Genomic DNA, 55,102 nt, shown 5'->3' with positions numbered 1-55,102 from the left:
GGATACGGCAGGCTCAGCGCCGCGATCGGCAGCTCGGTGACGTCCCGCCGCAGGCTCGAATTCGCGGTGACAGCGAGCGACCCGCCGGTCTTTCCGTGATAGCCGCCGAGGAAACCCAGGATCTGCCGCCGTCCGGTGGCCGCGCGAGCCACCTTCAGCGCGCCTTCGACCGCCTCCGAACCGGTTGTGCAGTACAACAGCACCGGATCCGGCCAGGGCAGCAACTCGGCGAGCCGACCGCTCAGCTCGGCGCGAGCCGGACAGCCCAGCTGCCAGCCACCGTGGGCGAACCGGTGCAGCTGCTCGGACATCGCCGTCAGCAGCCCGGGATCGCCATGGCCGAGCGCATGGACCCCCGACCCCGCGGTGAGGTCGAGATACCGCCGGCCGTCCCGATCCCAGAAATGGGGGCCGTCCGCATGAGACACGATCAGGCCGATGTCGTTTTCGATGGTCGCCGACATCGACGGCGACTCGAACCGGGTCAGCTCCCGCATCGCCGTGCCGGCGTCCTCGGCCGTCATCGGGCGCACAGCCATCCTCGCTCCTTCACCAGCAGTTCCAGCCGATCCACCAACGCCTCCGCGATCGCCGCCCCTTTGTCCGCGCTCGCCGGCCGCGGGTCGCCGATCACGCCCGAGGGCACCGCCGCCCGATCGAATCGGACCGGCCGGTGCGCACGCTTCGCCACGTGCAGATCGTCCCGGGTCAGGCCGTTCTCCGGCTCGACCCCGGGCGCGACCAGTTCAGTCCGCACCCGGTCCGGGTACCAGTGCAGGAAAACCGACGTCAGGCCCTCGCCCGCGTGCGCCTCGCTGGTCGAAGCGGACCTCTCGCGGATCACGTCGCTGACCAGTTCGGCCCACTCCACCACGACGACGTCCGTGCCCTGGCATTCGACCAGCCGCCGTGCCGCGATCATGAGCGACTCGTGGTTTTCGTCGTGCCCGTTGAGCAGCACGACCCGGTTCCGGTACGGCACGATCCCCGCGGTCAGTTCCACGACGGTCGAGGTGAAAGTCTCCGGCGTCAGGCGAGTACTGCCCGGCCAGTCCTGGAAAGCGTGCAGCACGCCTGCCCGCACCGTGCCCAGCACCAGCGCGCCGTGCCGGTCGGCCACCAGTTCGGCGGCTCGCTCCACGACCAGGGTGTCCGCGCCCAGCGGGAGGTGCGGACCGTGCTGCTCGACGCTGCCGGTGACGACCAGCCAGTACGGCACTCCGGGTGCCCGGTTCTCGAACTCGGTCCAGGTCAGGTCTTCGACCCTGGTCATGCCAGCCGCCCTCCGTCGAGCACCATGGTGTGGCCGGTGAGGTAGGTGTTGCCCGCCGAGACCAGGAACCGGATCGCCGCGCCGATTTCCGCCGGTTCCGCCAGCCTGCCGAGCGGGATTTCTCCGGTGTATCCGGCCACTGCCGCCGGGTCGTCGACCCAGCCCGGACTGCGGAACTTGCCCGGTGCGATGGCGGACACCAGCACCCCCCGGTCGCCGTACTCGGCCGCGAACGACCGGGTCAGCGCGTCGATTCCGGCTTTGGCCGCCGCGTAGGCGGGACTGGCCGTGGTCCGGCCAGTCAGCCCGGAAGTACTGCTGACATTGACCACCCGCCCGCCACCGGCCGCCGCCATCGCGGGCACGACCGCCTTCATCGCGAGATAGCAGCCGAGCAGGTTGACCCGCAGTACCGCCAGAAAGTCCGCGGCGGGCATCGCGGCGCCGGCCGCGGCCCGCCCGCCGGGTCCCTTCGGAGACCAACCGTGACAGGTGACCAGCACCGCGGGTGCGCCGTGCCGGGCCATGCCCCTGTCCACGGCCGACCGCACACCGTCCTCGTCGGTCAGGTCGACCACCGCACTCGTCAGATTCTCCGCCGGCCGGTGCCCGGCCCGGTCGAGCACCAGCACATGGTGGCCGTCGGAGACGAGGCCGCGGCTCACCTCGCTGCCGAGGCACCCGGCACCTCCGGTGACAATCGCCAGCGTCACAGCACCTCCACCGGAACATAGGTGGCCAGATCCTCGACCAGAGCCGGATACGACGTCGCGGCCGCGTCCACGCCGTCGAGTACCAGCTCTCCGCCGGCGAGCACTGCCAGCACGCAGCCGGCGAACACCAGCCGATGGTCCCTTGGCAACGAAAGCTCCGCCGGCGGCTTCGGCTCCGACGGAGCGGCGATCAGTCCTTCGGAGGTGGCGGACGCTTCGATGCCGAACTGCGTCAACAGCTCCACCGTGGCGGTGATCCGGTCGATGTCCTTGTCGCGCAGCTCGGCGGCGTCCTCGATGACCAGCGGCCGGTCTGCCCGGCAGCACAGCGCGGCCAGGAGCGGCAACTCGTCGATACCGGCCTGGATGAGTTCCTTGCCGCCGACCGTGCCGCCCGCAAGACGCAGCGGGCCGCGCACCTCGATCGTGCCGACCGGCTCCGGCGACCCGGCGCCCGCACCCTCCTGCCACGTGATGTCCGCACCGAGCGACCGCAGAGCGCGGAAGAAGCCGAGCCGGGTCGGATTCAGGCAGACGTCGTCGAGCAGCAAAGACGACGACGCTCGCGGCGAGGCCAAGTGCAGTGCGGCCAGCACAGCCGCCGCGGACGGATCACCAGGCACGGTCAGCTCGAAGGCGCGCGGAGTTCCGGGAGTCAGGATCACCTGGTTCCGCGCGGCCCGCACGTCCACGCCCGTCCAGCGCAGCATCCGCTCCGTGTGATCGCGGGCCGCCGTCCGTCGCCGGATGACCACCTCGCCGTCCGCCGCGAGCCCAGCGAACAACATCGCGGATACCGGCTGGGCCGAGTCGATCTCGACGTCGACGGTGCCGCCCCGCAGCTGCCTGCCTGCCACGCGCACCGGCAACCGCTCCTTCGGCCCGAAGCAGGTCAGGTCGGCACCCACCTGTCTCAGCGGTTCTATCAGCCAGTCCATCGGCCGGTCGCGCAGCAGGTCGTTGCCGTCGACAACGCAGTCTGCCCGGCTGCCGGCCAAGACCGCGATGAGCAGTCTCGCCGTAGTCGCGCTGTTGCCGGCGTCCACTGTCTCGCCACGGAAATCGAACCCGCCAGGGCCCACGCCGTCGATGGTCACGCTCGTTCCTTCGACGTGGACAGGGACGCCGAGCTGCTCAAGCGCTCGCAGGTTCGATGCGGTGTCCCGGCAGTCAGCGAGGTTCCGGAGGTGCGACTGCCCGTCCGCGATCGCGGCGAGCAGGGTCGCGCGCTGGCTCATCGCCTTGTCCGCGTGGGGTTTCGCGCGGACCGGCCCGTTGCCGGGATGCGGCCGGCCCAGCCGGATCCGGGCCGGCACCGCCCGATGCTCAGTCGCCACGGGCGCCTGCCGGGCTCATCCGCTCGATCACGTCCTCGTCGCTCAGCGGCTGGACGGTTTCCTCGCCCGGCATCGCCGGATGCGGCACCCGCTCCGGATACTTGCGCTGATATCCCAGGTACCGGTGGCGTTTGCGTTGCAGCCCCAGGCTTTCGCCGGGTTCGAAGGTGCTGTCGGCGACCTCGAGCTCGTCGCGCTCGACCGCCCGCGCCACGAGCTCGTCACCGGTACCGGTCCTGGTCATCACCAACGAGGTCTTCGGGACCTCGGTGTCGTTCCGGCTGGTGCGGAAGATGTTCGGGTCTCCGTCGGCCACGGAGATGTCGGCCAGCCCGCTCCACCAGTCCGGACAGGCGAGACAACGGAACGTCTTGAACTTCTTGAACGTCGTCACCAGCTCGTGGAACGGCAGGCTGTGCTCGGTGCCGGAGCCGTCGCGAGCGGTGAAGTTGCCCGGGTACCGGCCGGACCGGTACTTCAGGTCGGTGACCTCGGCCAGCGGCAGCCGAAGCCGATCCTCGATGAGGTGTTCGGTCCCGGCCAGCCGGGTGTTGGACGAGCAGGCGATCTCGATGGTCAGGGCCACCTTGGACAGCATCGGCGGTGGCTCCGGCAGGTTCGCCATCTTGTTGAGCGCCTGGATCTGGCAGGCCAGGCCCACCACAGCGATCCGCTGGTACGCCGTATCCCGCAACAACTGCAGGGTGGGCGCGATCGAGTAACTCGCCTGTGCCGACGCGGTCACCGCGGCCTCGGTATCCACCAGGTGCGCCGCCGGGATCCACGGGCGGTCCTCGTCCCTGCCGACGACCAGGGCGGCATCGATCATCCCGGTTCGCAGCGCGGTGATGAGCAGCGTGGTCACGGCGCCGCCCGCCGATGCGGCGCCCAGTACCTCCGAGTTGAGAGCACGGGCTTGGCAGGTCCGGCGGCTGACCCCGACCCAGCGCTCGTGCTCGGCCCGGGTCCGGCCGAACAGCCGCAGTTCCGAATCGGCCGTGCCGGTGTCCTTACCGGGGCAGACGTCCACGCAGAGCGTGCAGCTGCCACAGGAGACGTCGCCGGCGGCGACCTCGGGGCGCAGTGCCGCGACCGGGCGGTCGACGGAGATCCGCAGCAAATCCTGAGGGCACACCGCGGCACAGGCACCACATGAGGTACAGAGATCCTGTTCGAGAACCTGTGCCGCCAGTTCGGCGTAGCTCATAGCCCCGCCGCCCGAACCATGGTGAACGACTTCACCAGCTGGTCGAGATGCGACAGGTCGTGCCCGGCGAGCACCGCCGCGAGCACCCGGACGGTCTCCGCACCGCGGTAGGACAGCACACCCTTGCGGTCGAAGTCCTCATCGCTGAGGCCCCGCAGCACCCGGACGGTGTTCGCACGCTGGACAGCGAACCGGTGCAGTGCCTCAGGCACGCTTTCCACGTCGAAGAATCTGGTCCAGGGATCCGAATCGTACCCGTAGATCTCCGGCGTCTCCTCGGTCAGAATGGCCCGCAGCCGCACCGCGTTCACCGCCTCGTTGTCCGCGAGGTGGTGAACGATCTGCCGCGGGCTCCACTCGCCCGGCTCCGGCTGGTGATCGGTGCGGGTCGGGGCGTACTCGGCCAGCAGCGCTTCGACCCGGCGCGGCCCTTCGGCCAGTGCGGTGAGCACTTCTTCGCCACTGGTCAGCACTCGGTAGGAATACAGTTGCCCCGGCGTCCCGCGCTCCTCGCGGGCGGCCTCGTCGGCCCAGGCCCGCGCCTTTTCGTCCGCGGGATCCCGGACAAGCGTGTCCAGCACTTCGGCCCAGCCGAGTTCGATCTGCATGGCTATGTTCTCCCCTCGATTCGGTCCGGAATCCCCACCGGACTCGTGAGCAGCCGGGTCCGGCGTACCGACCACCCGACCGCGAAGGCCACCGTGAAACCGGCAAGCACCGTCGCGAACACCACGGACGCGACACCGACTCCGCGCTCGGCCAGCAGCCGGCCGAACACCGGCAGCGCGACGAGCGCGAACAGCGAAACCGCGGCCTCCTGGGAAATCGCCAGCCTGCCGACCAGCCGCGCCGCGGTGCGGTACTGCAACAACGAGTCGAGCGCGGTCGCCGACAGCACCGATCCGCAGCCCAAACCCAGGAAAGCCACCACCCCGGCCGGCACGGACTGGTTCAGCCCCAGCAGCAGCAGTCCGGCCGCCATCAGTGGCGGCGCGGCCCAGATCAGCGACGGCAGCCGCTCGACGGCGAACTTCCGCGTGATCATCACCGCCACGAACGAACCGGCCGCGGCACTGCCGTCGAGGGCGATGATGCCCAGCGCGCCGCCACCGAGTTCCGCGTTCACCGGAGCGACCAGCACCGCGGCCAGCGCCACGGCCAGCGGCCCGGCGCAGCCGAGCAGCAGGTGGACGGCCACCGCCGGGGTGCGGCGAAAGGCCGCGCCCAGCTCTCGCCACCGGCCGAACATCCGGTCGGCCGTGTCCGGCGGCTCCTTGGCCGGAAGGTGCCGAAGCCCGGCGAGGATCGCGGTGCCCGCCAGCAGGCACGCCGCGACGCCCAGCAGCATCACCGGCTGCGGAGCGACGGCGTTGAGCAGGGACACCCACAACAGCCCGGTGACCTGAGCGACCTGCAGCAGACCGAATCGAAGGCCGTTCACCCTGGCCAGCTCAACCGGCTCGCACACCCGGACCACCAGCGCGAAACTGGCGGCCCGGTACAGCGGCCGGATGATCGCCGACACCAGGAACACGCTGGTCAGTACGGTGGTGCCGGCCGTCGCGAGCAGCAGCGCGCCGCACCCGAGAACTGCACAGCCGCGCACCACGTTGGCGATGATCGCCACCTTCAGCGCGTCCCGGCGGTCGAGCACGCTCACGCCGATCACCTGCCCGATCAACCCGAGACCGAACTCCATTCCGACGAGTATCCCGAACATTTCCGCCGAACCGGTTCTCGCGAACAGAATCAGCCCGACCGCGAGCGTGAATCCGCCCACGCCGACATTGGTGACAAAATAGCCGAACAGGTATCTGCGGATCGCGGATGAAGGAGGCACACCCGTGCCACCAGCCCGAATGGATGTCATTTCGGACGCTCTCCTGCCGTTTTACGCTGCGGGGCGAGCCCTGACCGTGATGGCCGCGAATGCCTTGTCGAGCAACTGAAGCGCCGCTGCCGTATCCGCTGCCTGCACCCGCACATGCCCCAGCCGGGAATACGAGCTCTCCAGCCCGTTCAGCAGAGCGCCGGCCTCCGCCGACTGCGCGTGTGCGCGCACCCCGGGCAACGCCGCGACGCCGTCCCAGCCGTCGATGCCCTCCAGAACACCCTCCGCGGGCGGCACGAGATAGCGGATCGCCGCGGCTCCGGTGTACTGCGGCCGATCCCGCCTCGCGATCAGCTCCGGCAGCGCACCGATATCCTCGCCGGCGACCTGCCGGAGGAAAAAGTCAGCCATGTCCAGCCCGGTCGCATCGGCGATCAGCTGCGGAATCTCGTCGCCCGCCTGCCTCAGGTGAGTTTCCAGAAACACCGGACCGTCCGGGCCGAAGATCAGCTCACTGTGCGTGATGCCATGCTCGATGCCCAGCGCCGTCAGGCACTCGCGAACGTGCTCGACCAGGGCCGTCTCGGTCTCCGCGGCGATCCGCGCCGGGACAACATGGCCGTATTCCACTTTGGACACAGAGTCCTTGAACTCTTCGTTCACGGCGAACACGTAGTGGTGGCCGCGGTGGGAGAGGCACTCCACGCTGTATTCCGGCCCCTCCACGAATCGCTCGCCGATCGGCGAGGACGGTTCGACCCTGGGCGCGTGCTCGGTGGCTGCCCGGTGATACGCCGCATCGAGTTGCGCGGGCTCGGTCACGACCGTCACCCCCGCGCTGGCCCGGCCGCGGCTGGGCTTGACGATCAACGGCGGGCCGGCTTCGGCGAAGAAGTCTCGCGCCTCGGCCGCCGACGGCAGGTCCCGGTACGGCAGCCGGTCCACGCCCCGCTCCCGCAGCCGCCGACGCATTTCGACCTTGTTGTGCACTCGTTCCACGACCTCGGGCGAGTAGAACTCGACACCCAGGTCCGCCGCGATCGCCGCGGCCTTGTCCTGGTCGAGGTCGGCCATCGCGACGATCCGATCGATCGGGAACTCCGCGTTGATGTGCCGTCCGGCGGCAATCCAGCGCTCCACCGGCGAGTCGTCGCTGAGCACCACCACCGCCTGGTTCTCGCCGAGCTTCTGCACCCAGCCGAGCGCGGCGGCCCGGCAGAGCGCGACCGTGCGCAACTCGGGAAACATCGCCCGCAGCCGCGGCTGCAGATCTGATCCGCCACCCACGGCCAGCACCTGCGAAATGGGCCGGGGAACGATCTCCCCAGGCTCTCCTTCCAGCACTATCCCCACCCCTCGTTGGTGATTATTCACAGATGAGAAATACGCTTATTCACGCATTTTTTCTCATTTTTCAACCACTACTACCGACCGTAGCGAGACGGTTCACAGCCGACAATAGTCCGATCGAATGAGATCAGCATCACAGTGCCACTCTCCTCGGCACCTGACTCAGGTCCGGATTTTCCGCGGCAGATCAATCCAATACCGATGCGAGGTTTGTCAGATAGTTGTAGCTATACGAAGAAATCCACGGCCCACGAAACAAATGGAATCGACGCACTTTTCGCCCGGCAACCCACGGGCAGCCGAGCCGCCACGGCAGGTCGGACGAGCACCGCCCGGACGGCCTCGAACACGGCGCCGTCCGCGCACCGACTCCCCTGACGGTGTCGGCAAAGTCGGTGTGAGGGCCCCGCACAGCCCGCGGAGGTCTGTGAAGGGGCCCTTCACGGACTCTGAGTCCGTGAAGGGCCCCTTCACAGCCTTACTGCTGCCGAGTCGCGAAGATCTCCGCGACGGCTTCCTTGAAACCGTACTCGCCGAAATGCCGCGCGCCCGGATCCGGGCGCGCGGCGAGGTCACCGGAGTCGGTGCCTATACACATGAGCAGCAGACTCTGGCGATGCATAGTCGGCACTGTACGGACGCCCAGCGCAAAAGGCGTCCGTACAGTGGTCCGCCGGCCCGGCAGCCGCGGGGGACGGAGCCGGGCAGACGGGGTCAGATGGCGGCCCGGCCGCCGTCCGCCGGGAGGACTGCGCCGGTCATGAATCCGGCCCGGTCGCCGGCCGCGAAGGCGACCACTTCGGCGACCTCGGACGGGTCGGCCGCCCGCGCCATCGGCACGGTGCCGCCGTAGCCGCCGACGTCCGGGCCCAGCGCGGCGACCGCCTTCGACGTGCGCATCGGTCCGGGTGACACCGCGTTGACGCGGACGTTCGCCGGGCCGAATTCCGCCGCCCACGCCCGGGTCAGGGATTCCAGCGCGGCTTTGGTCGCCCCGTAGACGCCCATCTCGGGCATGCCGATTCCGGCGGCCGTCGAGGAGATGTTGACGACGCTGCCGCCGCCGCGCTCGGCCATCGCCGGTGCCAGGACGGTGGTGAGCACGAACGGCGCACGCACGTTGACGGCGAATGCGTGCTCGTAGTCGTCGAGGTCCTGTGAGGCGCCGAGCAGGATTGCCGCGTTGTTGACGAGGATGTCTACCGGACCGGCGTCGGCGGCGAGCTTGCGCACATTCTCCTTGTCGTGCAAATCGGCTGGCAGGAAACGGGCGTTGCCACCGAGATCGTCGAGGACCGGCGCTGCGCGCTCCGGATCCCGGCCGGTGATCGTGACCTCGGCACCACCCTCGGCGAAGATTTTCGCGATGGCGTGCCCGAGGCCGCCGAATGCTCCCGAACCGGTAACCAGAGCCTTTTTATTCTTGAATTCCATAGGCTGTCTTTCGTTGGTCTTCCCGAAGGGTCACGCCGCCGCGGCGGCGTTCCTGATCCAGCTGCGGAATTCGATGGCCAAATGCTCGCAGTGACCCTCGATCAGGGAGTCCGGAGAGGTGGCCGGATAAATGACGCGGACCACGACGGCCGCGCCGGTTTCGGTGTCCCGCGCCTGGTGCACGCAGTACGCGAAGGCGGTGCCGTCGTCGAGAGTCAGCTCGGCCTGCGCGAGCGTCTGCGGGTAGGCCGGATCGAGGTATTCCGCGATGACCGGGGGAAGTTCCGGCACCATCGCCACCTTGAACCGGGTGAGGTGCCCGCCGATCGTCTCCACCATGCCACCCGGGTACGTGGGCGGCTCGACGTAGTGCTCGGGGTGCGCGTTCACGAGAAGGGCTTTGTCCCCGAATTCTCCGGTGCCCGCTTGCCCGCGGAACCAGTTGGTGAGCTGAGTACCCGTGAGCCCGCGCACCGCGAATTCGGTCCGTGATTCCCGCCACGCACCGCCGGCCGCCTCCACGAGCTCCTTGTGAAAACGGTCACCCGCGTCGATCTGCTCCTTGAGCAGATCCATCATGACCTGACCTCCGGCCACATTCTTCAGGTTCTTCAGTGCCCGGCGAGCAGCCTTCAATTCCCACTGGTCCACCGCGGACTCGTCGAAATCCTGTCCTTTCGTGTGCACGGTGACGGTGACCGAAGTGGACGGCTGAACATCAGCGGTGGTGCTCATGACGATTCTCCTGTTCAACATACTTGACAGCTCACGCCGGTACGGTCGAAACGGCCGGTGGAGCAGAAAGAAGGGTCGAGTGCCCTCATCTCCTAGTGTAAGATGCAGTCATGGATCTTGCAAGCGAGCCACCCGTTCGTGGCCGGCGCAGGCACGGCGCGGAACTCGAGGGTGCGTTGCTGGACGCAGCGTGGGACGAACTGATGGAACGCGGGTATTCCGGCCTGACCTTCGAGTCGGTCGCCGGGCGAGCGGGCACGAGCCGTCCGGTCGTCAACCGCCGCTGGGCGACCAAAGGTGCGCTGGTTCAGGACGCGATCCTCCGCGCGAGTGACCGTGGAGTCCTGACCGACCCGGCCACCGGGTCACTGCGGGACGACACCATCGACCTTATGGAACAGCTCAACGTGTGGTTCGCGGGCTTCGCGGCGATCATGACCGCGCAGCTGGCCGCATATTTCGACGAACTCGGCACCAGTCCCGCCGACCTGCGCGAGATGCTGACCGGGTCCCGGCAGTCGGTGATCGAAACCGTGCTGCAGCGCGCGATCGACCGAGGCGAGATCGACGGCGCGAAGCTGACCCCGCGGATCGCCGGCCTGCCCTACGACCTGCTCCGGCACGAGGCGATCATGCATCTGCGGCCGATGTCGTCCGAGTCGATCCGGGAAGTCGTCGACACGATCTTCATGCCACTGGTCCGCTGAGGAAGTGTCCACTGTGGATGGCTGATTGCCGTTGTCCGGGAGGAGCCGGGTTACCGCGCGGCTCGGGACGGAACCTGCGAATCGGCAGCCCCTACTGTGCGGTCCACCCCCCGTCGACGACCAGACTGTGGCCGGTCACGTAGGCGGCTGCGTCGGAGACCAGGTACAGCACGGCCGACGAAACGTCTCCCACCCCCGCGATCCGGCCGAGCGGAGTGCGGTCCGTCAGGAACTTCTCCCCCGCCGGATCGGCCAGTGGCCCGGCTTCGCTCAGCGGAGTGCGGACGGTGCCCGGGGCGACGGCGTTCACGCGGACTCCGTGCGGCGCTTCCTCGACCGCGAGGCAGCGGGTCAAGTTCTCCACTGCGCCCTTGACCGTGCCGTAGGCCGTGCTTTGGGGACAGGCGACGATGCCCGCGACCGAACTGAGGAACACGACGCTGCCGCCGCCGCGCACATGCGGAAGTGCCGCCTGCGTCAGCACATACGGCGCGCGCAGGTTGACCGACCACATCCGGTCGAGCGCGTCGAGGCTCCGCTCGAACGGCGCGGCTTCGCCGAGCCCCGCGGCGTGGACGAGGATGTCCACGGTACCGAAAGCCGCCACGCATTCGTCGACGATCCGCTCCGGTGCACCCGCCTCCCGCAGGTCCGCGGTAAGACCGACCGCCGCGGCGCCGATCTCGCCGGTTACCTTGCCGAGCCGGTCCTGGTCACGGCCCACTGCGGCGACTCTCGCCCCGGACGCGGCGAGCTGCCGGGCGATGGCCGCGCCGAGTCCGGAGCTTGCCCCGGTCACCAACGCGACCCGTCCGTCAAGGCGCAGTTCCATGGTTTTTCCTCCCCTGTCCGTCATTCGCTTCGCGAGGCGCGCAGTGCCGACGGCACCGCACCTCGCCACCAGTCGGGTTCGGCGGTGCCTTCGGTCACCTCGCCGTCGCAGCGCACGTAATAGCGCTCATCACGGCCGGGCTCGGCGAGCTCACCGGCCAGCACGCGTTCGAGCCAGTCGGCGCCGAACCGCATCATTTCCGCGGCCACGCCGCCGAGGGGATGGAACTCGTTCTCATACACCCGGATCTCCTTCGGCGCGGTGATCCGCTCGTAGGAGGCGATGATCTCCTCGAGACTGCTGAGCTCGTCGAACTCACCGATCCCGATCAGCACCGGGCACACGATGTCCCGGACCAGATCGCCCAGCGGCAACCGAGGCGCCAGCTCCCGGTCGAACGCCTCCTCGTCGGTGTAGCCGGACATCTGCAGGTAGTTGCGCTTGAAGCTGGGCTGGGCCCGCTCGAAGATCGTGGTGAACTCGCCGGTGACGCCTTCGAAGCTGGCGAGGGCGGCCAGCCGGCGGTCGGCCGCGGCGAGCCGGTGTCCCCAGTAGCCGCCCATGCTGACCCCGAACATGCCGATCCGGTCCGCGGCCACCTCCGGAAGGCCGGTCAGGTAGTCGATCCAGTGCGCCAGTGCCCGTTCGGAGTTGGTCACCCCGACCGTAACGCCGCTCTCGCGTGTCTCCCCTTGGCCCGGCCCGTCGATCGACAACGCCACCATCCCGCGCGAGGTGTAATACCGTTCGGCCGGGGACAGGAAGTGCTCTTTGACCATGTCCATGCCCGGCCCGAGGATCACCGCCGGGGCCGCGCGGACGTCCCCCGCCGGCAGATGCAGCAACCCGTAGAGATGACCGCCCTCGAAGTCCAGCACTACCCGCCGGACCCGTCCGCCACGGAGGTCCCCGATGTGGTCCACGCAGCGGTTGAGGTGCTCGCGGAACACGGCCCTGCGGGCATCCCCGACTGGGAGGGCGCCCAGCGCACCGCACCACAGCGTCGCGGACCGCTGAGCGAAATCGGCCGCCGTCGCCAGGAAACCCGTCCGGCGGTAATGGGCGGCGCGCGTTTCGACCTGCTCGGCGACACCAGCCCACGCCTTCGGCATCATGGCACCGGCCTTGACCTGGCTGAACACCCGCTCGAAGTCGGAGTGGTCGACCCCGATCATTTCGAGGCTGCCCCGCGCCTGCGGGTGCAGCGCGTCGAACCCGCCCTGGGCGATCGCCGCATCGAGAGCCCAGCTCTGCCCGATGGCTCGAGAAGTCATCTTCCCTCCAAGTATATAAGACCTTAATTACTAAGTCCTTCTTAGTTAAGCCCTATGCTAAGGTCCCGTCAAGCGGAGGGAGAGTGCATGCCGGACAGCACCGAAGCCGAGACCCGGGACCGCCTCGCACGGGCGGCTTACACACTCAGCGCGGCCGACGCACGGCTGCGCGGCCGGGTGAGCCGGGATCAGGGCGCGCTGTCCTTCCCGCACGCCCGCGCCCTGCGCGCGCTCGCCGAGGAAGGCCCGCTCTCGATCAGCCGGCTCGCCGGGCATACCGAAACCACTGGTGCAGCCGTGACCCAACTGGTGAACGGCCTGGTCAAATCGGGAGACGTCACCCGCGAGCGCGTCGAGGACGACCGCCGGACAGTGCTCGTCCGGATCACCGCATCCGGCCTGCGCAGACACGAGGAACGCGAACGGAAACTGGCGGCTGCCTTCGACGAGACACTGGAGCACTTCCGGCCCGCCCAGCTCACCGCGGCGATCGAAGTCATGGCCGCGATCACCGCCTTCTACGACAAGCTGTGACCTGCCGAGGTACGGAAGGACTTCCGACGCGCCGAAGCGAGGGCTTCCGGCCCGCGGCGTCGAACATGGCAACCCCGGGTCGACGCAGATGTCGATCATCCACGGAGCTGCTTTGCGGTCGATTTCGCCCATGGCCCCGTGCATCGGGCCAGTACGCCGAACATGCCGGCGCCGAAGCCCAGTGCTGGTGCGCGATCCGGACGCGCCAAGTCGGCGGTACTCCATGGGTACTCCTCGCCGTGGCCTCGCGATCCGGAGGGACACGGAGCCGGCGATTTCCGGCCGCGGTGGTCGTTTCCGCAGACATCGACGCCGCGAGCGCCTCTCCCCGCCCAGTCGTCATGCTTCGGCAGGATCACGCACACCACACCGCCCGGTGTCCACGCGTTCCGCGCTCGGGCCACATCGCTCTCGTGTCCGGCCGGGCATGAGCGTTCGCGTCAAGTCCGATGTGGACAGTGGCGGTCGGGTTCTCGGTGACGAGAAGCGAACCGGGGGCTTACGACCGGCGCGCACCGGGCCACGTCGGCTCCGCACGGGCGCCACAGCCGAGGTCGTGCACCGATGAAGGACGACCGGCCGTTTCGCACGTACTCCGCGGACTCGAGTGGGCCGAAAGTCACCACTTGCGCCGTCACCATCCCCGAGTCCGCCGGGGACCTACGGCCCTACCCACGCATCATGCGCTGCCGCACGATCGGAAGCCGAGGAAAGGGCACCTCATGAACTCCCCCGGTCGCTTCATCATCGTCGGTGTCGACGGTTCGCCACACGGCGATGCGGCGCTGCGGTGGGCCCTCGGCGTCGCCGCGCAGCCCGGGGACCGGGTGCACGCCGTCGTGGTCCGGCCCGCCGAGGGGTTGCTGCGGGGGACATCGTTCGCGCTCCACGGCCCGGGTGCGGCGCCCATGCCACACAACCACATCTCGAGCATCCGGCAGGAATACCCGGACGCGCCGGAAGTCACCGTCACCACACCACGAGGAGACCCGGCCACCGAACTGGTCACCGAATCCACCGAGGCAGATCTCCTCGTGGTCGGCGCACACGGCACCGGCCCGGCGCGGGAACCGTTACTGGGCAGCGTTTCGCGGGAGTGCGTACGGTACTCACGCTGTCCGGTGGTGGTCATCACGCCGGAAGCGGCACGGCATCCGCGGCCACCCGGTGAGTCTCGTCGAACTGCGCGGGCATGCCGCCGGTGATGGTGGCTGCTCCGCATCACCACCGGCGGATCACTGCAGAGGCGCCGACCAGTCCAGCTGAACACCCTTGCCGGGCCGCGATTCGAGGGTGAAATCACCGCCGGCCGCTTCGGCTCGTTCGCGCAGATTTCCCAGCCCGCTGGGGGAAACCTCGCCCGGTAACCCGGAACCGTCGTCCGAGACCGAAATCCGCACCACGCCGTCGCGTACGGATACCGAGACCGTCACCGTTGCCGCGCCGGCGTGCCGTACCGCATTGCTGACCGCTTCGCGCACGACCGCTTCCACATGCTCGGCCAGCTGCGCGGGCACCGCGTCGAGCGTGCCCGACATGCTCACCGTCGGGTGCAGTGGCGCGTCGTCGGTGAGCTCCGCGATGGCATCGTGCAGCCGGTGCCGCAGCCGGGTTCCCCCGGCCGCCCCGCCGTGCAGGTCGAAGATCGCCGTGCGGATCTCGTGCACGATCTCGTGCATCTGGTCGATGCTGTCCTGCAACCGCCGTTGCAGTTCCGGCGATTTCGCCCGGCGCTGGGTGCTCTGCATCGCCAGGCCGACCGCGAAAAGCCGCTGGATGACGTGATCGTGCAGGTCACGGGCGATCCGGTCGCGGTCGGACAGCACGTCCCGTTCCCTGGCCGCCTGCTGCTGCGCCGCCAGCTGAAGGGCCAGCGCGGCTTGGTCGGCGAACGACGCCAGCACCGGCAGCTGGGTCGTCTCGAACGGCGCAGCGCCCAGCTCCCGTACCGCGATCAGGACGCCGGAGGTGTAGTCGCCGGCGCGCAAGGGAACCACCAGCGCGGGGCCGTACCGGTGATCCGCGGCGAGTACGAGCTCGGCCAAGCGGCGCGGAGTGCGGTCCCGGTAGACCGAGCCCACGACCGTCCAGGCGACCCCGATCCGCGTCCTGGCAAGGTCCTCCGCCCCGGCTCCCGCGCACACCGCCACGGTCAGCTCCTCGGCATCACCTTCCCACTCCTCTCCGGTGTCGAGGCGGCCCGATCCGGGCAAGGCGAGCATCGTGACGTCCGAGCCGGTCAGTTCCAGCGCCCGCCCGGCGATCAGCTCCAGCGCGTCCACCGGGTCCGTCCCGCCCAGCAGCTCCGTGGTCACCTCACTCGTCGCGCCGAGCCAGCGCTGCCGCAACCGGGCCTGCTCGTACAGGTGCGCGTTCTCGATCGCGATCCCGGCGGCGGCGGCCAGTGCCTGCACGATGACCTCGTCGTCGTCGGTGAAGGCCTCGCCGTCCTTCTTCTCGGTGAGATAGAGGTTGCCGAACACCTCGTCGCGGACCCGTACCGGCACACCGAGGAACGAGTGCATCGGCGGGTGGTTCGGGGGAAAACCGGCCGACGCCGGATGAGCCGAAAGCTCCTCCAGCCGCAGAGGCTTCGCATCATCGATCACCAGCCCGAGCAGTCCGTGTCCCTCGGGCAGGTGCCCGATCCGGGCACGCGTCGCGGCATCGATCCCCCGGTACACGAACTGCGCCAGCGCCCCGTCGTCCCCCAGCACGCCCAGCGCGCCGTAACGAGCCTCGCCGAGCTCCACGGCGGCCCGCACGATCCGATGGAGCGTGGTGTCCAGTTCGAGGCCGGACGCGACCGCGAGCACCGCGTCGAGCAGACCGTCCATCTTGTCGCGGGTGCCGATCAGGATCTCGGCCCGCTCCTGCAGATCACGCAGGGTCTCCCGCAGGCGCAGCTGCGACAGAGTGCCGGACAACCTGCGGCCGGGCTCGCCACCTTCCGACATCACGCCGCCCTTCCGGTGCTCGATGCCGTTCCGGACAAATGACCTTCGCCTCTGTGCACCCCTTTCCGGGAGGTACACCCTGGCGGAACGGCTACGCACGACATCCAGTGTGCCGCCTCTCGCGGCCAGAGGAGAACGATGACTCTCCACGCGGCTCCGACCGGCCAGCTCAGCGCCGACCAAGTCGTCTCCGTGCTGCGCTCGGCCACTCTGGCGCCCTCCACGCACAACACGCAGCCCTGGCTGTTCAGCAGCGGCCCGAGCGGCATCGAACTCTACGCCGACGCCGGCCGGACGCTGCCGATCGCCGATCCCGACCGGCGCGAGCTGCTGCTGTCGTGCGGTGCCGCGCTGTTCAATCTGCGGACCGCGATCCACGCGATCGGGGTACATCCGGCCACCACGCTCTTCCCCCGCCGCGACGACTCCGACCTGCTCGCTGCCGTCTGCCCCCGCGCCAGCACCGTCATCGACCGCCGGCTCGCCGTCCTCGCCAAGGCCATCCCCCGCCGGCACACCAACCGCACCCCGTTCACCGCGAAGCCGGTTCCACCCGAAATCGTCGGACGGCTGCGGCACGCCGTCGAAGTGGAGCACGCCTGGCTGCCCCAGCTCGACCGGCACCAGCTCGCCGGCCTCCGGGAGCTGGTGTCCGAAAGCCACCGCATTCAGGTGAACGACCCGGCGTTCACCGCCGAGTGGCAGCGCTGGACCGGACGCGCCCGCGACAGCCGGGACGGCGTGCCGCTCGGTGCCGGAGGTACCACGGCCGCCGACGACACCTGGGTGCTGCGCGATTTCGGCAGCAGCAGCCGCGCTCCGGCCACCCCGCCTCTGGTGGTGGTGATCGGCACCTTCGACGATCTGCCGGTCGACCGGCTACGCGCCGGCCAAGCCATGCAACGAGCGCTCCTGACCGCGACCGCCGACGGAATCGACGCGTCGTTCATCTCCCAGCCGGTCGAGGTTCCCGCGACGCGCTTCCGGCTGAGGGAATTGCTCGGAGAGGCCCTGTGGCCCCAGATCATCCTGCGTCTCGGCTATGGCACGCCAGTCTCCTGGACGCCCCGCCGGAGTGTGCAGGACGTCCTGCTCGGACCGCCGATGCTCAGCGCCTGAACCCGGCGGCTATCGCTGCCGGCCACGCAGCTCCGTGACGAGCACCGCCGCCTGGGTGCGCCGTTCCATGCCGAGCTTGGTCAGCAACCGGGAAACGTAGTTCTTCACGGTCTTCTCCGCCAGGAACATCCGCTCGGAGATCTGGCGGTTGGTGAGGCCCTCCCCGATCAGCTCCAGCAGCGTGCGCTCCTGATCGGACAGCTGAGCAAGCGGCCCGCGCTTCTTTTCCGCGCTGTCGCGCAGCTTCGCCATCAGCGCGGCCGCGGCGTGCGCGTCCAGCAGCGACTTCCCGGCCCCGACGTCCAGCACCGCCGAAACCAGGTCGAGTCCCTTGATGTCCTTGATGACATAGCCGCTGGCCCCCGCCAGGACGGCGTCGAGCATCGCCTGTTCGTCGGTATAGGACGTGAGCATCAGGCACTTCACGCCAGGCAGCCGGGAACGCAGCTCACGAGCCAGCTCGATGCCGTTGCCGTCGGGCAGCCGCACATCGAGCACGGCCACGTCCGGCCGCAGGGCCGGGATCCGGGCCAGCGCCTGCGACACGGTGCCCGCCTGGCCCACCACCGTGAGCTCGTCCGCCTCTTCCAGCAGGTCGGCGACCCCGCGCCGGACCACCTCGTGATCGTCGACCAGGAAAACCCGCACCATCGGCCCGTCTCCCGCCTCGGCAGCCACACTCCGCCGGGCAGCCAGGAAACGAGCGTACGTCCGGATGGCCCGGCTCGGCCAGGGTCCCGGCAAAGTTGGTCGAGGACCCGTGATCAGCAGAGAGAGCCGTGGCTGCCCGACCGGTTTCGGGTCCGTGAAGGTGCCCCTGACGGACTCAGAGTCCGTGAAGGGGCCCTTCACAGCCCTTCACAGCCCTCCGCAGCTGCGCAGGGCCCTCCACACCGACTTTGCCGACACCCTGGCCCGGCTCGGCCATGACCGAAGTCCTCAGCCCGGTGGAGAAGATCCCCGTTCCACCGGAACAGCCCAGCGCAGCTCGCCATCCCCGGCGACCGCACCTCCGGCAATCCTGAACGTGCCTCCCCGGCGCTTGGCCTGCTCCGCGAGCACGGCCAGCTCGCCGGCCGCGGTACCGGCGACGTCACCGGTACCCTCGTATCGGACGACCGCGGTCACCAGCTCCCCCGACGCCCGGACCTCCACCGCCACCTCCTCCGCCGCGGCATGGAGGGCGACCAGGCGCAGGGCCTCCGTAAGGAACGGGATCACCGCCTCGCACGGGATCGTTTCGAATTTTCCGGTCAGCTCCGAGGACACCGCGAACCCGAGCCGTGCTGCCGCCTCGGACAGCACCCGCAGCACCTGGTCGCGCACCGGTTCCGGGGCCGCCGATGCGGCGTCGTCCAGCTGGAACACCGTGTCCTGCACGTGGCCGATGATGTCGTCCAGATCGGCGATCGTGCCCTTCAGCCGGGCGGCCACCGCCGGGGACCGCACGAGCCCGGCAGTGGTCTGCAGGGACAGGCCGATCGCATACAGGCGCCGCAGGATCTCGTAGTGCAGCTCCGCCGCGATCCGGTCGCGTTCGTCGTGCAGTGCCTCGGCTTCCCGTTCGGCCCGGGCGGCCGCCAGTTCCATGGCCACCGAGGCCTGGTCGGCGAACCAGACCGCGATCTCCAGATCGCCACCCGTGAACGCCGGGCGGCCGCCCAGCCGCGCGACCGTCAGCACCCGGGTCACCTGCCCGCCACCGGTGAACGGCACCAGCAACACCGCGTCGACGTTCAGCTCGACGGCGGAGGGCACGGCCAGCCGGGATCGCTCGTCCGGCAAGGAACCCATCCTTGGCTCGCCGCTCGCGAGCACGATGCCCGCCACGGTGGAGTCCGCCGGCACGACGATCCCCCGGAGCTGATCCGCACCGGCCCCGATCGCCCGCTCGACGCGCACCGTTCCCGGGTCCGGCCCCGGGCAGACCACGCTGACCAGGTCCGCCGCCGCCAAATCCCGCACGTACTCCACGACCCGGGCCCATGGGTCCCCGGCATCCGGCGACAACAACTCGCGAGTGACCACCGCGGACGCGCGCAGCCACTCCTGTTGGTTCCGAGCTGTCTCGCACAGCCGGGCGTTCTCGATCGCGCTCCCCGCCGCGGCCGCCAGCGCCAGCGCCAACTGCTCGTCTTCCTCGGTGAAGGGCCCACGATCCCCGCAAGCGAAGTACAAGTTGCCGAAGACCGCGCCCCGCGCACGGACCGGCACCCCCAGGAAACCGGTCATCGGCGGGTGCCCCTCGGGGAACCCGGCCGAACGGGGATCGTCCTGCAACCGGGTCAGCCGGATCGGCCGCGGGTCCTCGATCACCGCGCCGAGCAGTCCTTTTCCCTCCGGGAGCCGGCCGATCCGCGCCACCGTCTCCTCGTCCATCCCGGTGTGCACGAACTCCGTCAGCCGCCCGTCCGGCCCGACCACGCCCAGTGCCGCGTACTGCGCTCCCACCAGTTCCCGACCGGCCTCCACGATGCGCCTGAGCAACACCGGCACCGCGAGACCACCGGTGACCGCCTGCGTCGCGCGCAACAGCCCCCGGAGCCTGCCCTGGGTCCCGATCACCTCTTGCGCGCGTTCGACCAGCTGTCCCAGCAGTTGGTCGAGTTCCAGCCCCGGCCGGCCGGGGAAGCTCAGCCCGGCCGGCTCCGATACGCTCCGCTGGCTCAACCCGGCTCCCGCCTGTCGGCTCGGTGTCCCAGCCACGTAGCACCGCGAACACACCAGTTTCGCCATCCGGGAGCGAGGCCGTCAAGCGGCCGTCAACGGACCTGTGGCCGGGCCGGTTCGGGGTCGCCGAGCGTCGCCGCTACCGCTCCGGCCGCACCACCAGCACCGGGCACCAGGCATGCTGGATCAACGCCTGGCTGGTCGAGCCGAGCAGCATTCCGGTGAACCCGCCCCGGCCACGGCTCCCCACGACCACCAGGCGAGCCCGGGCGGACTCGTCGAGCAGGATGTGCCGCGGCCGGTCCCGGACCAGTTTGCGCTCCACCGGCACATCGGGGTATTTCTCCTGCCATCCCGCCAGCCGTTCGGCCAGCAGCCGCTCCTCGTCCGGCTGAAGAACCTCCCATTGCGGCAGCAGACGCGCCATCCCCTCGGTCGAGTCGTAGGTGACATCGGCCCAGGCATGCACCGCGACCAGCGGGGCCCGCCGGAAGCTCGCCTCCTCGAACGCCGCGGCGATCGCCGCCTCGCTGTTCGGGCTGCCGTCCACCCCAACCACGACCGGCCCTTCCTGCGGCACCGCACCGTCGCCGTGACGACCGCGGACCACCGTCACCGGGCAGTACGCGTGGCTCGCGACCGTCGCGGTGGTGCCGCCGACCAGCATCCCGGCGAACCCGCCGAGGCCGGTTCGGCCGAGGACCGCCATCCGGGTCCCGCGAGAGCGATCTATCAGCGCGGCCGCGGCCGGATCGTGGCACACCTCGGTCCGGACCCGCACCGCGGGATCGACTTCGAGGGCCAGACCGCGGGCCTCCGCCACGATCCGGTCGCCCTCCCGCTGGATGTTCCTGAAGAGCGCCTCGCTCCCGGCAAGCCCGCCACCGTAGTAGAGCGACGCGACCCGCAGGCAGTGCAGGAGTTCCAGCTCCAACCCCCGCCCGGCGGCGAGCCCGGCGGCCCAGCGGACCGCTTCGGCCGATCCGTCCGAGCCGTCGATCCCGGCGAGCACGGTACGGCCGCGACCGGTCATCGTCCTACCTCCTCTTCCGCGGACACGACGTCCGCTCCGACCACGCCGGGCACCGCCAGCGCGAGCAAAGTGGCGACGTGGCGATCGGATTCGTCGTCATAGCGGTCCACGATGCGCACGATCCCGTCGCGCACCTCGACCTGCCAGCGCCCGTGGCCGCCATAGATCTCCAGCCGGTGCCGCACGTCCGCCGCGATCGCGTCGTCCGCCCGGGCCAGCACCCGGACGACATCGCCCCGGGTGACGATCCCGACCACCCGGGCACCATCGACGATCGGCATCGCCCGGATCCGTCCATCCACCAGGGCCTGGCAGAGATCGGCCACGTCGGTGCCGGACGACATCCCGGTCGCCGGCGTGGTCATCACCGCACCCACCAGCGTGTCGACCGCACCGGGGCGGGCGGGATGCCGGTATGCCGAGCGTGCGTCCGCCGGGACGCCCCGGCGGATCAGATCCGCCTCGGTCACGATCCCGATCAACCGGTCGTCCTCGTCGACCACCGGCAGCGCGGTGAACCCGTGCCCGGACAGGATTTCGGCCGCCTGCTTGACCGGCGTCCACGGATACACCGTCATCACCGGAGACGACATCAGCTCGCGTGCGCGCATCAGGTCCGTCCTTTCATTGTGCTGTCCCGAAAGCAGGCAGCGAACCAGGTACGCACGCTGCCGGGAGCAGGCCGTCGGCACGGGTCACCGAGCCACCACCCGCTGCACATACCGGCTCAGCAGAACCAGCAACCCCACCAGCGCGAGCGTCACCCACTGCGCCGGCTCACGAAAGCCGAGCACCGAGAGCTGGATCGCGAGCCAGCCCGCGATCACCACGCTCGCGGCATACGCGAACCCGGGCGCCTGCCGGTCAACCCGCCAAGCCACCCCGGCGGCCCAGCCGAGAGTGCCACCAACCACGACGATGAGCGCCACACCGGGCAGCACCCAGGTGGACAACCCGAACGGGGCGAGGACGGCGGTCGGCAACCGGAAACCGGGCACGCCCGCGATCAGGCAGACCCCGCCGACCAGCGCGCCCGCCGCAACCACGGTTTCGTAGGACGCGAGCACCCGCAGCGCGACCCGGCCCCGCATCGTCGTCATGGCCGGTTCCCCGGCCGCACGACCGCCACCGGGCAGGCCGAATGCACCAGCAGGGCCTGGCTGGTGGAACCCAGCAGCATCCCGTCGAACCCGCCCCGCCCCCGGCTGCCGACCACGACCAGCTGCGCGTCCTCGCCGAACTTCAGCAGCGTCCGCACCGGCCGTCCCGGGCCGGCCCGCACGTCGATCCGCAGCTGCGGGAACTTCTCCCGCCACGGCGCGAGCTGGTCCTCGACCCGCCGGCATTCGGCCGCGGCGACCTCGCCGGGCACCCGGTTCGCGCCCCGCGCCGAACCGTCCGCGTGCCACTGCTCGTTCCAGGTGTGCACGGCCAGCAGGACTTCGTGCCGGGAGACCGCTTCGGCACAGGCGAAGCCGAGCGCGTCATCGCTGTCGGCCGAGCCGTCCAGCCCGGCCACCACCGGACCGGCCGCCGGGGGCGGATCGTCCGGCATCCGGCCCCGCACCACCACGACCGGGCACCGCGCGTGGGCGACCAGCCCGACCGCGGTCGAGCCGACCAGCAGACCGGTGAACCCGCCGAGGCCCCGGGAACCCAGCACGGCCAGTTCGGCGCCGCGGCTCTCCCGCCGCAGGACCGCGACCGGGCTTCCCTCGGCGACGAGCCGCTCGGTCGGCAACGACGGCCATCGCTGCAGCACAGCGGCTTCGGCCTCGGCGAGCCACGCGCGGGCCTGATGCCGGAACCCGGAACGCACCCCCCGTACCCCCGGACCGGTGATGCCCGGCGACGGGACCACGTACACCTGCACGAGCCGCAGCACCAAGCTCCGCCGGGCCGCCTGCTCGGCGGCCCAGACCACGGCGTGGCGCGCCGACGCCGAACCGTCCACGCCCGCCAGCACGACGCCCCGGTCACCTTCGGACACGATGAGTCCCTCCCCCGGCCCGCCGCTGCGCGCGCTGCCGCTCGGACCGCTCGCGATCGTGCTCGTCCTGCGCCGAAATCTCGGCTTCGGTCAGCACGATCGCGTCCGGTCCGGGGAAGATCGTCGAAACATGATCATCGGCCTGCCAGCGCACCGTGAACGGCGGACCGCCGTCCGGGGAACCGACCTCGACGATGCGGCCCCGCTGCTCCGGGAGGTCCACCCGGACGCCCTTCACCACCAGCCAATCTCCGGGCTGTGCCTGCATTTCTCCTCCTCGATCCCCAGTGCTCGAACTGTCATTGCGGGCAAAGCTCCACCGCCACCACGCCTGCCACAATCCGCCCCAGCGCGGCTACGAGCCGCCGCTCGGCCTCGTCCGCGAACACACCGCGGATCGTGACGATCCCGCCGGTCACCGACACCTCCCAAAGAGCGCGATGCCCTGCGTAGTCACGCAGCAGTCCCCGCAGCTGAGCCGCGATCGTGTCGTCCTGGCGGACCAGCGGCCGCAGCAGATCGCGGCGGCTCACGATCCCGGCGAGGCCGCCTTCGTCGATCACCGGGATGCTGCGCAGCCGGCCCACGAGCATCCGTGCGGCGATGTCGCTGACATCGGCATCGAGGTCCACGGTGTCGACCGGTTTCGTCATGACCTCGTGCACCCGCAGGTCCGGCCCGACCGGCTCCCCGGTCAGCACCCCGGCCAGCGCGTCCGCTTCGGTGAAGATGCCGACGACCTGGTTCTCGTCGTCGACCACCGGCAGCGCCGCCACACCGTGCTCGGTCAGCAGCGCGATCGCCTCGCGGACCGGGGTTCCCGGTCCGGCCCGGACCACCGGCCGGGTCATGATGTCCCGTGCTCGCACGGTCTTCTCCCACACTCTTCAGGGGCCTGGCGGCTCAGTGGACGACGGCTACCGGGCACGCCGCGTCCGCGAACAGCCGGTTTCCGGTGGACCCGGACAAGCCACCCGTGACCGGCCCCGGCTGCCGATGACAATCAGGAGCGGCGCTTTTCCACGGTCTCTCACCGGGACCGGCTCCGGTGAGAGACCGAAGTCCCTTCTCGCGAGGACGGAAGTGCCGCCCGCAGGCCGTGAAGGTGGCCTTCACAGCCTCAGAGTCCAGGGTGTCGGCAAAGTCGGTGTGAGGGGACCTGCGCAGACTGCGGAGGTCCGTGAAGGTCTGTGAAGGGGCCCTTCACAGACTCAGAGTCCGTGAAGGGACCCTTCACGGCACCAGGTCCGGGTCGTCACAACAGGGGGCCGGGGTAGTAGGTGTCTGCGGTCTCGTCCTCGGGCAGTGGCTCGCGTTCCTCGGCGGAACGGGCAGGGACGATCACGACCGGGCAACGGGACTGCCGCAGGCAGTACGCGGAGACCGAGCCGACGAGCATCCGCAGGACCCGGCTGTGCCCGTGACTGCCCAGCACCAGCATCGCCGCGCCGGCCGAGGCGCGGACCAGCGCCGGGCCGGGCGCCCCCTCGATCGTCCCGGTCCGCAGCGGCACCGGTTCCCCCTCGGCACGCACGGTCGCCGCCATGGTGTCCAGTTCGCGCTGAAAGCGGGCAGCGATCTCGGCGGGCGGGCGGCCGGCCGCCGGCTCGAGGTCACGGAGCGGGCCGAACGTCCACGCCCGCAAAGTCACCACGGTCCGGCCACTGGCTCTGGCCTCCGCCAGCCCCCAGCGCAACGCCGCGGCACTGGCCGCGGATCCGTCGACGCCCACGACGATCTCGTCCTGGCCGGCTGTGGTCATGGTCTTCTCCTCCGTCCGCCTCGCCCGCCGACGCTAAGCCGGTGCCGGCCACCGGGACTGTGGGCAGACGTCCGCGACGCCGGAGTCTTTGGTCCCGCGGCCCAGGACGCTGCGGCTCTCGCCTAACGCGGCACATCCCTCACGATGACAAATCCGTCACTCGAAACGGTGCCCGTTTCGGCACCGGGGTGACCCGGTGTAGCCCAGCGCCGAAGAATCCCTTCCCTGGCCCGGTATCCGGGGCCACCACCAGGACGGCTAGGTTGGCAGCCTGCACATTGTCGCCTAAAATAGGTATTCCGCATCGAATCGGTTATTTCGATTCGGCGAGTGAATGCGAACGCTGTCAGCGCTCCGGCCCCCGTGTTCAGACCTGTGCACCGCGAAACGGTCGAATACCCCGGAGATGTGATGCCGCGACCAGATTTCCCGGCGGAGGCCCGCCGCGGCCGCCGATGCGAACACTGCGGGCGGCACATCACGCCCGGACGGATTCAGGTCGCCCTGGTCCCGGATCCGTCCGCCGTCGATTTCACGGAGTACGCGATGCACGGCCGGCGTCTGGTCTACGCCTGCTGCGACGAGCATCTCACCGCGGTCGTCGAACGAGCCCACGTCGGCTGGAGCGAGGCGCAGTGGTGGTTCGAGCTGCTCAGCCAGGCCAGCCTGCATCCTTCGTTGCAGGACGCGACGGTGGAGCGGATCGCACGCGAAGCACGGCTGGCCCCGGAGCAGCTCCACGCGGCAATGACGTGGAACTCGCGCTGCACGCCATCGCACGCCCGGCTCCCCGGCGGGCAGCTTCTCCCGGCGATCCCCGATCCTCGGAAACCCCTTGGCCCGGAGCCGCCCGGTACGTCGCAGTGAAGCTCGGACACAAAGCAGCACCGCTGATCGCCCCGGACCCCGGATGCCGAACGTTCCTCGGCCCGCCAACGCTTTTCCGGCCGTACAGCAGGTCCGTCAGTCAGTACCGGCCGGATCCGGGGACCTTCGGCCCTTTTCGGCATGCTGGTCCGCGCGGAGCCTGAAGGCGACCGGCCGAGCTCGGTCGGGGGGCCCGGCGGTCACCAGCCGTCCGGCCGCGGCACGGCGAAAGGGCGAAAGGGCGAAAGGGCAGGGTCCCGGCAAAGTTGGCCGAGGACCCGTGATCAGCAGAGTGCTGTGGCTGCCGCGTCATCATCGACGGCGCCTGCCCTCTCGATCGATCACGCCCGGCAGCAGGCGAAGCGGAGGTGTTCGAGATGCGCGACCACCTCGTGGTGTGCGCCGGACCTGTCTCGGGTCTGTGAAGGGGCCCTTCACAGACTCAGAGTCCGTGATGGGCCCCTTCACGGACCTCCGCAGTCTGCGCAGGGCCCCTCACACCGACTTTGCCGACACCCTGGTGCCGAAGGGCACTGACGCCTCCCGGCGGGCCGGCCGGGCTTCGATACGGCCGCCGCGGCGCGGTATACAGAGATGAGAATCGATGACAGTCCAGATCGTGCACATCGACGAGGAAACCCGCCTGCTGAACGGAATCAGCGCTTACGTGGCGGAGGTGAGTTCCGCGGCCGGCGTCGGTCCGGAATCCTGCACACTCGACCTCGATCGGCCGATGTCGGCCTATATCGCGCTCGACGGGCAGCTCGCCGCCTATCCCGGACGCGATACCGCTCTGGTGTGGGATGAACGCCATGGCTGGTCGTTCACCGTCGAAACCCACTCCGGCGAGGATCTGCTCGTGGTCGCCTATCTGGGCGGGGAGCGGGTTCCGCCGCCCGGCGCGGTCCGGGAATTCCTCCGGAGTGTCCGTGCCCGGACCCGGCGCGGCGAACCGCCCACGCCGCCGACCTTCGGATAACGCTCGGTCAGTCCGTATGCAGCACCGCGGCTCCGGTGACCCGGCCCGCGGCGAGATCGGTCAGCGCCTGCACGGCCTCGGAAAGGGCGTAGGCCGTCGTGCTGACGTGCAACCGGTGCCGGTCGGCGAACCGGAAGAACTTCCGCGCGTCCGCCCGGGTGTTGGCCGTGACGCTGCGCACCTGCCGTTCCTGGAACAGATGCCGCCGATAGTCCAGCACCGGGATGCCGGTCAGGTGGATCCCGGCGACCGCCAGCGTGCCCCCGCGATCGAGCGCGGACAGCGCGATCGGCACGAGTTCCCCGGCCGGTGCGAACAGGATGGCCGAGTCCAGCGGCTCCGGCGGGACGTCACCGGCGGACGCGGCGCCGAGTTCCAGCGCGAGCTTCCGGGCCGCTGCGCTGCGGGTGAGGACATGCACCGTGACACCCCGGGCCAGTGCGACCTGGGCCGCCAGATGCGCGCTCCCGCCGAACCCGTAAATGCCGAGGCGACCGCCTTCAGGGACTTCGGCACGGTTCAGCGCCCGGTAACCGATCACACCCGCGCAGAGCAACGGCGCCAATTCCTCGTCGGAGTAGCCTGCCGGCAGGCGATGGGCGAACGCGGCCGGGACCACTGCGTACTCGGCATATCCGCCGTCGGCGTCCCAGCCGGTGTACCGGGATTCCAGACACAGATTCTCCTTGCCGGTACGGCAGAACCGGCACACTCCGCACGTGGCGCGCAGCCAGGCGATGCCGACCCGGTCCCCGGGCGAGAAGCCGCCCAGCCCGTGCGTCACCACCTCGCCGACGACCTCGTGTCCCGGAATCACGCCCGGTGCGTGCACCGGCAGATCTCCTTCCGCGACATGCAGGTCAGTGCGGCATACTCCGCACACGCGCACGCGCACCAGAAGTTCCCCGGGGCCGGGCACCGGCACCGGCAGCCGCTCCCGGACCAGCGGCCGCCCGCCGATCGGCCCCGGCTCGCGCACACGCCAGCCCCACATCCGCTCCGTCATCGCCGCCCCTCTCCCCCACGTGCCCGCCGTCGTCCACGATGACCTCGCGGCGGCTCCGCGCGCGACGTCCGCAGGTCCCTCTGCCCGGGGACGTTCGGCTCTTCCGCCGGGACGAGACGGGCCGCAGAGTGGTTCGATGAGCACACCTGCCCGCAGCGCGGCGCGCCGGACGGTGACAGCCGGGATCCTCGTGCTGCTCGTGGCCGCGGCGGCCAGCCGCGCCGCACCGGCCGGGGCCTCCGCGCCGCCTGGATTCTGGTCCGGCATCTGGCACGGTCTTCTCCGCCCGATCACGTTCCTTGCGTCGCTCTTCGGCGGCAGCAGCACCCACGACAGCGGGCACTGGTACGACTTCGGCTTCGTGCTCGGCATAGTCGTGGCCGCGAGCGCCTTCCCCCGGCCGGGCTACTTCCACACTGGCCGACACCGGAAATCCCGGTAGCCCACCCGACCTCGGATCCATTGTGGACACCCGCCGGAGGACCCCGCACAGCGGCCCGGGTCAAGGGGGCCGGCGCCGCAACGTCGCCGCCCCGATGAGCAGCGCCAGGCCCGCGCAGCCGGCCACGATCAGCATGTTCCGCACGAGCGTGCCGTCCACCTCGGCGAAGTGCGTGACGTGCGTCAGCGCGTCCACCGCGTAGGACAGCGGCAGCACGTCCGACACCGCGTTCAGCAACCAGCTCATCGAATCGCGCGGGACGAACAGCCCGCACAGCAGGATTTGCGGCAGCACCACGACCGGCATGAACTGCACAGCCTGGAATTCCGTCCGGGCGAAGGCGCTCACCAGCAGCCCGAGGGCGGTGCCGAGCAGCGCATCGAGGACGGTGATCAGCAACAGCGCCCACAGCGGCCCGGCCACGCTCAGCCCCAGCCACAGCACGGACACCCCGGTCGCCACCACGACCTGGACCACCGCGACCGCACCGAACGCGAGCGCGTAACCACCGAGCAGGTCCAGCTTGCCCAGCGGCAGCGCCATCAGCCGTTCGAGCGTGCCGCCGGTCCGCTCGCGCAACGTGCTGACCGAGGTGAGCAGGAACATGATCGTGAACGGGAAGACGCCGAGCAGCGCGGGCGCGACAACGCTGAACCGCACGGCCGAATCGAGCACGTACCGCAGCAACACCATCAACGCGGTCGGGACGACCAGCAACAACGCGACGGTACGGGGATCGTGCCGCAACTGGGTCAGGATGCGCCGCGCGGTCGCCGCGGTCATCGCCGGATGGTTCACGCGCGGACCTCCTTCCGCCGGATCAACCGCAGGAAAGCCTGTTCGAGATCGGTGGTCCCGGTCCGTCCCCGGAGTTCGGCTGGAGTACCGGTCGCCAGCAACTCGCCCTCGCGCAGCAGCAGCAAGCGTTCACAGCGTGCTGCCTCGTCCATGACGTGGCTGGAGATCAGTAACGTCGTCCCGGCTTCCGCCCGGGCCCGGAACAACGTCCAGAGCTGTTCCCGCAACTCCGGATCACACCCGACGGTCGGCTCGTCCAGCACGAGCAGCTCCGGCTCCCCCAAGAGCGCGACCGCGAGGTTCGCGCGGGCCCGCTGGCCCCCGGACAGCTTCGCGACCACAGTGTGCGCAGCGGATTCGAGCCCGACTTCTTCCAGCGCCCGGCGCACCGACGCGCCACCGGCGCCCAGCACCGTGGCGAAGTACCGCAACGCCTCGGTCACCGTCAAATCGGCGTACACCGCAGGTTCTTGCGTCGCGTAGCCGATCCGGTGCCGCAATTCCGGATGTCCGGCCGGACGGCCCAGGACGGTGACCGCCCCGCTCGCGACGATCTGGACGCCCACGATCGACCGCAGGAGCGTGCTCTTGCCCCCGCCGTTCGGTCCCAGCAGCCCGGTGACCGTGCCCGGGGCGACCGCGAAACCGACTCCTCGCAAGACTTCCCGGCGGCCTCGCACGACGTGCAGGCCCTCCACCGAGATCGCCACGGGCCCGGCCGGCCTCACGGGTGTGTCCGCTTCGACTGCTCGGCGAACCACTCCCGCTGCCACCACCGGTACCGATAGCGATTCATGGTGAGGACCGCCAGGTTGCATACCAGCGCCAGCGCCCCGCACACCCCCAGCCACACGCCCAGCGCGGCCCCGAAGGAATCGGCCAGGACGGTCGTCTTGGACAGCGGCGGCGCGACGACCGCGCCGGATCGATCCACCCAGATCGAGATCGTGTCGCCGCGGTGCGTCCCAGAGCGGGCCGCGACGGGCCCCACTCTCGACGATCCGTCAGGTGCCCACCAGGTGGCATCCGTGGGCGCCGTGCGCGCGACGACCCCGCCACTGTGGTCCGATGAGAACGGAGGTCCGTCGGCGAGCAGAGTCGCGGTCGCCGGGTGTCGCGCGGCCTGCTGCGCCACGAAGATCCGCTGCTGACCGGCGTAGACCACGGAACCGGCGGTCACCGCGAACGGAACCGCGGCCAGCGCAAGGACCACGGCGCAGGAGATCAGCGCGGCCTGGATCCGGTCCGAGGTCCGGGCAACCGAGCGACGTCCGGGTACCAGCAGACGCCACCACCTCATGAGACGGCTCGCCGACGAACTCATGTCTCGCGCCTTCCGTCTGGGGCTGCGCTTTCCGGATCGGCTTGCGCCGCCGGGCAATCAGCGCGCCGGTTCCCGGATGTCAGTCACCTCCGCCACCGGGCGGCGCCGGGTCGTCCGCACCGAGTAGGCGTATCCGAGACGCAGCAAGGTATGCACGTGGCCCAGTCCCCCGAACAGCTCCAGGAGCAGGCCGCGCGTGGCAGCCGTCTCGAACGGCTGCGAGACGAATGACGTGGCCAGCCCGTCCGCGGTCGCGGCGAGCAGGACCCGCTGGAGCGCGAGTCCCGCGCGGACGTCGGCGGCCGTTCCCCGATCGTCGGTCAGCACCGCGGCCAGCAAAGGGTCTTGCTCGAACGGACGCGGCGGCACGGCCGGATTCTCGTGAGAGGACCGCAGGGACACGACGGGTGGGGCCTTCGCCGCCGGCCCGAACGCCGCGGTCGGCACGCCGTCCGGGCTGTCCGACGGACGCCCGGTCCAGTACGCCGCTTCCGCGCGGAATTCCGGGTCTGTCCGCTGCTCATGCTCGGCCTGCCGGATCAGGGCGGTCACCCGGGGATAGCGCCCTGTCCCGTCCAGGAATTCGAGACGGCCGCGTTCGGTCCAGGCGGCGGCGACGAGATGCGACCGCACCGCGTCCGACACCCGGCGGTCCGAGAACGGACGGCGGTTCGTGTGCCGGTGGAAGACCGCCTCGGCCAGCCGCCGCTCCGCCGCTGACGCCGGTCCGCCCCTTTCGAGGTCCACCACCGCCAGCAGGTCGTGTTCCGCGGCCACCGGCCGGATCCTCAGGTGGGCACGGAATCCCTCCGCCTGCAACGTAAGCAGCAGGTTGCACACCGCCGCACCACAGGACAGCCGGGCCTCCCGGCCCGCCGCGTCGGCGATCGCGAGCACCCGGCCGCGGTCCAGCCAGGTCTCGATCCGCGATCCGGTGACCACGAACCGCCACGGCTGGGTGTTCTGCGGGGAAGGGGCACGGACCGCGGCCGCGAGCGCCCGTTCGACGGCCGGGGCGAGGGAAGCGTTCATGGTGGTCTCCGGTCGGTCGGGCGGATGCCACCCAGCTTCGGCCGTTCGTGGCGCGTGCCCTACCGGCACCGGTCACGACCTCGAAGGACCAAGTGCTCTCACTCCCCGGCAGGTGGGATGACGTTCCTGGGACGCCGACAACAATGTGCGTCTCAGCAATCCCGGTCCCGGAGCGCCTCGCGAAGTTCGGCTAGGGCACGATGCTGGATGGCACGGACGTCGGCGGCCGGGATGGCGAGCATTTCCGCGGTCTCGCCGACGCTGAGTCCGACGACGATGCGCAATGCCAGGATCTCCCGCTGTAGCGGCGCGAGGCGGCTCAGGGCCGCCGGCTGCCCGGTACCCGTTCCGAACCGGTCACCGGCAACGATCCGGCAGGCGTCGGCCACCTTGTCGGCGGCGATCTCGTGCACGAGGTGGAGGAACGAGCCGCCACGGTCCCGGTGGCCGGGCAGTGCCCTGAGCACGGCCGCGCAGACATTCTGGGCGACGTCGTCGGCGGACAGATACGCAAGGTCGCGCCCTCCCAGCAACGCCCGGCAGTAGCGGGCCACGACGAGACGCAGGACGTGCACCAGCCGGGCGACGGCCGCCTGATCGTCCTGCCCCGCCGCGCGGACGAGCCGATCGAGGTCGTCCCCGGTGAACCTGCCGTTGGTCGACCGCGCCCGTCCGGCTGTGGCGGAGGAACCGTCGCGGCCGAACATCCCGGCGGCGGTCACTGCTCTGCGTCCAGGATCGGCGTACCACCGATCAGCCTGGCGCAACACTCCCTCTGCCTCATCGCCCACCGTCCCGTTCCTCGGCCCGATGTCTCTGCCCACGTGAGCGTCTCCCTCCCGCGCGAGCCCCGCGGAGAGCCGGGCTGCCTTGGCGCGAGGACCAAAGTCCCTTGACCTGCACCGTGTATTCAGGGCGATCACGGGAAACAGCGCGGGCGTGACCGAGCGCTACCCCCGCGAGTGTCGAGAGCGCCGTCGCGCACTCACGAGATCGGCGTGGTGATGCTGCGTGATCTCCTCGATGAACACCCGGCTCGCATACGTGTCTGGCACAATCCGGACGTACGCCGACGCACCGGACCAGGGAGATGCGATGTCCGCCCAGCTAGATGAGCTGATCGCGCAGTTCGAGAATTTCCAGGCCAAGGTGCGGCAGGCCGAGGCCGGCTTCTCCGGCGTCGGCGACATGCAGGAGCGGATCGCGCAGGTCGAGAACGCCGTGACCTCACCGGACGGCGCGGTCACGGTGGTCGCGGGCGCCGGTGGGACGGTGACCGACATCCGGCTCGCCGCCGGTGCCACGCGCCTCGGCTCGGCGCAGTTGTCCACGTTGATCATGAGCACCTTGCGCCAGGCGGTCGCCGGAGCCGTCCAGCAGCAGGCCGGAATCGTGGACGACGCCTTCGGTGACGCGTTCGGCGTCAACACCTCCGAGCAGGTCCGGCAGGCTCAGGCGGAGGCTTGGGGAACCGAGGCGGAGGAACCCGCGTCGGAGCAACCGGCACCGCAGCAGACCGCGCAGCGGGCAACGCCGCGGCGCCGTCCCGGACCGCGGGACGACGACGACTATTTCGAGGACAACTCCATCCTCCGCCGCGACTGATCCGACCGAGGGGCCTTCTCGATGGGAAACATCCAGACCAATGTCGACGCGATCTCCGGGTACGTCCGGCAACTCCCGTACTACGAGCAAGAAGGGGCCAAATTCGGCGGCAAGATCGACGCCGCCGACGTGACCGACCAGGCGTGGGGCGTCGTCGGGATCTTCGCCAAGCAGGGCTACACCGACCGCCTCCAGGAACTGCGCTCGCTGCTGGGCGAGATGCAGGACGGCGTGGACGGTTTCATCACCAAGCTGAACAAGGCCGCCGAGCTGTACCGGGGAGCCGAGGACGCCGGGAAGGTCACATTCGGCCGGTACGAGGCGGAAATCGACGGGGCGGGGAGGCCGGGCGAATGACGGAGGAAAAGAAGAGCATCGCCGACACGCTGAATGTCGCGCCGTACGACGAGAGCACGGGTGCGAACCTCGATCGCGCGGCGGGGTACGTGCCGGTGGCCGGGACGGTCTACAAGGCCGGCAAGTCGATCGCCGGCCACGCCCAGCAGGCAGCCCAGGCGGACAACCCCGGCGAGCTGGCTTCGGCGGGCGCCGCGCTGGTCGGCGACGGGGCGAAGTTCGTCGGCGCGGCCGCCGGCGACATGATCACCTTCGCGATGGACCCGATCGGCTGGCTGGTCAGCCATGGGCTGAACATGCTGCTCGAACTGGTCCAGCCGCTCCAGGACGCGTTGCACCAGGTCACCGGGGACGGTCCGGCGATCGGGCACGCGTCGGAGAACTTCGCCACGATCGCGCAGGGCTTCGTCGCCCTCGCCGACGATTTCGAGCGGACCGGCGACACGGCGCTGGCCGAGTGGGTGGACGACGCCGGCAACGCGGCGAAGGAAGCGCTGGGCGACTTCTCCTCGGGCATGCGCGGTGTCGGCTCGGCCGCCGGTTCGGTCGCCGAGGTCCTGCAGATGTGGTCGATGGTCATGGTGGTCATCGAAGAGGTGATCAAGGCGATCATCACCGAGCTGGTCTCCTAGCTGATCACCCTCTGGCTGCCCGCGCTCGCCGCGTCGGTGATCAGCTTCGGCGGCTCGGTCGCCGCCGCGATGACCGCCTCCATCGCCAAGGCCGCCAGCGTGCTCGCGAAGGTCACCCGGTACCTCGGCAAGTTCGGCAAGCTGCTGGACACGTTCATGCAGTTCCTGGTCAAGTTCTCGGGCAAGATCGAGGTGTTCACCAGAAAACTGCGCGTCGGGGTGATGCCGGGCGAGACCAAGTTCGGGATCGGCGCGGCCGCGCAGGGCTTCCAGCCGAGCAACCGGGTGCTCACCACGGGGTTCGGCACTTCGGTCGGCGCCCAGCCGTTCGTCGCCGGAGCGGGCGTCAAAGCCGGCATCGCGGCCGGGAGGTCCGCTTACACCGAAGGCAAAGACGCCGTCACGCCCGAAGGAGACGAACCGTGGTTCGACAAGAGCAAGATCGGCGGGGACAAGAGCCCGGAGGAGACCCGCAGGAACCTCGACATCTAGCCGCCACGCCGGAGGAGTTCGCCCAGTCGGCTCCCGCCGAGGCAAGACGACAGGCAATGGGGAAGATTCTCGAGCATCAGGACCGCCTCGACCGCAAGACCGAGCAGCTCAGGGTCCGTCCCGGGTTCCGGGAGCGGGTCGAGGAGTTCATGCGAGACCAGTGGCGCGAGCCGGTCGTCGCGCTGCGGCTCAGCGACGACAAGCTGTACTTCGACGTGCCCGGCAGGCGCCGGGACGGCACGGCCGCCGGACAGCGGGTCGTCCGGCGGTTCTTCTGGAACATTCTGCGTGGCGTCGGCAGGGCGGCCGTTGTCGTCTTCGCCCTGATGAACAGCGACGGCAGCACCGGCGGCACCAAGGGCGAGCGGAAGGCCGACGTGCAGGGCCCCGCGAACGCGATGGCGCTCGACCTGGTCGACCGGCTGCGAAAGCTGGACGGGCCGTGGCTGGTGTTCTCGCCGTCGTGCGTCGCCGTCGTGGACACCGGATCGACGATCATCGACCCGGCCGACGCGCCCCCGCCGCGGATCGTCTGGCAGGCACGCACACCGGAGCCTCCGGAGATCAAGTTCCGCGCGCGCACCCTGACCTGGCCGGACGGCTCGCGCTTCACTTTCCCGCTGTACAGCCGAACCGAGATTCAGCGCCTGCGGCAGTACCGCGATTCCCTGGACGGCAGGAGCCAGACGTAAACGCCGTGCCGCCACTCTCCCGCCGGGCGTGCCGTCAGTGCCCGAGGAGCGCATCGCGGCACGTCACCAGAAGTTCCCGGAGCCGGACGAATTCGCGCGGCGCGGCCGATGACGAGCCCGATGTCCTGCATGCGCGGTTCCTCGGCGAACGGGACTGCACGGCCGTCCCTGCACAGCCCGCGGAGGTCTGTGAAGGGGCCCTTCACAGACTCTGAGTCCGTGAAGGGCCCCTTCACAGACCCGAAACCGGTCCGGCACGCGGAGATCCGTCGACGCTTCTCCGGCAGCGACGTCTCCTCAAGGCTCGACGATGAACTTGCCCAAGACGCCGCGCTCGCCCAGACCCGCCACGGCCTCACCGGCCCTGTCGAGGGAAAAGGTGCCGCCAATGGGTGGGTCCACGGCGCCGGACTCCAGATACGGGACCAGCTTGTCCCACTCCCGCCGGGCGAAGCCCTCGCGCGGCATCGCGTATGCACCCCAGCCCACCCCGCGGACGTCGAGGTTGCCGTGCAACAGCCGATTCACCTTCACCGTCGGGATGTCACCGGCGGTGAAACCGATCACCAGGAGCCTGCCCAACGGGGCCAGGCTGCGCAGCGAGTCGGTGAATCGGTCACCGCCGACCGGGTCCACGACCACGTCGACACCCACGCCGTCCGTCAGCTCCTTGACGGCGTCCTTGAACCCGTCGGCCAGCACGACCTCGCCGGCGCCGATCGACTGCACGAAGCGGGCCTTCTCCTGGCTCGACACCACGGAGATCACGCGAGCGCCCATCGCTTTCGCCAGCTGGATCGTCGAGGTTCCGATGCCGCCCGCTGCACCGTGGACGAGGACGCTCTCGCCGGCGCGCAGCTGCCCGCGGGTGGCGAGGGCGAACATCATCGTCAGGTAGTTCAACGGCAGGCAGGCGCCCGCGGCGAAGCCGACCGTATCGGGCAGCGGGAAGACACTGCCCGCAGGCACGGCAGCCAGTTCGGCGAACGCGCCGATGCCCGGAAGCGCGGCCACCCGGTCGCCGGGTGAGAACCCGGAGTCCTGCGGCGCCTCGCGGACCACACCCGCGAGCTCGCCGCCCAGTACGAAGGGAAGCTCGGGCTTGTACTGGTATTTGTCCTGTGTCAGCAGGAGATCCGGGAAGTTGACCCCGGCCGCCTTGACCTCGATGAGCACCTCACCGGGGCCTGCGGCCGGATCGCCGACCTCGCCGACCTCCAGCGACAGTGGCCCGTCCGTGCGGGTCACCCGTGCTGCGCGCATGTACGGACTCCATTCTGGACAGTCGGTGCACCTGGTTCACCCGACGCTGCGCCCGGCCGGGATCGCTCAGGAACCGCTGCCGATCGCGGTCGATCGGTTCACTGCGCGGGCCTCAGGTTCCCGGCGAGCCAGTCGGCGGCGTCGTCGAGCCACAACCAGCGGGCGTTCGCGACGTTGTGGTCACCTTGCTCGATGAAGCGGTACGTTCCGTCCCGCACCTCCCCCGAGATCCACGAGCCGGTCATAGGACCGTTGACGAGGGGATCCCGGCCGCCGTCGACGAGGAACACCGGGGCCGCGATCGACGAGACCTCGGCCGTGACATCGAGGGAGTCCGCGAACCGGGCCGCCGCCTCCTCGCTGCCGGCCCGGACCGTGGCAAGGCTTCGGACATACGGCCCCATGGCCTCCCAGCCGGCCTTGGCGAACCCGCTGACCACGACCCCCGCCGCGAGCCGCTTCTCCCGTGCGAGTGCGGTCACGGTGTAGTGGCCGCCCAGGCTCGAACCCCAGATGCCGATCGACGACGGGGTCCACGGTCCGTCGAGACTCCGCAGCGTCTCGATCACCTCGGTCACCACCCGCGAGAAATCCGGGCTGAAGGGCTGCACCGTCGTCAGCTCGCCCTGCGCCGGGCCGTCGATCGCGACTGTCGACAGGCCGCGGGCAAGCAACACGTCGGAGACGGCGAGTTGTTCTTCCTTGGCACCGTCGAGGCCGGAGACGAGGAGGACCACCGGTCCGGTCGGACCGGCCTGCGCCGGATGCCTGAGCACCGCGCGGAAGGAGTCGCCCGACAACCTCCGGGCCTGCGGCTCACGGAGCGAGATCGCACGCCACTGCGCGCGGGCCGACGCTCCGTATCCGTCAGCCGACGCCGTGGGCCACGCCTGCGCGAAGTACAACCACACCGACGCGGCGCGATAAGCGGTCACGGCCGTCTCGAGCAGTCCGGCCTCGGCTGCCCTGTCCCCCGTATCCAGATGCCGGCTCGCGGCGCCGCGCAGCACGTCCGGCCACTGCTCCGGGTCGGGAATGGTCTCGACCAGTGCGTCGAACTCGTACCCGTCCAGGCCCGCCGCCACCGCACGCGAACGTGTCCCGGCGGCGAGATCGGCGACTATCTCGTTGGTCATGCGAATCCGTCCTTTGCTGCGTCCAGTCGGAGGGGTCGGGGGCTGCCGATGGTCATCGGAACCCGGCGAGTCGCTGACGCACCCGGTCGAAGTACACCGCGAGCAGCAGGATGAGGCCGGTCATCAGCATCTGCCAGCTGTTGTCGAAACCCTTGAGGGCCAACGCGTTCGACAGCACCTGAAGGAACGCGGTGCCGATGAGGGCGCCGTACACCGAGCCCGCGCCACCGGCGATGGCGACACCGGACAGCAGCGCCGCCGCGATGACGTAGAGGACGATCGACGAGCCTCCGGCCGAGGGATCGGCGATGGTCTGCCGGCCCGCCATCATGACGCCACCGAGCGCGGCACAGAGTCCGCTGAGGCCGTAGACCGCGGGGACGACCCATTCCCTGCGCACGCCGGACAGGGCGGCGGCCTCGGGGTTGCCTCCCACCGCGTACACCGACCGGCCGAACACCGTGTACTTCAGCGCGAGGGCAGCGACGACGACCAGCACGACCGCCAGGACCGCGCCGTACGGGATCCGGTTTCCCCATGCGTCGTTGCCGAGGAAAGAGGCCAGTTCGCTCCCGGAGGTGTCGATCTGCCGGTTTCCGGACCACAGCAGGGCAATGCCGCCGATGGCCGAGGCGGACGCGAGGGTCACGACGAAGAACGACATCTTGAACCGGCCGATCAGGAGGCCGTTGACGCCGAAGCCGATGGCCGCGCCGAGTCCCAGCGTCACGACCAGCGCGACGGGCTCCGGCCATCCTGCCTCGACGCACTTGGCGTAGGCGATTCCGGAGATGCTCAGGATGCTGCCCATCGACAGGTCCATGCCCCCGGACAGGATCACCATGGTCATCCCGATCGCCAGGATCGCCGGGATCGCGGTGGCGCGCAGCAGGTTCGTGACGTTCGCCGGCGAACTGAACGTCGGCTCGGTGAGCACCTCGACGACGATGACGAGGACGAGCAGCGCGGCGACCGCGATCATCGGTGTCGAAGGGCCCGCCAGCCGCTGCCGCCACGGTCTCGGCGTCGGCGCGGCCCGGACCTGCGCGGCCGCGGATGCGGCATCCTGCTCGCCAGGTCGTGGTGCGATCAGCTTCCGGATCATGGTTCTCGATCTCCCTAGGACGCGAACGACAGTCGCGTGACGGACTCTTCGGTTGCCTCGTCGCCCGCCTGCTCGCCGACCACCCGCCCCTTGGCCATGACCACGACGCGGTCGGCCAGGCGCAGGACTTCGAGCAGCTCCGACGACACGACGACCACCGCGATACCCCGGGCCGCGAGGGCCTCGATGATCGCGTAGATCTCGGCTTTGGCGCCCACGTCGACCCCCCGCGTCGGTTCGTCGAGGATCAGGACCGACGGATCACGCAGCAACCACTTGCCGATGACCACCTTCTGCTGGTTCCCGCCGCTCAACGTGCTCGCGAGCACGTCGAGACCGGCGGATCGCAGGTTGACCCGCGTGGCCACCTCGGCCGCGTGCTTGCGCTCGTGTCGCGGGAAGCGCAGCCCCCGGCGACCGAGCAGCCGCGCCGCCGCCATCGCCAGGTTCTCCTGCACGGACATGGTCAGTACCAGGCCCGTCCGCTTCCGGTCCTCCGGCACCAGCGCGATGCCCGTGGCGATCGCGGCCGACGGCGAGGTCAGGTTCACCCGCTTCCCGGCGACCTCCACGTCGCCCTGGAACGGCCATCGGCCGAACAGGGTTTCGGCCAGGCTGGTCCGCCCGCTCCCGGCCTGGCCGGCGATACCGACGATTTCACCGGGGCGCACTTGCAGGTCGATGTCGCGCAGACGCGAGGTACTCAGCCCCCGGACGGTCAGCGCCGGCGGCCGCGCATCCGGCTCGCCCCGGTCTCTGGCGCCGGGACGGGCGAACAGGTCGGACATCTCACGGCCGACCATCCGGTGCACCAGCTCGAGCTCGTCGGTCGCTGCCGTCTCGAGGTCGGCGACGTGGCGCCCGTCGCGGAGCACCACGAGCCGATCGGTCAGGTCGAAGTACTCGCGGAGCCGGTGCGTGATGTAGACGACCGCGCTCCCTTCCTCCTGGAGCCGCCGGATCATCGCGTACACGACCTCGGTCTCGTCTGCCGTCAACGAGCTTGTCGGCTCGTCAAGGAGCACGACGTCCGGACGACGCCGGACGACGCGGGCGATCGAGAGCATCTGCTGCTGGTGAAGCGGCAGTGTTCCGGCAACCGAGCGCGGGCCGATCACCAGTCCGAGTCCGGCGAGTTCCTCGGCCGCCCGGTCGTGCGCCCGGCGCCAGTCGATGCGACCGAATCGTCGCGGCAACCGGCCGTCGAAGAGGTTTTCGGTGACGCTCTGGCTGGGCTGGATCTGGATCTCCTGCGCGACCAGAGCGACGCCGAGGTCCCGCGCCTGCGCCGGGCTCACCAGGTCCGTCTGCCTGCCACCGATGCTGACGTGGCCGGCATCGGGCCGGTAGCTCCCGGCCATGATCTTGAGCAGCGTGGACTTGCCGGAGCCGTTTTCGCCGGCCAGGCCGAGGACCTCACCGGCGTGCAGGTCGAGGTCGACGCCGTCCAGCGCACGGACTCCGGGGAAGTCCTTCGTCAGGCCGCGTACCGACAGCACGAGCCTGCCGGAAGGCTGCGCCTCATGCGGGCTCACGACGCGTCCACGGGACACGCGACCTGCTCACGCTGAGCGGCGCTCACTTCGAGGATCGGCTTGTCGTCACTGGTCACTGTCGGCGCGAGACCGGTCGGCTCCAGGTCACGGCCCTCACCGATGCCGGTGGTGCGGACCGCGATCGTCGGCACCGAGGAGATCATGCTCTTGCTGATGCACTTGGGGTAGAGCGTCACGAACTTCGGCGCTTTCTTGCCCGTCGCCAGGTCGATCATGTACTTGACGGTGAGCTGGCCCTGCTCTGCCTGCCCCCACAGGAACGAGTAGTCGATGACGCCCTTGGACAGCGCCTCGTGGCCCACGGCGTCCACGTTGTAGCCGACGATGGTCAGCTTGTCGCGGACCCCGAGGTTCGTCGCCGCCCGCGACGCCGCGACCGCGTTGGTGTCGCTATAGGCCACGACGCCGACGGCATCCGGGTGCTGCTGGAGCGCCGCCTGGGCCGTGCTGAGCCCGCCCGCGATGTCATCGGTCTTGTTCTGGTAGGTGCCGACGACGGTGATCTTGCCGTTGCTGCATTTCTTGACCTCGTCGGTGAATCGTTGCTGCATGGCGACGAGATCGGCCTGCGGGTATCCGTAGGCGCCGTAGATCACGCCACCACCCTGCGGGTACTTCGTGCAGAACAGCCGGGCCGAGTTGACCGCACCGGTCAGCCGGTCCTGATGGAACGTCAGCGTCGCGTCGGCGAAGTTCGAGACCTCGCCCGCCACGACCGGGATGCCGGCCGCGAGGGCGCGCTTGCTCGGCGGCGTCATCGCGTCGGGAGACAGCGGGAAGAACGACGTCACGTTGGCCTTCTTCGAGGTCACCAGATCCATCGCGCTGATCATCGAGTTGATGGGGTCGTCGGCTTTCGCCTCGACCAGGAGCGGCGTGGCACCACACGCCTGCGCCGCGGCCTTGAACGCATCGTTGTACGCCTTGCCACCGGCGTTGGAGCTCCAGACGACGGCGCCGCCGATCGTCAGGCCCTTGCCCGACTCACATGTGGCCGCGGGACCCGCGTGGGCCTTGTCCAGCGCCTTGTCGGCGTCGGACTGCGACACCTTCTCCACCGGAACGTCGCCAGAGTTCTTCGAAGCGCCACATGCCGCTACCGCGACCACAGCCGCGACGGTCCCGACGACCGCCACAGCCGACCTCAACCAGTTCATGGTGGAACTCCTCAACCTGAGCGATTCAAGAATGGCCGGCCTGAAACCTCATCCGACAGTTTGTGATGCAACTTGTGCCGCATAACATCCCATGTGACCTGCCTCATGTCAACGCATCCGCGCCGAGATCCTGCGTGCGCACGCCCGGTCCCGCGCCCGGAAGGCAACGCCCTCGTCACGGCCGCCGCGACGACTCCCTTGCCGCACAACGCAAAACGCTCGGCTGGGGCACCCCCCAGCCGAGCGTCTCGCCAGGCACTTGGCCGGCAGCGGCGAACCACTTGTAGTGCGACGCCCCCGCGAATCCGCCGATACGCGAGCGGACCCACACCGCCGTCCACCGCAGGGTGTCGGCAAAGTTGATCGAGGACCCGTGATCAGCAGAGAGAGCCGTGGCTGCCGCGTCATCATCGACGGCGCCTGCCATCTCGATCGATTGCGCCCGGCAGCAGGCGAAGCGGAGGCGCTCGAAACGCGCGACCACCTCGTGGTGTGCGCCGGACCTGTCTCAAGTCCGTGAAGGACCCCTTCACGGACCTTCCACGGACCTCCGCAGCCTGCGCAGGGCCCCTCACACCGACTTTGCCGGAACCCTGGCCGCCCACCGGATCAGTCGCGGACCGGCCACGGGTTGAAGCCCGGAAGGACGAGGTGGCCCGCGTCGACCGGCAGCTGGATGCCGGTGACGTAGTCCGCGTCGTCCGAGCACAGCCAGACCGCGGCACGAGCCTGCGCGCTCGGCGGGATCACCCCGGTGTTGCGCATGGCGGTCCACTGGTGGACGGCTTCGAGGTAGTCCTCGCGGGTGCCGTCCGGCTTGCCGCTGGTCCTGGTCCAGCCGGCCTGGTGGTCGTTGATCTTGGTGTCGGTGGTACTCGGCAGCAGCGCGTTGACCCGGACGCCGAGTGACGCGAGTTCCAGCGCCGCCGTGCGCATGATGCCGATGACGCCGTGCTTGGCCGTGACATAGGCGACGCTGAAGGGCACGGCCTCGACGGCGAGGTTCGACGACGTGACGACGATGGCGCCGCCCCCGCCGTGGGCCAGGATGTGCGGGACGACCGCCTTCAGCGAGCGCCAGACACCTTCGAGGCAGACGCCGATCTGGTTGTTCCACGACTCGTCGGAGGTCTCCCACACCGGCGACGAGGACCAGTCGTAGATGCCGGCGTTCGCGACCAGGTAGTCGATCCGCCCGAGTTCGGAAACAGCGCCGGCCGCGGCGGCGTCGAGGTCGCGCTGGCTGCGCACGTCGCCCACGAACGACACGCAGCGACGTCCCAGCCCTTCGACCAGGGAGCGGGTCTCCGCCAGGTCCTCCTTGGTCGCCAGCGAATACGGAAGGCCGGCGATGTCCTCGGCGATGTCCAGGATCGCGACATCGGCCCCGCGGCGGGCGAACTCCAGGGCGATCTCCCGCCCCTGCCCACGACCCCCGCCGGTGACGAACGCGACCTTACCGTCGAACGAGCTCATGATCTTCCCTTCGACCACATCGGATGCGAGATCTTCTGATGGAATCCTACTGCATGATAGCGTGCAATAAGTCTACTTTTGAATGCAATCCACCAGGAAGCTGAGGTTGTGGCTCATGCGCGCCATCATCGTCGACAGCAAAGGCCCCGAGCGGCTTCGGCTGGCCGAGGTGCCCGAACCCGTGCCCGCCCCCCACGAAGCGCTCGTGCGCGTCTCGGCGGCGTCCCTGAACTACGGCGAGGTCGTCCACGCCTACGGCCGGCAGGACAACGGCCTGCCGGCCCCACCGGATGGCCTGGTGCTCGGCGCGGACGCCGCGGGTGTCGTGGTGCGGGCGGCCGCCGACGGCAGCGGTCCCGCCGTCGGCACGCCGGTGGTCTCGATGGGCGCGTCGGGAGGCTGGGCCGAACTGCGTGCCGTATCCACCGCGACCCTGGGCGTCGCGCCGGTTGACGCCGATCCCGGTGCCTTGAGCACGATTCCCGTTGCCGGACTGAGCGCACTGCGCGGTCTCAAGCGCATCGGCAACATCCTGGGCAAGCGGATCCTGGTGACGGGCGCCTCCGGCGGAGTGGGCCGGTACGCGATCCAGCTCGCCCGCATCGCCGGAGCGGAGGTCGTGGCCTCGGCCCGGAGCCTCGATCGGTATGGCGCGGACCTGCGGGCCCTGGGCGCCACCGAACTGGTCGGCTCGCCCGCTGAGATCTCGACGACGGTTGACGGTGTGCTCGACCAGGTCGGCGGTCAGCAGCTTGTCGACGCGTTCCGGGCGCTGGCCCCGCATGGAACGCTCGTCTCGGTCGGCCACTCCTCCGGCGAGCCGGAGACCTTTCCGTTCGGCGCCCTGTTCGGCGACGCAGGGCGGCACGACCGTGCGATCGTGTCCTTCTTCCTAGGCGCGCAAAGCGACTTCGAAGCCGACCTGACCTGGCTCGCCGCCCAAGTGGGTGCGGGCACACTGGATCCGGGGATCGTGTGGCGGGACGACTGGGCGAACGCCTCGGAGGCGTTCACCGCGCTGCTGGATCGCCGGCTGGGCGGCAAGGCCGTCATCGAGATCCGCTGAGCCAGGGAGGCAACCGTGTCCACACGCGATCAGCCCGAGCTGCCCGATCCCGTCCGCATTCGCACCAACGGAATCGAGCTGTCCGTTCACCTTGCCGGGGCCGGGCCTGCCGTGGTCCTAGCCCACGGTTTCCCGGACCTTGCCTACTCGTGGCGGCATCAGGTGCCCGCGCTGGTCGCGGCCGGCTACCGCGTCGTGGTGCCGGACATGCGCGGGTACGGCGCCAGTGATCGGCCCACTGCCGTCTCCGGCTACGACGCCGAGACGGTGGGCGCCGACCTGATCGGGCTCCTCGATGTCCTGGGGGTCGACCGCGCGGCGTTCATCGGCCACGACTGGGGCGCGAACAGTGTCTGGCCCCTCGCGTTCACCCGGCCCGACCGCGTACGAGGCATCGCGGGACTCAGCGTTCCTTACCTCCCGGCGGCACCGGTCTCGCCCCTGGACATCCTGCGCAGCCGTCTCGGCGAGGACTTCTACATGGTCCGATTCCAGCCCGTCGGTCCTCCCGAGGAGCTCTTGGCGAAGGACGTGCGCGCGACCCTGCTCGCGATCCTGTCCGACCGCGATCCCTTCGCCGAGGTCGGCAGCTCGATGCTGCCACCGTGGCTGAGCCCTCAGGAGCTGAGCCGGTACACCGCCGCGTTCGAGCGCACCGGTTTCGGCGCGGGCCTGAACTACTACCGCAACATGGAGCGGAACTGGGCGGCCGCGGCCGGCCGAAGCGGGACCACCACGACCGTCCCCGCGCTGTTCGCGACCGGGGACCGGGACGCCGTGGCGGCCTTCATGCCCTCGACCCGGATGCCGGAGGTCTTCCTCGACCTGCGAACCACGACAGTCGCCGGGGCGGGGCATTGGGTCCACCAGCAGGCACCCGACGTCGTCAACCCACTCCTGCTGGAGTTTCTCGGCGGCCTGCCGCAGTAAAGCGCGCCGGGTGGCCGCCGGAAGCGGTGGCTACCCGGCGTCGCCGTCGGCGGCGTTCCGCTCGACCCAGCGGGCGGTGGCGTCGATCGAGAACTTGATGTGCTTGACCATCTCGACGCGGGCCAGCTCGGCGTCCTGGGCGATGATCGCGTCGGCGATCGCCTGGTGCTGGGACAGGTTGCGGGCGATCAGCCGCGAGTTGCCGGCGTAGGCGCCGAACGACAGGTTGTGCGGAAGCTTTCGCCGCAGATCGCGGATGGTGGCCGCCAGGTGCGGGTTCCCGGCCGACTCCATGATGACCGAGTGGAATCGCTCGTTCGCCACCACCCAGGCTTTGGCCTGCTGGTCGGTCGGCTCGTCGAGAGTCGTCCGGAACGACTGCCAGGAGTCGGTCATCTCGGCGAGCTGCTCGTCGTCCATCCGGTCACAGGCCAGTGTCGCCGCCAGGCCCTCGAGTTCGGCCCGTACCTCGCCGATCTCGCGGATGTCCTGGCTGGACTGCCCGTTGACCCGGGCGCCACGGTTGGCGTCGATGGTGACGATGCCCTGGGCCGCCAGGATCCGCAACGCCTCGCGCACCGGGGTGCGGCTGATCCCGAACTCCTCGGCGATCGCACCGTGCCGCAGCCAGCTCCCGATGGCGATCTCGCCGGAGAGGATCTTGCGCTGCAGCCGGCTGACCACCTGGTCGCTGAGCGACTCCGGATCCGGGCGGGCGCTCTCGTCGGCGCGGTCGATCATCGTGGTTCGCCCTCCCATCGGACCAGGTGCCCTGGACCATAGCGCATCCAATACTTCACAAGACTGATGCTCCCACCGAAGTCGGCAATGCAACCAGAGCAAGCTCGGACGCAACGAGCCTCTCGTGTGCCTGGAGCAATGGGTCGAGCCAGACGTCGTAGGGCCGCGTCGGCGCACGTACCGCCGCATGGGCGAACAACCCCTGACGTCGCAAGCCCTCCTTGCGCACGGCGATGCTGGTGCCCTGCTGGACCTCGAACCCGATCGACGAGGCGATCACGTTGATCATCCGGCGCGCCAGATCAGGCCGGCCGGCCGCGTAGTGGTCGAGCGCGGCCCCTACCACCTCGGGCCGCGTAACGCCGCAGGCCGCGACGGTCGCGCCCTGCTCCAGGTCGTCGACGAGGCTCAAGCCGCCCAGTCCCGAGATGCACCGGGCCGAGGGCATGCGCTGCCGCAGACGGCGGATCCGCGCGAACGTCGGCGGTGCCTCGCACTTGACGGCCGCGACGAAGTCCAGGCCGTCCAGAGCGTCCGCCAGGGCATCGACCCCGATCGCGACCCCCGACCACGCGGGGTAATCCTGAACGACGATCGGCAGATCTCCGGCCCGGCGGTGCACGTCGATCACGCGGCGGCGCAGCTCGACCGGGTCCGGCGTGTCGACCGGCACCATGAGCCCGGCAGGTGCACGGTCGGTGCAGGAAACCAGCTCGGGCACGACACGCCGCCGCGTGTCCTCGTCGAGCGCGAGCGCCGAGGCGTACACCGGTACGTCCGTGCTGGCCGTCACGGTCGCCAGCACCCGTTGCTGCTCCGGAATCGAGAGCGTTTGGGGCTCTGCGATGATGCCGAGCGCGACAAGCCCGTGACAGCCGCGATCGGCCATCGCCCGCGCATACCGGGCGAGGCTGTCGTGATCCACCCGGCCGGAGTCCTCGTCGAAGGGCGTCGCGAGCATCGCCCACAGCTCGAGAGGTTCGGTCTGCGTGCTCATCGGCCCACCGCATAGCCTTGCGCCCCACGGGGATTCGCCGCGGCCGACAGGATGCCGGTCCGGTGATCGCGCCGTGCCGAGGACAGGCGGCCCAGCTTCCAGTCACCGGCTCGGGTCAGCCGGTGACCCCGGCCTTCGAGCGCCGCGAGCACCCCGGCACCGAGCCGGTCCTCGACGACCAGCCCGCCGGGTTCCCAGGTGCGCGGCCAGAAGCTGCCCGGAAAACTGGTCGTGTGGAACATCGGCAGCTCGATCGCGTGCTGCTCGCCGAGCCCGGCCGCCAGGACACGCAACAGGAACACGAGTTGCCATTGGTCCTGCTGGTCGCCCCCGGGCGTGCCGAGCGCGATCAGGCCGTCGTCCGACACGACGGTGGTGGGGCTGAGCGTCGTCCGCGGGCGGCACCCCGGTCGCAGGGCGGACGGGCTGGCCGGATCGAGCCGCATCATCTGCAGCCGTGTCCCCAGGCAGAACCCCAGCTCGGGAATCGTGGGTGACGACTGGAGCCAGCCTCCGGAAGGCGTCGCGGAGACTGCGTTGCCGAAGCGGTCGATGACGTCCACATGGCACGTGTCGCCGCGCATGTCACCCGCGACCCGGACCGTCGGCTCTCCCGCGGACTCACCGAGATCGCCGGACGGCAGGCGCAGGGGCGGGCGATAGGGCTCTCTCAGGGCGGACGCGCGACCCGGGCGAAACTCGACCGACGCGGTCTCGGTGATCAGGTCACGACGTGTCTTGCCGTACTCGGCCGACAGCAGGTGCTGGAGTTCGGGCTCGGTCAAGTCGTCCCCGTAATAGACCTCACGGTCGGCGGCGGCGAGCTTCAGCGCCTCGGCCACCAGGTGGATGCCGCGCTCACTGACCAAGTCCAGCTCGTCGTCGCCGTAGCCCTCGAGGATCCGCAGGCTCTGCAGCAGCATCGGTCCCTGGCTCCACGCCCCCGCCTTGTGCACGACGTGCTCGCGGAACTCGATCGAGACGGCCGGCTCGAGATGCGCCTCGAACGTCGCCATGTCCTGGCCGGTGAGCACCCCGAAGTGATCGCCACCGGTCGAGTGCAGGTGCCGCGTGCCGCGGACGAAGCGGTCGACCGCTTCAGCGACGAAGCCGGCGCCCCAGGCGCGACGCGCCGCGTCGATTCTGGCCTCGCGAGATCGGCCTGACGCAGCGGCGCGCGCCTCCTCGACGAGCCGCCGCAGGGTCCGGCCATACGCGCCGTTGCCGACCGGCTCGCCGGGCGAAGGGGGCCTGCCACGATCGAGCCACTGCTCCGCCGAAGTCGGCCAGGAGCCGGTGAACAGCGTCGCGACCGACGCGATCACCCCCGCGGCGTTCGCGAGCAGCGGGTGTCCCCGTTCGGCGTAGTGGATCGCATAGCTCAGCACGTCCTCGAGCTCCCACGTCCCGTAGTCCCGCAACAGCAGCAGCCAGGCGTCGACCGCCCCAGGCACCGCGGCCGCGAGCGCGCCGGAGCCCGGGATCTCGTCCAGGCCCTCGGCCCGGAAGTGCCCGATCGTCGCGGATGCCGGAGTGGGACCCTGCCCGCACAGCACCAGTGGTTCGGCTCCGGCGCGGGTCACCATCGCGACCAGGTCACCACCCGGCCCGTTGAGATGAGGCTCGACGATGTGCAGCACGAAGCCGGCCGCGACCGCGGCATCGAAGGCGTTGCCGCCCCGTTCGAGCACCGACTGTGCCGACGCGGAGGCCACCCAGTGCGTCGAGGCGCTCACCCCGAAGGACCCGGTGACGAGCGGGCGGGCCAATTCCAGCGGCGAGAAACTGGTCATGTCGTCCTTCTTGCATTGAATTTGCTTCGATGTGGATGCAATACTAGCTGCTATGCCATCCTCCCGGGAAGGAGTTCCCAGCCCGATGTCCGAATCCACCCATGATCAGAAGTTCCCCACCGCCCCCGGCGACGAACTGGTCTTCGAGAACGACCGGGTGCGCGTCTGGTCGATGACCCTGGCGGCGAACGGCGGGATCTACGACTTCCACCAGCACGAACACGACCACCTGATCCTGTGGCCGGACGCCGGCCGCGCGGAGGCGATGCAGTACGGCGACGACGACTGGACGATCTCGCAGGTCGCCGAGCCGGGATTCACCATGTTCAAGACCGTGGGCAGCGGCGGCCCGATGGTGCCCCACCGGATCCGCAATCTCGAGGACCACCCGGTGACGCACTACATCATCGAGCTGATCAGCGAGCCGTCGCCCAGCCCCGTGACCCTGCCCACCGAGTCCAACGGGCGTGGGCACACCACCAACCCCGGCATGTCCGTCGGATCGTAGCCGCGGCCGATGACCTTCAACCTGGCGACCATCCTGCGCGAATCGGCGGCCGCGACCCCGGACAAGCCGTTGCTGCACACCAGCCGGTCGACGATCACCTACGCCGAAGTCGACCGGCGTTCCGCCCGGGTGGCGGCCGCACTCCGGGCCCGCGGCCTGACGACCGGTCACCCGGTCGCGGTGGTGCTGGGCAACACTCCCGAGTTCGTCGTCTCCTATTTCGGGATCCTCCGTGCGGGCCTGACGATGATGCCGCTGAACCCGCAGCTGACCGCCCGCGAAATCGCCTACCACCTCCGCGACAGCGGAGCCCGGCTCGTCATCACCTCCGGCACCGGCCTGCACGCGGTGCGGCAGGCGGTGGACGAGGTCGGCCCCCTCCCGATTTACGCGGTGTCCGACGGGGAGCTTCCGGAAGGGAGCGTCCCGTTCGCATCACTCGAGCAGTTCGAGCCCGCGGCGGACATTCACCCCACAGCGTCGGACGATACCGCTGTACTGCTTTACACGAGCGGCACGACCGGCGAACCGAAGGGCGCCGAACTCACCCATTTCCAGCTGTACATGAACTGCTCGGTCGGCGGTGCGCTCATGGGGTTCACCCCGCAGGACGTGACGACCTCCGTGCTCCCGCTGTTCCATGTCTTCGGCCTGTCGGCCCTGCTGAACGCCACCGTCAGGTACGGCGCGAGCACGATTCTCATCGAGCGCTTCGCCCCCGAGGAGGTGCTCGAGGCGCTCGACCGCCACGGAGCCACGGTCTTCGCCGGCGTCCCGACGATGTTCTCCGCCCTGCTCCACGCCGGCGAGGGCCGGCGCGGCCTCGGCCGCGTCCGCACCGCCATCTCCGGTGGCGCCTCGATGCCCGCAGAGGTCATCCGCAGCTTCGAGGCGGCGTTCCCGGGGACGACGGTGCTCGAAGGGTACGGGTTGTCCGAAACCGCCAGCACCACGACGTTCAACGTCAGCCCGGCCGAGCGCAGGTTCGGCTCGATCGGCCGGCCGATCTGGGGTGTCGAAGTCGCGATCGTCGACCAGGATGACCGGCCGATCGGCCCCGGACCGGACCACGTGGGTGAAATCGTCGTCCGCGGCCACAATGTGATGAAGGGCTACTACCGCCGCCCGGAGGCAACGGCCTCGGCGATCCGCGAGGGGTGGTTCCACACCGGCGATCTCGGGTACCGGGACGCGGACGGCTACTTCTACGTGGTGGACCGGCTCAAGGACTTGATCATCCGAGGCGGGTACAACGTCTATCCCCGCGAGATCGAGGAGGTTCTGTACGAGATCCCCGGTGTGGCACAAGCCGCCGTGATCGGGCGGGCCGACGATCGCCTCGGCGAGGAGATCGTCGCCTTCGTCGCCGCCGCCCCCGGCGTATCACTCGACGCCACCGCGGTGCAGCAGCACTGCCGCGAACGCCTCGCAGCCTACAAATGCCCTCGGCAGATCCGGCTGCTGAAGTCGCTGCCGCTGGGAGCCACCGGCAAGATCCTCAAGCGCAAGCTCCGCGAACGGGAAACCGGTACCGAGAAATCAGCAGTGGCAGATGACGGCGGCGGGGACTCGACAGGTTCGGCAACGGACCGCGCGAAAGGAACCCGAGGCGTAAAAACAAGGCCATGAAGGTGAGCCGGGCGGTCCTGTCCGCGAACCGGCCAAGTGCACCCCCCAACGTTCGGCAATCGATTGGGGACGCGCCGCAATTCGGGTAGGTTGCCCGATGTCTCGGTGCGCCGGGAACGACGACCCGTGAGATGGGTCCAGTTCGAGGGGAATCAGATGCACAAGGGTTTTGTCCTGTCCGTCGGCCGTTCGGCCGTGGTGATCGCCGCGGTCACCACGCCGGCGGCGTGTTCGTCGGAAGCCACCGGCGGCCAGTCGGAAACCGCCACGGCCCGCGCCGAGGTCTTCGGGGTGGCCGGTTATCGCGGCATCGTCCCGGGGATGGCCAAGGAGGCAGCTCTCGCCACCGGGAAACTCGCCAACGCCCCGGTGTCCGAGCTGGACGGCTGTACGGTCCTGAGCTGGCAAGGCGGACCTGCGCCGGACCGGGCCCGGCTGGCGGCCGAGGCCGAGGCGGATCGGAAGGCCGAAGACCTCAACGCCAAGGCGGACGCGGCCGACCAGGCCGGCAAGCAGACTACGGGTAAGTCCGCCTCGGCGGCGGCCAAAGCTGCCGCCGAGGATGCGGAGACGGCCATGCTGGCGGCAGACGCCGCGCTGGCGAGTGCCGACCTGGCAACCAAACGAGAAGAGCGTGACAAGGCGTTCGCCGCGGCCGGTGGTGCCTCGTTCGGCAAAAACGGCTTGCATGGGCTGGGCGCCCCGCCCGAGGGCAAGACCGCGGAGGGCATCGGCGTCGGATCCTCGCTGGCCGACCTGCACAAGGCGTACGACGCACGGGGCCTGAAGCCCGGCACGGCCGGGCGGTTCGAGCTGCCCATCGCGGAAAACCCGGGCTGGCGCTTCGAGTTCACGCCCACAGCCGCTGGTGCCGTCGGCGGGGTGGCGATCACCGACGGTGCCACGAAATGCCGTTGAGGCAGAGCCGAGCAGGCTCCTGAGTCCCTTGTGGACGGGTGAAGGCCTCCTTGGCGCCGTGCGCAAAGAGGCCTTCACTCTCACCGGGAGCCTGCCGACGAGCACTCCGCAGTACTGGTGGAATACGGTGACCCGGTCACGGTACCGAACGTTCACCCCAGGGTCCCGGCAAAGTTGGCCGGGACCCGTGATCAGCAGAGTGCCGTGGCTGCCGCGCATCGTCGACGGTGCCTGCCATCGTCGTCGATTTCGCCCGGCGGCGGGCGAAGCGGAGGTGTTCGAGGCGCGACCACCTCGCGCTGTGCGCCAGACCTGTCTCGGGTCTGTGAAGGGGCCCTTCACAGACTCAGAGTCCGTGAAGGGCCCCTTCACGGACCTCCGCCGTCTGCGCAGGGCCCTCACACCGACTTTGCCGGGACCCTGTTCACCCGGTGAAACGAATGGTTCAGATCGGCATCGAGGGTCAGGCTGTCCACCGGAATCGTTGCCCGTGCGGAGCGAAAGTCGTTCTCCTGCAAGCGGATCCGTTCGGGTGGCCTCGCGGGATGCGTCGATGCCCGCTCAGGTTCGGTGCGTGAGGTGCACGGCGAGCGCTTCGAGCGACCCGGCCGCGACGACGAGGACCAGCACGGCCATGCTCAGGATGGCGACCATGCCGTAGGTCGTCGCGAGGCGAAGGCGCAGTGCGAGAACCAAGCTCAGCAGGGTGCAGACGATCGGCACCGCCCACAACCCGTGCGGCCGGGCGAACAGGCCCAGCACCGCGAGCGCCGCCAGGGCCACGCTTATCAGCAGCGCGCTGAAAAACGCTTGCCGGAGGATCGCGCTCTGCCAGTACACCGGCACTGCGTCCTCGTCCGAGGATCGACCATTGCTACTCATCCAGCCAGTCCCGTTCGGAAAAATCTTCGATATACTCGTCGTTTTCGACCTGGTGCCGCGAAGCGGCCGGCTTTTGCGCCGGCGCGGGCGACGGTTCCTCTGCATGCTCGTCCGCCAGCGCACGGAGTGCGCTTTCGCCTTTGGCTGCCTCCGCGTCCTTCTCGGACTCGGACAAGCTGCCATACCAGGCGGCGAGGTCGCCGGCAGGTGCTTCCAGAACGCCGGCGTAGAGCTGAGACTCGACGGCCCGCCTCGGCGTCACGTTGCCGGCCAGCAGTTCGCGGGCGAGTTCCGCCATGACCGGATTGTCCGCGCTCGCCGCCAGCTTGACCAGCACTGCGCGCCGGGCACGATCCTGGACCGGATCGCCGGAGAACTGTGGCTGATTCCCGGTCATGGTCACGCGCCGGGGTGATCGTAGCCTGCGGGCAGCGGGTGCGCTTGAAATGTGCCACTGGCACCGGCGACATCGAGAATTCCGCCGTGAATGATCCGGATGGTGTTCTGGATGTTCATCAGCAGATTGGTCATCTGTTTCCAGTCGTCGACGATGCCCTTGCACTCCAGCGCCGCCAGCCCCCAGAACGCGGCCGCGCCGACCACCGTCTCGGACAACGCGGCTCCGGCAGCGACCTCTATCGCGGCCCAGAAGACATTGTCGAAGATGCTCTGAATCAAGTCGTTGATCGACTCCGAGAACTCCCATACTCCCTGGGCGGCCTCGCGGTACTTGTCTCGCAGATCCGCCAGACCACGGCTGTAGTCATTGACCACCTCGCCGAGCCTGGTGAAATACTGGAAGGCCTCATTGGCCGCGTTGCCGCTCCAGGAGGTCAGCAATGCGTTGACCGTGGCCTTGAGATCCTGTCCTGCATCGGAGCAGAAGAACGACAGGGAGTTCAGCGCATCCGACGCTTTGGCGAACTGTTCCCAATCGCCGGCCACCCAGCCGGAGAACTCCTGAGCCGGGTTCACCCCGATCGTGCTTTCGAGGACCTTCTGGCTCCAATACCCCGGGCTGAGGAGATTGCCCAGATCGTTGAGGAGCTGAAGGGGGTTGGTGAACCCGTCGGCCTTGGGCTCGGTGAGCCGGCCGACCGGAAACGTGGTCTGCTGGACGGCCTCCGGTCCCCGAGGGGCGGGGATTCCGGGCAGCGGCGGCATCGGCGGCGGGCCGCCGGGATCGGGATAGGTCTGGTCCAGCCGTCCGGCCGATGCGTGGTCGTTCCGGTCGTACATCTGCCAAGCGCGATCCAGCTCGGCCGCGCTCGCCTCGCAGACCTTCTCCAGGCTACGCAGCGCGGTAAGGATCTCTGCCTTCGCTTGCTCATGGCTGCCGACCAGGTCGGCGATCAAGCCGGGTTGTGCGCCTATCTTGAGGTTCCGGTCCGCGAATTTCTCCGCGGCCGCCACGTCCTGCTGATGGTTCTTGACGATCCCCGCGTACACGCCGAGCTGAAAAGTATCGACAGCGAAACCCACGAGCCCTCCTCTGCGTAGCCGTCCAGACGCTCAGCGTAACGCACCGCCGGGGTCGACGGGGTTGATTGGCGACACAAAGACACAGCGTCCCCCGCATGACCTACGACCCCAGCGATCGGTCCGGCCGACGAGGTCCGGGAGCCGTCTCCGGACGATCTGTGGATGCTGCCGGTCGCCCAGGCGCCGACGTTACCGTTGGCCGCGCTGGAGAAGTAGTCGACCAGTACCTCCGTGACAGCGTCCATGCAGAGCCACCCAAGCTCGGCCGAGGCGCCGGCCGGATCGCCCAAGACGCCGTTCTCGCTCGGCCTTCGCGGGAGACGGCAGCGAGCATCGCGGGATCCGGACCGGGGCCACGGCGTCCGTTCGCACCGACGTGGGATCGGGGCGAGCATCACCGAAGTTTCGGCGATATCCGCGTGCCCGCCGACCGCATCGCCGCGACCGCAGTGCTGCTCGACGACCTCGGTCCACGTGCGAGGAAGCGACCGCGGTCGGCGAAAACGACGACGCCGACCCTGGCGGGAGGGACGCATCGAGGCGCGGGGCCATCGCGGCCAGGGCCTCGAAGTTCCCCATGTGCGCCGAAAAGATGAGGATGCGCTCGAACCCGTGCCGCGCAAGGCTTCGGCAAAGTCGGTGTGGAGGGCCCTGCGCAGCTGCGGAGGGCGGTGAAGGGCGGTGAAGGGCCCCTTCACGGACCCGAAACCGGTCGGCAGCCACGGCTCTGTCTGCTGATCACGGGCCCTCGATCAACTTTGCCGTGGCCCTGCGTGCCGCGCAAGGCTTCGGCAACAATCGAGGAAGAGCGCCGAGGGGGCTGATCGAGAGGTTGCCGGCGAACGCCATGTGATGCTCGGAGCACCCGATTCCGAGCGTGGGCGCGACAAGGGCATCGAGCCGCGCGGCCACCCGCACCGCGAGCGCGCCCGCGTGGTCGGCATCCACCGAAGCGGCAGGCGCGGCCCGTGCTGCTCGATCGCTCCACATAGGACGATGACGGTCCGCACTCCGGCTGGATCTCCGGGTAGGTCATGGCGCGCAGCCGACGCTCGGGCATGGGCCGGTTCACCGGACCCCGCAGGGCGTCGGCAAAGTCGGTGTGAAGGGCCCTGCACAGACCACGGAGGTCCGTGAAGGGTCCCTTCACGGACTCTGAGTCCGTGAAGGGACCCTTCACAGACCCGAAACAGGTCCGGCACAGACCACGAGGTGGCCGCGCACCCCAAACACAACCGCATCGCCCACTACCGGACGAAACCGATGAAGAGCGCAGGCACCGCCAACCACACTGCTACGGCGCCCCTGAAGCTCCCCGCAGCAAGCTGCCGGGCGTGGCGCGGGTGACGCCCTGGCCGGAGGCGTTCACGAGGGCGAGAAGCTCCTGTGTGAAGCGCTCGTTGCGAGACGGTCCGGGTCGAGGCCTCGGACTTGAGGCGTCCTCGGCCGGATCTGACCCCGGCTCGCGGTAACGGCCGT

The 55,102-nt window shown here is 69.7% G+C and carries 60 protein-coding genes and 1 pseudogene (2 of these 61 cut by a window edge); 16 read left to right on the top strand and 45 right to left on the bottom strand.

Annotation, left to right across the window (positions count from 1 at the left end; all coding sequences use genetic code 11):
- The 11 genes from ATK36_RS03965 to ATK36_RS03920 all read right to left on the bottom strand — a co-directional run.
- Positions 1-539 carry the 5' portion of an aspartate aminotransferase family protein gene (locus ATK36_RS03965; protein WP_098509860.1) on the bottom strand. 769 nt of this gene lie to the left of the window's left edge, so 539 of the gene's 1,308 nt are visible here — the first part of the coding sequence; the start codon lies at positions 537-539; its stop codon lies beyond the left edge, outside the window.
- Positions 521-1,273: a creatininase family protein gene (locus ATK36_RS03960; protein WP_098509859.1), complete on the bottom strand. Its 753-nt coding sequence runs from the start codon at positions 1,271-1,273 to the stop codon at positions 521-523. The genes ATK36_RS03965 and ATK36_RS03960 overlap by 19 nt, the downstream gene beginning before the upstream one ends.
- Positions 1,270-1,986, bottom strand: coding sequence for an SDR family NAD(P)-dependent oxidoreductase (locus tag ATK36_RS03955; protein ID WP_170069585.1), 717 nt, complete (start codon positions 1,984-1,986; stop codon positions 1,270-1,272). The genes ATK36_RS03960 and ATK36_RS03955 overlap by 4 nt, the downstream gene beginning before the upstream one ends.
- On the bottom strand, positions 1,983-3,302 hold the full coding sequence (locus ATK36_RS03950; RefSeq protein ID WP_141544362.1) for a 3-phosphoshikimate 1-carboxyvinyltransferase: 1,320 nt from the start codon (positions 3,300-3,302) through the stop codon (positions 1,983-1,985). Before ATK36_RS03950 ends, ATK36_RS03955 begins: the two co-directional genes overlap by 4 nt.
- Before the next feature lie 10 nt (positions 3,303-3,312).
- Complete coding sequence (locus tag ATK36_RS03945) at positions 3,313-4,530, bottom strand: Coenzyme F420 hydrogenase/dehydrogenase, beta subunit C-terminal domain (protein WP_098509857.1); 1,218 nt, start codon at positions 4,528-4,530, stop codon at positions 3,313-3,315.
- Positions 4,527-5,138 carry a DinB family protein gene (locus tag ATK36_RS03940; RefSeq protein ID WP_098509856.1) on the bottom strand — a complete coding sequence of 204 codons (612 nt, stop codon included), beginning with the start codon at positions 5,136-5,138 and terminating at the stop codon, positions 4,527-4,529. The genes ATK36_RS03945 and ATK36_RS03940 overlap by 4 nt, the downstream gene beginning before the upstream one ends.
- Before the next feature lie 2 nt (positions 5,139-5,140).
- Positions 5,141-6,370 carry an MFS transporter gene (locus tag ATK36_RS03935; RefSeq protein ID WP_098509855.1) on the bottom strand — a complete coding sequence of 410 codons (1,230 nt, stop codon included), beginning with the start codon at positions 6,368-6,370 and terminating at the stop codon, positions 5,141-5,143.
- A 51-nt stretch (positions 6,371-6,421) separates the two neighbouring features.
- Positions 6,422-7,714, bottom strand: coding sequence for an ATP-grasp domain-containing protein (locus ATK36_RS03930; protein WP_141544360.1), 1,293 nt, complete (start codon positions 7,712-7,714; stop codon positions 6,422-6,424).
- 475 nt (positions 7,715-8,189) lie between these two features.
- Positions 8,190-8,333, bottom strand: a complete 144-nt coding sequence (locus tag ATK36_RS31970) for a hypothetical protein (RefSeq protein ID WP_170069584.1) — start codon at positions 8,331-8,333, stop codon at positions 8,190-8,192.
- A 92-nt stretch (positions 8,334-8,425) separates the two neighbouring features.
- Positions 8,426-9,145: an SDR family NAD(P)-dependent oxidoreductase gene (locus ATK36_RS03925; RefSeq protein WP_098509853.1), complete on the bottom strand. Its 720-nt coding sequence runs from the start codon at positions 9,143-9,145 to the stop codon at positions 8,426-8,428.
- Positions 9,146-9,175: 30 nt separating this feature from the next.
- Positions 9,176-9,880 (bottom strand): hypothetical protein, encoded by a 705-nt coding sequence (locus tag ATK36_RS03920; RefSeq protein WP_098509852.1) that lies wholly within the window; start codon positions 9,878-9,880, stop codon positions 9,176-9,178.
- Between the two features lie 110 nt (positions 9,881-9,990).
- On the opposite strand from ATK36_RS03920, the gene ATK36_RS03915 reads away from it, so the two are divergent.
- Positions 9,991-10,587: a TetR/AcrR family transcriptional regulator gene (locus tag ATK36_RS03915; RefSeq protein WP_098509851.1), complete on the top strand. Its 597-nt coding sequence runs from the start codon at positions 9,991-9,993 to the stop codon at positions 10,585-10,587.
- Between the two features lie 91 nt (positions 10,588-10,678).
- Here the strand turns inward: ATK36_RS03915 and ATK36_RS03910 are convergent, their stop codons facing one another.
- A complete protein-coding gene (locus ATK36_RS03910; RefSeq protein ID WP_098509850.1) occupies positions 10,679-11,419 on the bottom strand; it encodes an SDR family NAD(P)-dependent oxidoreductase in 741 nt (246 codons plus the stop codon).
- Between the two features lie 20 nt (positions 11,420-11,439).
- Positions 11,440-12,693, bottom strand: a complete 1,254-nt coding sequence (locus ATK36_RS03905; protein WP_098509849.1) for an alpha/beta hydrolase — start codon at positions 12,691-12,693, stop codon at positions 11,440-11,442.
- Between the two features lie 87 nt (positions 12,694-12,780).
- On the opposite strand from ATK36_RS03905, the gene ATK36_RS03900 reads away from it, so the two are divergent.
- Complete coding sequence (locus tag ATK36_RS03900) at positions 12,781-13,227, top strand: MarR family winged helix-turn-helix transcriptional regulator (RefSeq protein ID WP_098509848.1); 447 nt, start codon at positions 12,781-12,783, stop codon at positions 13,225-13,227.
- Between the two features lie 722 nt (positions 13,228-13,949).
- Positions 13,950-14,432 (top strand): universal stress protein, encoded by a 483-nt coding sequence (locus tag ATK36_RS03895; RefSeq protein ID WP_098509847.1) that lies wholly within the window; start codon positions 13,950-13,952, stop codon positions 14,430-14,432.
- Between the two features lie 30 nt (positions 14,433-14,462).
- On the opposite strand, the gene ATK36_RS03890 is transcribed toward ATK36_RS03895, so the two are convergent.
- Positions 14,463-16,184, bottom strand: a complete 1,722-nt coding sequence (locus tag ATK36_RS03890) for a GAF domain-containing sensor histidine kinase (protein ID WP_098509846.1) — start codon at positions 16,182-16,184, stop codon at positions 14,463-14,465.
- A gap of 138 nt (positions 16,185-16,322) precedes the next feature.
- On the opposite strand from ATK36_RS03890, the gene ATK36_RS03885 reads away from it, so the two are divergent.
- Complete coding sequence (locus ATK36_RS03885; RefSeq protein ID WP_098509845.1) at positions 16,323-17,303, top strand: Acg family FMN-binding oxidoreductase; 981 nt, start codon at positions 16,323-16,325, stop codon at positions 17,301-17,303.
- 9 nt (positions 17,304-17,312) lie between these two features.
- On the opposite strand, the gene ATK36_RS03880 is transcribed toward ATK36_RS03885, so the two are convergent.
- The 9 genes from ATK36_RS03880 to ATK36_RS03840 all read right to left on the bottom strand — a co-directional run bounded on the left by ATK36_RS03880 (position 17,313) and on the right by ATK36_RS03840 (position 24,758).
- Entirely contained in the window at positions 17,313-17,954 is a 642-nt protein-coding gene (locus tag ATK36_RS03880) for a response regulator transcription factor (protein WP_098509844.1), read from the bottom strand.
- A 288-nt stretch (positions 17,955-18,242) separates the two neighbouring features.
- The gene (locus ATK36_RS03875; RefSeq protein WP_170069583.1) at positions 18,243-19,973 is read right to left on the bottom strand and encodes a GAF domain-containing protein; all 1,731 of its coding nucleotides are present in this window, start codon (positions 19,971-19,973) and stop codon (positions 18,243-18,245) included.
- 139 nt (positions 19,974-20,112) lie between these two features.
- Positions 20,113-21,006, bottom strand: a complete 894-nt coding sequence (locus ATK36_RS03870) for a universal stress protein (RefSeq protein ID WP_098509842.1) — start codon at positions 21,004-21,006, stop codon at positions 20,113-20,115.
- Entirely contained in the window at positions 21,003-21,617 is a 615-nt protein-coding gene (locus tag ATK36_RS03865; RefSeq protein ID WP_098509841.1) for a CBS domain-containing protein, read from the bottom strand. The genes ATK36_RS03870 and ATK36_RS03865 overlap by 4 nt, the downstream gene beginning before the upstream one ends.
- A gap of 84 nt (positions 21,618-21,701) precedes the next feature.
- Positions 21,702-22,106, bottom strand: coding sequence for a hypothetical protein (locus ATK36_RS03860; RefSeq protein WP_098509840.1), 405 nt, complete (start codon positions 22,104-22,106; stop codon positions 21,702-21,704).
- Positions 22,103-22,996 carry a universal stress protein gene (locus ATK36_RS03855; RefSeq protein ID WP_098509839.1) on the bottom strand — a complete coding sequence of 298 codons (894 nt, stop codon included), beginning with the start codon at positions 22,994-22,996 and terminating at the stop codon, positions 22,103-22,105. Before ATK36_RS03855 ends, ATK36_RS03860 begins: the two co-directional genes overlap by 4 nt.
- Positions 22,983-23,264, bottom strand: a complete 282-nt coding sequence (locus tag ATK36_RS03850) for a DUF1918 domain-containing protein (protein WP_098509838.1) — start codon at positions 23,262-23,264, stop codon at positions 22,983-22,985. The genes ATK36_RS03855 and ATK36_RS03850 overlap by 14 nt, the downstream gene beginning before the upstream one ends.
- A 31-nt stretch (positions 23,265-23,295) precedes the next feature.
- Positions 23,296-23,865 carry a CBS domain-containing protein gene (locus ATK36_RS03845; protein ID WP_098510322.1) on the bottom strand — a complete coding sequence of 190 codons (570 nt, stop codon included), beginning with the start codon at positions 23,863-23,865 and terminating at the stop codon, positions 23,296-23,298.
- Between the two features lie 386 nt (positions 23,866-24,251).
- Positions 24,252-24,758 (bottom strand): universal stress protein, encoded by a 507-nt coding sequence (locus ATK36_RS03840; RefSeq protein WP_098509837.1) that lies wholly within the window; start codon positions 24,756-24,758, stop codon positions 24,252-24,254.
- Positions 24,759-25,169: 411 nt separating this feature from the next.
- On the opposite strand from ATK36_RS03840, the gene ATK36_RS03835 reads away from it, so the two are divergent.
- Both ATK36_RS03835 and ATK36_RS03830 read left to right on the top strand, forming a co-directional pair.
- On the top strand, positions 25,170-25,625 hold the full coding sequence (locus tag ATK36_RS03835; protein WP_098509836.1) for a hypothetical protein: 456 nt from the start codon (positions 25,170-25,172) through the stop codon (positions 25,623-25,625).
- A gap of 604 nt (positions 25,626-26,229) precedes the next feature.
- Entirely contained in the window at positions 26,230-26,604 is a 375-nt protein-coding gene (locus ATK36_RS03830; protein ID WP_098509835.1) for a DUF6292 family protein, read from the top strand.
- Positions 26,605-26,611: 7 nt separating this feature from the next.
- Here ATK36_RS03830 and ATK36_RS03825 read toward each other — a convergent pair whose 3' ends face one another.
- Positions 26,612-27,598, bottom strand: a complete 987-nt coding sequence (locus ATK36_RS03825) for a zinc-binding alcohol dehydrogenase family protein (RefSeq protein WP_170069624.1) — start codon at positions 27,596-27,598, stop codon at positions 26,612-26,614.
- Between the two features lie 148 nt (positions 27,599-27,746).
- Between ATK36_RS03825 and ATK36_RS03820 the strand changes: the two genes are divergently transcribed.
- Positions 27,747-28,052, top strand: a complete 306-nt coding sequence (locus ATK36_RS03820) for a hypothetical protein (protein WP_098509833.1) — start codon at positions 27,747-27,749, stop codon at positions 28,050-28,052.
- Positions 28,053-28,112: 60 nt separating this feature from the next.
- Here ATK36_RS03820 and ATK36_RS03815 read toward each other — a convergent pair whose 3' ends face one another.
- From ATK36_RS03815 to ATK36_RS03800, 5 genes are all read right to left on the bottom strand, one after another.
- Entirely contained in the window at positions 28,113-28,835 is a 723-nt protein-coding gene (locus ATK36_RS03815) for an ABC transporter permease (protein ID WP_098510321.1), read from the bottom strand.
- Between the two features lie 11 nt (positions 28,836-28,846).
- Positions 28,847-29,560 carry an ABC transporter ATP-binding protein gene (locus ATK36_RS03810; protein ID WP_245914301.1) on the bottom strand — a complete coding sequence of 238 codons (714 nt, stop codon included), beginning with the start codon at positions 29,558-29,560 and terminating at the stop codon, positions 28,847-28,849.
- A 14-nt stretch (positions 29,561-29,574) separates the two neighbouring features.
- Positions 29,575-30,174: an Rv1733c family protein gene (locus ATK36_RS31230; RefSeq protein WP_141544359.1), complete on the bottom strand. Its 600-nt coding sequence runs from the start codon at positions 30,172-30,174 to the stop codon at positions 29,575-29,577.
- A gap of 57 nt (positions 30,175-30,231) precedes the next feature.
- Entirely contained in the window at positions 30,232-31,206 is a 975-nt protein-coding gene (locus ATK36_RS03805; RefSeq protein WP_098509831.1) for an Acg family FMN-binding oxidoreductase, read from the bottom strand.
- Between the two features lie 152 nt (positions 31,207-31,358).
- A complete protein-coding gene (locus ATK36_RS03800; protein WP_098510320.1) occupies positions 31,359-31,913 on the bottom strand; it encodes a sigma factor-like helix-turn-helix DNA-binding protein in 555 nt (184 codons plus the stop codon).
- 388 nt (positions 31,914-32,301) lie between these two features.
- On the opposite strand from ATK36_RS03800, the gene ATK36_RS03795 reads away from it, so the two are divergent.
- The 4 genes and pseudogenes from ATK36_RS03795 to ATK36_RS03780 all read left to right on the top strand — a co-directional run bounded on the left by ATK36_RS03795 (position 32,302) and on the right by ATK36_RS03780 (position 34,984).
- A complete protein-coding gene (locus ATK36_RS03795) occupies positions 32,302-32,811 on the top strand; it encodes a YbaB/EbfC family nucleoid-associated protein (RefSeq protein WP_098510319.1) in 510 nt (169 codons plus the stop codon).
- A gap of 21 nt (positions 32,812-32,832) precedes the next feature.
- Positions 32,833-33,168, top strand: a complete 336-nt coding sequence (locus ATK36_RS03790; protein ID WP_098509830.1) for a hypothetical protein — start codon at positions 32,833-32,835, stop codon at positions 33,166-33,168.
- Positions 33,165-34,292: pseudogene (locus ATK36_RS34365) on the top strand (hypothetical protein). The gene ATK36_RS03790 and the pseudogene ATK36_RS34365 overlap by 4 nt, the downstream one beginning before the upstream one ends.
- A gap of 56 nt (positions 34,293-34,348) precedes the next feature.
- Complete coding sequence (locus ATK36_RS03780) at positions 34,349-34,984, top strand: hypothetical protein (protein WP_098509829.1); 636 nt, start codon at positions 34,349-34,351, stop codon at positions 34,982-34,984.
- A 297-nt stretch (positions 34,985-35,281) separates the two neighbouring features.
- Here the strand turns inward: ATK36_RS03780 and ATK36_RS03775 are convergent, their stop codons facing one another.
- The 7 genes from ATK36_RS03775 to ATK36_RS03745 all read right to left on the bottom strand — a co-directional run bounded on the left by ATK36_RS03775 (position 35,282) and on the right by ATK36_RS03745 (position 42,677).
- Entirely contained in the window at positions 35,282-36,247 is a 966-nt protein-coding gene (locus ATK36_RS03775; RefSeq protein WP_098509828.1) for an NADPH:quinone oxidoreductase family protein, read from the bottom strand.
- 98 nt (positions 36,248-36,345) lie between these two features.
- Positions 36,346-37,383: an alpha/beta hydrolase gene (locus tag ATK36_RS03770; RefSeq protein WP_098509827.1), complete on the bottom strand. Its 1,038-nt coding sequence runs from the start codon at positions 37,381-37,383 to the stop codon at positions 36,346-36,348.
- A gap of 52 nt (positions 37,384-37,435) precedes the next feature.
- Positions 37,436-38,488 carry an ABC transporter permease gene (locus tag ATK36_RS03765; RefSeq protein WP_098509826.1) on the bottom strand — a complete coding sequence of 351 codons (1,053 nt, stop codon included), beginning with the start codon at positions 38,486-38,488 and terminating at the stop codon, positions 37,436-37,438.
- A gap of 14 nt (positions 38,489-38,502) precedes the next feature.
- Complete coding sequence (locus tag ATK36_RS03760) at positions 38,503-40,023, bottom strand: sugar ABC transporter ATP-binding protein (RefSeq protein WP_170069582.1); 1,521 nt, start codon at positions 40,021-40,023, stop codon at positions 38,503-38,505.
- A complete protein-coding gene (locus tag ATK36_RS03755) occupies positions 40,020-41,201 on the bottom strand; it encodes a sugar ABC transporter substrate-binding protein (protein WP_098509824.1) in 1,182 nt (393 codons plus the stop codon). Before ATK36_RS03755 ends, ATK36_RS03760 begins: the two co-directional genes overlap by 4 nt.
- A 175-nt stretch (positions 41,202-41,376) precedes the next feature.
- Positions 41,377-41,685, bottom strand: coding sequence for a hypothetical protein (locus ATK36_RS03750; RefSeq protein ID WP_098509823.1), 309 nt, complete (start codon positions 41,683-41,685; stop codon positions 41,377-41,379).
- Between the two features lie 125 nt (positions 41,686-41,810).
- Positions 41,811-42,677, bottom strand: a complete 867-nt coding sequence (locus ATK36_RS03745) for a mycofactocin-coupled SDR family oxidoreductase (RefSeq protein ID WP_098510318.1) — start codon at positions 42,675-42,677, stop codon at positions 41,811-41,813.
- Positions 42,678-42,792: 115 nt separating this feature from the next.
- On the opposite strand from ATK36_RS03745, the gene ATK36_RS03740 reads away from it, so the two are divergent.
- Together ATK36_RS03740 and ATK36_RS03735 are read left to right on the top strand one after the other, a co-directional pair.
- Positions 42,793-43,743, top strand: a complete 951-nt coding sequence (locus ATK36_RS03740; RefSeq protein WP_098509822.1) for a zinc-binding dehydrogenase — start codon at positions 42,793-42,795, stop codon at positions 43,741-43,743.
- A gap of 15 nt (positions 43,744-43,758) precedes the next feature.
- On the top strand, positions 43,759-44,673 hold the full coding sequence (locus ATK36_RS03735; RefSeq protein WP_098509821.1) for an alpha/beta fold hydrolase: 915 nt from the start codon (positions 43,759-43,761) through the stop codon (positions 44,671-44,673).
- 30 nt (positions 44,674-44,703) lie between these two features.
- Here ATK36_RS03735 and ATK36_RS03730 read toward each other — a convergent pair whose 3' ends face one another.
- From ATK36_RS03730 to ATK36_RS03720, 3 genes are read right to left on the bottom strand one after another with little or no spacing between them, the layout of a single operon-like run.
- Positions 44,704-45,414, bottom strand: a complete 711-nt coding sequence (locus tag ATK36_RS03730; RefSeq protein WP_098509820.1) for a GntR family transcriptional regulator — start codon at positions 45,412-45,414, stop codon at positions 44,704-44,706.
- A gap of 55 nt (positions 45,415-45,469) precedes the next feature.
- Positions 45,470-46,411 carry a dihydrodipicolinate synthase family protein gene (locus ATK36_RS03725; RefSeq protein ID WP_098509819.1) on the bottom strand — a complete coding sequence of 314 codons (942 nt, stop codon included), beginning with the start codon at positions 46,409-46,411 and terminating at the stop codon, positions 45,470-45,472.
- A complete protein-coding gene (locus tag ATK36_RS03720; protein ID WP_098509818.1) occupies positions 46,408-48,204 on the bottom strand; it encodes a gamma-glutamyltransferase family protein in 1,797 nt (598 codons plus the stop codon). The genes ATK36_RS03725 and ATK36_RS03720 overlap by 4 nt, the downstream gene beginning before the upstream one ends.
- Before the next feature lie 85 nt (positions 48,205-48,289).
- On the opposite strand from ATK36_RS03720, the gene ATK36_RS03715 reads away from it, so the two are divergent.
- The 3 genes from ATK36_RS03715 to ATK36_RS03705 all read left to right on the top strand — a co-directional run bounded on the left by ATK36_RS03715 (position 48,290) and on the right by ATK36_RS03705 (position 51,259).
- Positions 48,290-48,712 carry a cupin domain-containing protein gene (locus ATK36_RS03715; RefSeq protein ID WP_098509817.1) on the top strand — a complete coding sequence of 141 codons (423 nt, stop codon included), beginning with the start codon at positions 48,290-48,292 and terminating at the stop codon, positions 48,710-48,712.
- Between the two features lie 9 nt (positions 48,713-48,721).
- Positions 48,722-50,341: a long-chain-fatty-acid--CoA ligase gene (locus ATK36_RS03710; RefSeq protein ID WP_098509816.1), complete on the top strand. Its 1,620-nt coding sequence runs from the start codon at positions 48,722-48,724 to the stop codon at positions 50,339-50,341.
- A 156-nt stretch (positions 50,342-50,497) separates the two neighbouring features.
- A complete protein-coding gene (locus ATK36_RS03705; RefSeq protein WP_211291774.1) occupies positions 50,498-51,259 on the top strand; it encodes a hypothetical protein in 762 nt (253 codons plus the stop codon).
- A 561-nt stretch (positions 51,260-51,820) separates the two neighbouring features.
- On the opposite strand, the gene ATK36_RS31965 is transcribed toward ATK36_RS03705, so the two are convergent.
- The 6 genes from ATK36_RS31965 to ATK36_RS03675 form a co-directional block, all read right to left on the bottom strand.
- Positions 51,821-52,141, bottom strand: coding sequence for a hypothetical protein (locus ATK36_RS31965; protein WP_170069581.1), 321 nt, complete (start codon positions 52,139-52,141; stop codon positions 51,821-51,823).
- Positions 52,134-52,544, bottom strand: a complete 411-nt coding sequence (locus ATK36_RS03695) for a hypothetical protein (protein ID WP_141544358.1) — start codon at positions 52,542-52,544, stop codon at positions 52,134-52,136. Before ATK36_RS03695 ends, ATK36_RS31965 begins: the two co-directional genes overlap by 8 nt.
- Positions 52,541-53,554 (bottom strand): WXG100 family type VII secretion target, encoded by a 1,014-nt coding sequence (locus tag ATK36_RS03690; RefSeq protein ID WP_098509813.1) that lies wholly within the window; start codon positions 53,552-53,554, stop codon positions 52,541-52,543. The genes ATK36_RS03695 and ATK36_RS03690 overlap by 4 nt, the downstream gene beginning before the upstream one ends.
- A complete protein-coding gene (locus ATK36_RS34575) occupies positions 53,512-54,159 on the bottom strand; it encodes a creatininase family protein (protein WP_098509812.1) in 648 nt (215 codons plus the stop codon). Before ATK36_RS34575 ends, ATK36_RS03690 begins: the two co-directional genes overlap by 43 nt.
- 202 nt (positions 54,160-54,361) lie before the next feature.
- Positions 54,362-54,613, bottom strand: coding sequence for a creatininase family protein (locus tag ATK36_RS34570; protein WP_423682861.1), 252 nt, complete (start codon positions 54,611-54,613; stop codon positions 54,362-54,364).
- A 304-nt stretch (positions 54,614-54,917) separates the two neighbouring features.
- A protein-coding gene (locus ATK36_RS03675) for a hypothetical protein (protein WP_141544355.1) crosses the window boundary here: on the bottom strand, positions 54,918-55,102 show its 3' portion. It continues 2,122 nt past the right edge of the window; the window shows 185 of its 2,307 coding nt (coding positions 2,123-2,307); its start codon lies off the right edge, out of view — the gene reads right to left on this strand; it ends in the stop codon at positions 54,918-54,920.

This window comes from Amycolatopsis sulphurea (assembly GCF_002564045.1).
In the GTDB taxonomy this organism is placed as follows: domain Bacteria; phylum Actinomycetota; class Actinomycetes; order Mycobacteriales; family Pseudonocardiaceae; genus Amycolatopsis; species Amycolatopsis sulphurea.
Note: the sequence above shows the minus strand (reverse complement) of the source record. Positions and strands in the feature narration are given on the sequence as shown.

Coding starts and splice junctions, on each gene's coding strand:
- ATK36_RS03960 (WP_098509859.1), bottom strand. CDS start 1,273: ATGACCAGGGTCGAAGACCTGACCTGGACCGAGTTCGAGAACCGGGCA.
- ATK36_RS03945 (WP_098509857.1), bottom strand. CDS start 4,530: ATGAGCTACGCCGAACTGGCGGCACAGGTTCTCGAACAGGATCTCTGT.
- ATK36_RS03940 (WP_098509856.1), bottom strand. CDS start 5,138: ATGCAGATCGAACTCGGCTGGGCCGAAGTGCTGGACACGCTTGTCCGG.
- ATK36_RS31970 (WP_170069584.1), bottom strand. CDS start 8,333: ATGCATCGCCAGAGTCTGCTGCTCATGTGTATAGGCACCGACTCCGGT.
- ATK36_RS03925 (WP_098509853.1), bottom strand. CDS start 9,145: ATGGAATTCAAGAATAAAAAGGCTCTGGTTACCGGTTCGGGAGCATTC.
- ATK36_RS03920 (WP_098509852.1), bottom strand. CDS start 9,880: ATGAGCACCACCGCTGATGTTCAGCCGTCCACTTCGGTCACCGTCACC.
- ATK36_RS03915 (WP_098509851.1), top strand. CDS start 9,991: ATGGATCTTGCAAGCGAGCCACCCGTTCGTGGCCGGCGCAGGCACGGC.
- ATK36_RS03910 (WP_098509850.1), bottom strand. CDS start 11,419: ATGGAACTGCGCCTTGACGGACGGGTCGCGTTGGTGACCGGGGCAAGC.
- ATK36_RS03905 (WP_098509849.1), bottom strand. CDS start 12,693: ATGACTTCTCGAGCCATCGGGCAGAGCTGGGCTCTCGATGCGGCGATC.
- ATK36_RS03900 (WP_098509848.1), top strand. CDS start 12,781: ATGCCGGACAGCACCGAAGCCGAGACCCGGGACCGCCTCGCACGGGCG.
- ATK36_RS03895 (WP_098509847.1), top strand. CDS start 13,950: ATGAACTCCCCCGGTCGCTTCATCATCGTCGGTGTCGACGGTTCGCCA.
- ATK36_RS03890 (WP_098509846.1), bottom strand. CDS start 16,184: ATGTCGGAAGGTGGCGAGCCCGGCCGCAGGTTGTCCGGCACTCTGTCG.
- ATK36_RS03885 (WP_098509845.1), top strand. CDS start 16,323: ATGACTCTCCACGCGGCTCCGACCGGCCAGCTCAGCGCCGACCAAGTC.
- ATK36_RS03880 (WP_098509844.1), bottom strand. CDS start 17,954: ATGGTGCGGGTTTTCCTGGTCGACGATCACGAGGTGGTCCGGCGCGGG.
- ATK36_RS03870 (WP_098509842.1), bottom strand. CDS start 21,006: ATGACCGGTCGCGGCCGTACCGTGCTCGCCGGGATCGACGGCTCGGAC.
- ATK36_RS03865 (WP_098509841.1), bottom strand. CDS start 21,617: ATGCGCGCACGCGAGCTGATGTCGTCTCCGGTGATGACGGTGTATCCG.
- ATK36_RS03860 (WP_098509840.1), bottom strand. CDS start 22,106: ATGACGACGATGCGGGGCCGGGTCGCGCTGCGGGTGCTCGCGTCCTAC.
- ATK36_RS03850 (WP_098509838.1), bottom strand. CDS start 23,264: ATGCAGGCACAGCCCGGAGATTGGCTGGTGGTGAAGGGCGTCCGGGTG.
- ATK36_RS03840 (WP_098509837.1), bottom strand. CDS start 24,758: ATGACCACAGCCGGCCAGGACGAGATCGTCGTGGGCGTCGACGGATCC.
- ATK36_RS03835 (WP_098509836.1), top strand. CDS start 25,170: ATGCCGCGACCAGATTTCCCGGCGGAGGCCCGCCGCGGCCGCCGATGC.
- ATK36_RS03830 (WP_098509835.1), top strand. CDS start 26,230: ATGACAGTCCAGATCGTGCACATCGACGAGGAAACCCGCCTGCTGAAC.
- ATK36_RS03825 (WP_170069624.1), bottom strand. CDS start 27,598: ATGTGGGGCTGGCGTGTGCGCGAGCCGGGGCCGATCGGCGGGCGGCCG.
- ATK36_RS03820 (WP_098509833.1), top strand. CDS start 27,747: ATGAGCACACCTGCCCGCAGCGCGGCGCGCCGGACGGTGACAGCCGGG.
- ATK36_RS03815 (WP_098510321.1), bottom strand. CDS start 28,835: ATGACCGCGGCGACCGCGCGGCGCATCCTGACCCAGTTGCGGCACGAT.
- ATK36_RS31230 (WP_141544359.1), bottom strand. CDS start 30,174: ATGAGTTCGTCGGCGAGCCGTCTCATGAGGTGGTGGCGTCTGCTGGTA.
- ATK36_RS03805 (WP_098509831.1), bottom strand. CDS start 31,206: ATGAACGCTTCCCTCGCCCCGGCCGTCGAACGGGCGCTCGCGGCCGCG.
- ATK36_RS03800 (WP_098510320.1), bottom strand. CDS start 31,913: ATGTTCGGCCGCGACGGTTCCTCCGCCACAGCCGGACGGGCGCGGTCG.
- ATK36_RS03795 (WP_098510319.1), top strand. CDS start 32,302: ATGTCCGCCCAGCTAGATGAGCTGATCGCGCAGTTCGAGAATTTCCAG.
- ATK36_RS03790 (WP_098509830.1), top strand. CDS start 32,833: ATGGGAAACATCCAGACCAATGTCGACGCGATCTCCGGGTACGTCCGG.
- ATK36_RS03780 (WP_098509829.1), top strand. CDS start 34,349: ATGGGGAAGATTCTCGAGCATCAGGACCGCCTCGACCGCAAGACCGAG.
- ATK36_RS03775 (WP_098509828.1), bottom strand. CDS start 36,247: ATGCGCGCAGCACGGGTGACCCGCACGGACGGGCCACTGTCGCTGGAG.
- ATK36_RS03770 (WP_098509827.1), bottom strand. CDS start 37,383: ATGACCAACGAGATAGTCGCCGATCTCGCCGCCGGGACACGTTCGCGT.
- ATK36_RS03765 (WP_098509826.1), bottom strand. CDS start 38,488: ATGATCCGGAAGCTGATCGCACCACGACCTGGCGAGCAGGATGCCGCA.
- ATK36_RS03755 (WP_098509824.1), bottom strand. CDS start 41,201: ATGAACTGGTTGAGGTCGGCTGTGGCGGTCGTCGGGACCGTCGCGGCT.
- ATK36_RS03745 (WP_098510318.1), bottom strand. CDS start 42,677: ATGAGCTCGTTCGACGGTAAGGTCGCGTTCGTCACCGGCGGGGGTCGT.
- ATK36_RS03740 (WP_098509822.1), top strand. CDS start 42,793: ATGCGCGCCATCATCGTCGACAGCAAAGGCCCCGAGCGGCTTCGGCTG.
- ATK36_RS03730 (WP_098509820.1), bottom strand. CDS start 45,414: ATGATCGACCGCGCCGACGAGAGCGCCCGCCCGGATCCGGAGTCGCTC.
- ATK36_RS03725 (WP_098509819.1), bottom strand. CDS start 46,411: ATGAGCACGCAGACCGAACCTCTCGAGCTGTGGGCGATGCTCGCGACG.
- ATK36_RS03720 (WP_098509818.1), bottom strand. CDS start 48,204: ATGACCAGTTTCTCGCCGCTGGAATTGGCCCGCCCGCTCGTCACCGGG.
- ATK36_RS03715 (WP_098509817.1), top strand. CDS start 48,290: ATGTCCGAATCCACCCATGATCAGAAGTTCCCCACCGCCCCCGGCGAC.
- ATK36_RS03710 (WP_098509816.1), top strand. CDS start 48,722: ATGACCTTCAACCTGGCGACCATCCTGCGCGAATCGGCGGCCGCGACC.
- ATK36_RS03705 (WP_211291774.1), top strand. CDS start 50,498: ATGCACAAGGGTTTTGTCCTGTCCGTCGGCCGTTCGGCCGTGGTGATC.
- ATK36_RS31965 (WP_170069581.1), bottom strand. CDS start 52,141: ATGAGTAGCAATGGTCGATCCTCGGACGAGGACGCAGTGCCGGTGTAC.
- ATK36_RS34575 (WP_098509812.1), bottom strand. CDS start 54,159: ATGCGTCCCTCCCGCCAGGGTCGGCGTCGTCGTTTTCGCCGACCGCGG.
- ATK36_RS34570 (WP_423682861.1), bottom strand. CDS start 54,613: ATGTGGAGCGATCGAGCAGCACGGGCCGCGCCTGCCGCTTCGGTGGAT.